This window comes from Streptomyces sp. NPDC059224 (assembly GCF_042754285.1).
GTDB lineage: Bacteria > Actinomycetota > Actinomycetes > Streptomycetales > Streptomycetaceae > Streptomyces.
In genome coordinates this window covers 1-56,387 of the sequence record NZ_JBHZAN010000025.1, presented here as the reverse complement: position 1 = coordinate 56,387, position 56,387 = coordinate 1, and the positions used below count along the sequence as shown (strand labels likewise).

General features: G+C 69.9%; 58 protein-coding genes and 1 pseudogene (1 of these 59 running past the window's edge). 48 read left to right on the top strand and 11 right to left on the bottom strand.

The window, feature by feature from the left end:
* The 7 genes in view from ACFXI4_RS27235 to ACFXI4_RS27205 are tightly spaced (at most 51 nt apart) and all read left to right on the top strand, a layout consistent with a single transcriptional unit that may run on beyond the window.
* A protein-coding gene (locus ACFXI4_RS27235; protein ID WP_384995643.1) for an amino acid adenylation domain-containing protein crosses the window boundary here: on the top strand, positions 1-3,164 show its end. It extends 4,297 nt beyond the left edge of the window; the window shows 3,164 of its 7,461 coding nt (coding positions 4,298-7,461); its start codon lies off the left edge, out of view; its stop codon occupies positions 3,162-3,164.
* Positions 3,165-3,169: 5 nt separating this feature from the next.
* Positions 3,170-4,549 carry an FAD-binding oxidoreductase gene (locus ACFXI4_RS27230; protein WP_384995640.1) on the top strand — a complete coding sequence of 460 codons (1,380 nt, stop codon included), beginning with the start codon at positions 3,170-3,172 and terminating at the stop codon, positions 4,547-4,549.
* Between the two features lie 28 nt (positions 4,550-4,577).
* The gene (locus ACFXI4_RS27225; protein WP_384995637.1) at positions 4,578-5,636 is read left to right on the top strand and encodes an amino acid--tRNA ligase-related protein; all 1,059 of its coding nucleotides are present in this window, start codon (positions 4,578-4,580) and stop codon (positions 5,634-5,636) included.
* Positions 5,637-5,651: 15 nt separating this feature from the next.
* On the top strand, positions 5,652-6,968 hold the full coding sequence (locus tag ACFXI4_RS27220; RefSeq protein WP_384995635.1) for an MFS transporter: 1,317 nt from the start codon (positions 5,652-5,654) through the stop codon (positions 6,966-6,968).
* The gene (locus tag ACFXI4_RS27215) at positions 6,965-8,110 is read left to right on the top strand and encodes a cytochrome P450 (RefSeq protein ID WP_384995632.1); all 1,146 of its coding nucleotides are present in this window, start codon (positions 6,965-6,967) and stop codon (positions 8,108-8,110) included. Before ACFXI4_RS27220 ends, ACFXI4_RS27215 begins: the two co-directional genes overlap by 4 nt.
* Positions 8,111-8,161: 51 nt before the next feature.
* Positions 8,162-8,890, top strand: a complete 729-nt coding sequence (locus tag ACFXI4_RS27210) for a thioesterase II family protein (RefSeq protein ID WP_384995630.1) — start codon at positions 8,162-8,164, stop codon at positions 8,888-8,890.
* Positions 8,887-9,717, top strand: coding sequence for an SDR family oxidoreductase (locus ACFXI4_RS27205; protein WP_384995627.1), 831 nt, complete (start codon positions 8,887-8,889; stop codon positions 9,715-9,717). Before ACFXI4_RS27210 ends, ACFXI4_RS27205 begins: the two co-directional genes overlap by 4 nt.
* 419 nt (positions 9,718-10,136) lie before the next feature.
* On the opposite strand, the gene ACFXI4_RS27200 is transcribed toward ACFXI4_RS27205, so the two are convergent.
* Positions 10,137-10,634, bottom strand: coding sequence for a hypothetical protein (locus ACFXI4_RS27200; RefSeq protein ID WP_384995625.1), 498 nt, complete (start codon positions 10,632-10,634; stop codon positions 10,137-10,139).
* A gap of 16 nt (positions 10,635-10,650) precedes the next feature.
* Positions 10,651-11,823, bottom strand: coding sequence for a hypothetical protein (locus ACFXI4_RS27195; protein ID WP_384995622.1), 1,173 nt, complete (start codon positions 11,821-11,823; stop codon positions 10,651-10,653).
* A gap of 153 nt (positions 11,824-11,976) precedes the next feature.
* On the opposite strand from ACFXI4_RS27195, the gene ACFXI4_RS27190 reads away from it, so the two are divergent.
* Positions 11,977-12,534, top strand: a complete 558-nt coding sequence (locus ACFXI4_RS27190; protein WP_384995620.1) for a hypothetical protein — start codon at positions 11,977-11,979, stop codon at positions 12,532-12,534.
* A gap of 138 nt (positions 12,535-12,672) precedes the next feature.
* On the opposite strand, the gene ACFXI4_RS27185 is transcribed toward ACFXI4_RS27190, so the two are convergent.
* From ACFXI4_RS27185 to ACFXI4_RS27175, 3 genes are all read right to left on the bottom strand, one after another.
* Positions 12,673-13,101 carry a hypothetical protein gene (locus ACFXI4_RS27185; RefSeq protein ID WP_384995617.1) on the bottom strand — a complete coding sequence of 143 codons (429 nt, stop codon included), beginning with the start codon at positions 13,099-13,101 and terminating at the stop codon, positions 12,673-12,675.
* Positions 13,102-13,192: 91 nt separating this feature from the next.
* Positions 13,193-13,426 (bottom strand): DUF397 domain-containing protein, encoded by a 234-nt coding sequence (locus tag ACFXI4_RS27180; protein WP_384995615.1) that lies wholly within the window; start codon positions 13,424-13,426, stop codon positions 13,193-13,195.
* 2 nt (positions 13,427-13,428) lie between these two features.
* Entirely contained in the window at positions 13,429-14,328 is a 900-nt protein-coding gene (locus ACFXI4_RS27175; RefSeq protein ID WP_384995612.1) for a DUF5753 domain-containing protein, read from the bottom strand.
* A gap of 183 nt (positions 14,329-14,511) precedes the next feature.
* Here ACFXI4_RS27175 and ACFXI4_RS27170 point away from each other — a divergent pair, with 183 nt between their 5' ends.
* From ACFXI4_RS27170 to ACFXI4_RS27150, 5 genes are read left to right on the top strand one after another with little or no spacing between them, the layout of a single operon-like run.
* Positions 14,512-16,005, top strand: coding sequence for a hypothetical protein (locus ACFXI4_RS27170; protein WP_384995609.1), 1,494 nt, complete (start codon positions 14,512-14,514; stop codon positions 16,003-16,005).
* 38 nt (positions 16,006-16,043) lie between these two features.
* Positions 16,044-17,045, top strand: coding sequence for an asparaginase (locus tag ACFXI4_RS27165; protein WP_384995919.1), 1,002 nt, complete (start codon positions 16,044-16,046; stop codon positions 17,043-17,045).
* A 30-nt stretch (positions 17,046-17,075) separates the two neighbouring features.
* On the top strand, positions 17,076-17,555 hold the full coding sequence (locus ACFXI4_RS27160; RefSeq protein WP_384995606.1) for a PPC domain-containing DNA-binding protein: 480 nt from the start codon (positions 17,076-17,078) through the stop codon (positions 17,553-17,555).
* Positions 17,556-17,614: 59 nt separating this feature from the next.
* Positions 17,615-18,811: a hypothetical protein gene (locus tag ACFXI4_RS27155; RefSeq protein WP_384995604.1), complete on the top strand. Its 1,197-nt coding sequence runs from the start codon at positions 17,615-17,617 to the stop codon at positions 18,809-18,811.
* Positions 18,812-18,822: 11 nt separating this feature from the next.
* On the top strand, positions 18,823-19,320 hold the full coding sequence (locus tag ACFXI4_RS27150; RefSeq protein WP_384995602.1) for an NUDIX domain-containing protein: 498 nt from the start codon (positions 18,823-18,825) through the stop codon (positions 19,318-19,320).
* Positions 19,321-19,342: 22 nt separating this feature from the next.
* Here the strand turns inward: ACFXI4_RS27150 and ACFXI4_RS27145 are convergent, their stop codons facing one another.
* On the bottom strand, positions 19,343-20,386 hold the full coding sequence (locus tag ACFXI4_RS27145) for an aldo/keto reductase (protein ID WP_384995599.1): 1,044 nt from the start codon (positions 20,384-20,386) through the stop codon (positions 19,343-19,345).
* A complete protein-coding gene (locus tag ACFXI4_RS27140; protein WP_384995597.1) occupies positions 20,383-20,784 on the bottom strand; it encodes an ATP-binding protein in 402 nt (133 codons plus the stop codon). Before ACFXI4_RS27140 ends, ACFXI4_RS27145 begins: the two co-directional genes overlap by 4 nt.
* Before the next feature lie 826 nt (positions 20,785-21,610).
* Here ACFXI4_RS27140 and ACFXI4_RS27135 point away from each other — a divergent pair.
* The 15 genes and pseudogenes from ACFXI4_RS27135 to ACFXI4_RS27065 all read left to right on the top strand — a co-directional run bounded on the left by ACFXI4_RS27135 (position 21,611) and on the right by ACFXI4_RS27065 (position 35,075).
* Positions 21,611-23,449 carry a glycoside hydrolase family 15 protein gene (locus tag ACFXI4_RS27135; RefSeq protein ID WP_384995594.1) on the top strand — a complete coding sequence of 613 codons (1,839 nt, stop codon included), beginning with the start codon at positions 21,611-21,613 and terminating at the stop codon, positions 23,447-23,449.
* A complete protein-coding gene (locus ACFXI4_RS27130) occupies positions 23,449-24,879 on the top strand; it encodes an ATP-binding protein (protein ID WP_384995591.1) in 1,431 nt (476 codons plus the stop codon). Before ACFXI4_RS27135 ends, ACFXI4_RS27130 begins: the two co-directional genes overlap by 1 nt.
* Positions 24,876-25,286 (top strand): roadblock/LC7 domain-containing protein, encoded by a 411-nt coding sequence (locus tag ACFXI4_RS27125; RefSeq protein ID WP_384995589.1) that lies wholly within the window; start codon positions 24,876-24,878, stop codon positions 25,284-25,286. The genes ACFXI4_RS27130 and ACFXI4_RS27125 overlap by 4 nt, the downstream gene beginning before the upstream one ends.
* A complete protein-coding gene (locus tag ACFXI4_RS27120) occupies positions 25,283-25,639 on the top strand; it encodes a DUF742 domain-containing protein (protein WP_384995586.1) in 357 nt (118 codons plus the stop codon). Before ACFXI4_RS27125 ends, ACFXI4_RS27120 begins: the two co-directional genes overlap by 4 nt.
* The gene (locus ACFXI4_RS27115; protein WP_384995584.1) at positions 25,632-26,216 is read left to right on the top strand and encodes an ATP/GTP-binding protein; all 585 of its coding nucleotides are present in this window, start codon (positions 25,632-25,634) and stop codon (positions 26,214-26,216) included. The genes ACFXI4_RS27120 and ACFXI4_RS27115 overlap by 8 nt, the downstream gene beginning before the upstream one ends.
* Complete coding sequence (locus tag ACFXI4_RS27110) at positions 26,213-27,391, top strand: cytochrome P450 (protein ID WP_384995582.1); 1,179 nt, start codon at positions 26,213-26,215, stop codon at positions 27,389-27,391. The genes ACFXI4_RS27115 and ACFXI4_RS27110 overlap by 4 nt, the downstream gene beginning before the upstream one ends.
* A gap of 13 nt (positions 27,392-27,404) precedes the next feature.
* A complete protein-coding gene (locus ACFXI4_RS27105; RefSeq protein WP_384995579.1) occupies positions 27,405-28,637 on the top strand; it encodes a cytochrome P450 in 1,233 nt (410 codons plus the stop codon).
* A gap of 24 nt (positions 28,638-28,661) precedes the next feature.
* Positions 28,662-29,126 carry a LuxR C-terminal-related transcriptional regulator gene (locus ACFXI4_RS27100; RefSeq protein ID WP_384995577.1) on the top strand — a complete coding sequence of 155 codons (465 nt, stop codon included), beginning with the start codon at positions 28,662-28,664 and terminating at the stop codon, positions 29,124-29,126.
* A pseudogene (locus tag ACFXI4_RS27095) lies at positions 29,123-29,851 on the top strand (DUF6302 family protein); the annotation flags it as partial. The gene ACFXI4_RS27100 and the pseudogene ACFXI4_RS27095, both read left to right, overlap by 4 nt.
* A gap of 118 nt (positions 29,852-29,969) precedes the next feature.
* A complete protein-coding gene (locus ACFXI4_RS27090) occupies positions 29,970-30,290 on the top strand; it encodes an SAM-dependent methyltransferase (RefSeq protein WP_384995916.1) in 321 nt (106 codons plus the stop codon).
* Positions 30,287-30,775, top strand: a complete 489-nt coding sequence (locus tag ACFXI4_RS27085) for a LuxR C-terminal-related transcriptional regulator (RefSeq protein WP_384995914.1) — start codon at positions 30,287-30,289, stop codon at positions 30,773-30,775. The genes ACFXI4_RS27090 and ACFXI4_RS27085 overlap by 4 nt, the downstream gene beginning before the upstream one ends.
* Positions 30,772-31,422 (top strand): hypothetical protein, encoded by a 651-nt coding sequence (locus ACFXI4_RS27080; RefSeq protein WP_384995575.1) that lies wholly within the window; start codon positions 30,772-30,774, stop codon positions 31,420-31,422. The genes ACFXI4_RS27085 and ACFXI4_RS27080 overlap by 4 nt, the downstream gene beginning before the upstream one ends.
* Positions 31,419-32,129 carry a DUF6624 domain-containing protein gene (locus ACFXI4_RS27075; protein ID WP_384995572.1) on the top strand — a complete coding sequence of 237 codons (711 nt, stop codon included), beginning with the start codon at positions 31,419-31,421 and terminating at the stop codon, positions 32,127-32,129. Before ACFXI4_RS27080 ends, ACFXI4_RS27075 begins: the two co-directional genes overlap by 4 nt.
* Positions 32,039-33,238, top strand: coding sequence for a phosphotransferase enzyme family protein (locus ACFXI4_RS27070; RefSeq protein ID WP_384995569.1), 1,200 nt, complete (start codon positions 32,039-32,041; stop codon positions 33,236-33,238). Before ACFXI4_RS27075 ends, ACFXI4_RS27070 begins: the two co-directional genes overlap by 91 nt.
* 94 nt (positions 33,239-33,332) lie before the next feature.
* Complete coding sequence (locus ACFXI4_RS27065) at positions 33,333-35,075, top strand: M15 family metallopeptidase (protein ID WP_384995566.1); 1,743 nt, start codon at positions 33,333-33,335, stop codon at positions 35,073-35,075.
* Between the two features lie 572 nt (positions 35,076-35,647).
* On the opposite strand, the gene ACFXI4_RS27060 is transcribed toward ACFXI4_RS27065, so the two are convergent.
* On the bottom strand, positions 35,648-36,943 hold the full coding sequence (locus tag ACFXI4_RS27060) for a Twin-arginine translocation pathway signal (RefSeq protein ID WP_384995911.1): 1,296 nt from the start codon (positions 36,941-36,943) through the stop codon (positions 35,648-35,650).
* Between the two features lie 441 nt (positions 36,944-37,384).
* Here ACFXI4_RS27060 and queC point away from each other — a divergent pair, with 441 nt between their 5' ends.
* From queC to ACFXI4_RS26985, 15 genes are all read left to right on the top strand, one after another.
* Entirely contained in the window at positions 37,385-38,095 is a 711-nt protein-coding gene (queC, locus tag ACFXI4_RS27055) for a 7-cyano-7-deazaguanine synthase QueC (protein ID WP_384995563.1), read from the top strand.
* Entirely contained in the window at positions 38,092-38,748 is a 657-nt protein-coding gene (locus tag ACFXI4_RS27050) for a 6-pyruvoyl tetrahydropterin synthase family protein (protein ID WP_384995560.1), read from the top strand. Before queC ends, ACFXI4_RS27050 begins: the two co-directional genes overlap by 4 nt.
* Positions 38,745-39,479, top strand: a complete 735-nt coding sequence (locus ACFXI4_RS27045) for a 7-carboxy-7-deazaguanine synthase QueE (RefSeq protein WP_384995557.1) — start codon at positions 38,745-38,747, stop codon at positions 39,477-39,479. The genes ACFXI4_RS27050 and ACFXI4_RS27045 overlap by 4 nt, the downstream gene beginning before the upstream one ends.
* Positions 39,476-39,955 carry a DUF6884 domain-containing protein gene (locus ACFXI4_RS27040; protein ID WP_384995555.1) on the top strand — a complete coding sequence of 160 codons (480 nt, stop codon included), beginning with the start codon at positions 39,476-39,478 and terminating at the stop codon, positions 39,953-39,955. The genes ACFXI4_RS27045 and ACFXI4_RS27040 overlap by 4 nt, the downstream gene beginning before the upstream one ends.
* On the top strand, positions 39,952-40,500 hold the full coding sequence (locus ACFXI4_RS27035; protein ID WP_384995552.1) for a phosphoribosyltransferase: 549 nt from the start codon (positions 39,952-39,954) through the stop codon (positions 40,498-40,500). Before ACFXI4_RS27040 ends, ACFXI4_RS27035 begins: the two co-directional genes overlap by 4 nt.
* Positions 40,497-41,630 carry a glycosyltransferase family 4 protein gene (locus tag ACFXI4_RS27030; RefSeq protein WP_384995550.1) on the top strand — a complete coding sequence of 378 codons (1,134 nt, stop codon included), beginning with the start codon at positions 40,497-40,499 and terminating at the stop codon, positions 41,628-41,630. Before ACFXI4_RS27035 ends, ACFXI4_RS27030 begins: the two co-directional genes overlap by 4 nt.
* A gap of 73 nt (positions 41,631-41,703) precedes the next feature.
* Positions 41,704-42,390: a PIG-L deacetylase family protein gene (locus ACFXI4_RS27025; RefSeq protein ID WP_384995548.1), complete on the top strand. Its 687-nt coding sequence runs from the start codon at positions 41,704-41,706 to the stop codon at positions 42,388-42,390.
* Positions 42,390-43,121 (top strand): WbqC family protein, encoded by a 732-nt coding sequence (locus ACFXI4_RS27020; protein ID WP_384995545.1) that lies wholly within the window; start codon positions 42,390-42,392, stop codon positions 43,119-43,121. The genes ACFXI4_RS27025 and ACFXI4_RS27020 overlap by 1 nt, the downstream gene beginning before the upstream one ends.
* Complete coding sequence (folE, locus tag ACFXI4_RS27015; RefSeq protein ID WP_384995542.1) at positions 43,118-43,741, top strand: GTP cyclohydrolase I; 624 nt, start codon at positions 43,118-43,120, stop codon at positions 43,739-43,741. Before ACFXI4_RS27020 ends, folE begins: the two co-directional genes overlap by 4 nt.
* Complete coding sequence (locus tag ACFXI4_RS27010; protein ID WP_384995540.1) at positions 43,738-44,400, top strand: thymidylate kinase; 663 nt, start codon at positions 43,738-43,740, stop codon at positions 44,398-44,400. The genes folE and ACFXI4_RS27010 overlap by 4 nt, the downstream gene beginning before the upstream one ends.
* The gene (locus ACFXI4_RS27005) at positions 44,397-45,440 is read left to right on the top strand and encodes a radical SAM protein (RefSeq protein WP_384995537.1); all 1,044 of its coding nucleotides are present in this window, start codon (positions 44,397-44,399) and stop codon (positions 45,438-45,440) included. The genes ACFXI4_RS27010 and ACFXI4_RS27005 overlap by 4 nt, the downstream gene beginning before the upstream one ends.
* Positions 45,437-46,540 carry a DegT/DnrJ/EryC1/StrS family aminotransferase gene (locus ACFXI4_RS27000; protein WP_384995535.1) on the top strand — a complete coding sequence of 368 codons (1,104 nt, stop codon included), beginning with the start codon at positions 45,437-45,439 and terminating at the stop codon, positions 46,538-46,540. The genes ACFXI4_RS27005 and ACFXI4_RS27000 overlap by 4 nt, the downstream gene beginning before the upstream one ends.
* Entirely contained in the window at positions 46,537-47,205 is a 669-nt protein-coding gene (locus ACFXI4_RS26995; RefSeq protein WP_384995533.1) for a PolC-type DNA polymerase III, read from the top strand. The genes ACFXI4_RS27000 and ACFXI4_RS26995 overlap by 4 nt, the downstream gene beginning before the upstream one ends.
* Positions 47,206-47,225: 20 nt before the next feature.
* The gene (locus ACFXI4_RS26990; protein ID WP_384995531.1) at positions 47,226-47,948 is read left to right on the top strand and encodes a dTMP kinase; all 723 of its coding nucleotides are present in this window, start codon (positions 47,226-47,228) and stop codon (positions 47,946-47,948) included.
* Complete coding sequence (locus tag ACFXI4_RS26985; RefSeq protein WP_384995529.1) at positions 47,945-49,093, top strand: IMP dehydrogenase; 1,149 nt, start codon at positions 47,945-47,947, stop codon at positions 49,091-49,093. The genes ACFXI4_RS26990 and ACFXI4_RS26985 overlap by 4 nt, the downstream gene beginning before the upstream one ends.
* A 37-nt stretch (positions 49,094-49,130) precedes the next feature.
* Here the strand turns inward: ACFXI4_RS26985 and ACFXI4_RS26980 are convergent, their stop codons facing one another.
* Positions 49,131-49,622, bottom strand: coding sequence for an NUDIX hydrolase (locus ACFXI4_RS26980; protein ID WP_384995527.1), 492 nt, complete (start codon positions 49,620-49,622; stop codon positions 49,131-49,133).
* Between the two features lie 162 nt (positions 49,623-49,784).
* Between ACFXI4_RS26980 and ACFXI4_RS26975 the strand changes: the two genes are divergently transcribed.
* The 5 genes from ACFXI4_RS26975 (at position 49,785) to ACFXI4_RS26955 (ending at position 54,792) form a co-directional block, all read left to right on the top strand.
* On the top strand, positions 49,785-50,777 hold the full coding sequence (locus ACFXI4_RS26975) for a hypothetical protein (protein ID WP_384995524.1): 993 nt from the start codon (positions 49,785-49,787) through the stop codon (positions 50,775-50,777).
* Entirely contained in the window at positions 50,774-52,393 is a 1,620-nt protein-coding gene (locus tag ACFXI4_RS26970; protein WP_384995521.1) for a PEP/pyruvate-binding domain-containing protein, read from the top strand. Before ACFXI4_RS26975 ends, ACFXI4_RS26970 begins: the two co-directional genes overlap by 4 nt.
* Positions 52,390-53,055 carry an HAD family hydrolase gene (locus tag ACFXI4_RS26965; protein WP_384995519.1) on the top strand — a complete coding sequence of 222 codons (666 nt, stop codon included), beginning with the start codon at positions 52,390-52,392 and terminating at the stop codon, positions 53,053-53,055. The genes ACFXI4_RS26970 and ACFXI4_RS26965 overlap by 4 nt, the downstream gene beginning before the upstream one ends.
* A gap of 61 nt (positions 53,056-53,116) precedes the next feature.
* On the top strand, positions 53,117-53,968 hold the full coding sequence (locus tag ACFXI4_RS26960) for a class I SAM-dependent methyltransferase (protein WP_384995515.1): 852 nt from the start codon (positions 53,117-53,119) through the stop codon (positions 53,966-53,968).
* 56 nt (positions 53,969-54,024) lie between these two features.
* Positions 54,025-54,792, top strand: a complete 768-nt coding sequence (locus ACFXI4_RS26955) for an aminoglycoside phosphotransferase (protein ID WP_384995513.1) — start codon at positions 54,025-54,027, stop codon at positions 54,790-54,792.
* Between the two features lie 237 nt (positions 54,793-55,029).
* On the opposite strand, the gene ACFXI4_RS26950 is transcribed toward ACFXI4_RS26955, so the two are convergent.
* Together ACFXI4_RS26950 and ACFXI4_RS26945 are read right to left on the bottom strand one after the other, a co-directional pair.
* Positions 55,030-55,545 (bottom strand): hypothetical protein, encoded by a 516-nt coding sequence (locus ACFXI4_RS26950; protein WP_384995510.1) that lies wholly within the window; start codon positions 55,543-55,545, stop codon positions 55,030-55,032.
* A 36-nt stretch (positions 55,546-55,581) separates the two neighbouring features.
* Positions 55,582-56,387: IS3 family transposase (locus tag ACFXI4_RS26945; RefSeq protein ID WP_384995508.1), on the bottom strand; the 806-nt coding region annotated here is incomplete at its 5' end.

The following is a 56,387-nucleotide window of genomic DNA, read 5'->3' as shown; positions in this document are numbered from 1 at the left end:
GCGACGACATCCCCCTGGGCACCGTGGTCGCCGGACGGTCGGAGACCGGCCTCGACGATCTGGTCGGCTTCTTCGTGAACACGCTCGTGCTACGCACGAGCACCGCGGGCGATCCCACCTTCGCCGACCTGCTCGCCCGCGTCCGTGCCACCGACCTTGCGGCGTTCGCCCACCAGGACGTGCCCTTCGACCGGATCGTGGAAGAGACCCGGCCCGAACGCTCCCTGGCCTGGCACCCGCTGTTCCAGGTCTTCCTCGCGCTCGACGACGGATTCATCGACGGCGCCCCGCACTTCGCGGGCACCACGGCAGAACCGCTTGCGCTCACCACCGACACCGCGAAGTTCGACCTGTCCATCGACTTCGCCAACCGCCGCGACCGCGAGGGCCGGCCCGCCGGCCTGCACATGGTCCTCGAATACGCCACTGAGCTGTTCGACCACACGACCGTCGCCGCCATGAGCAGGCGCCTGGTGAAGGTCCTTGAGGAAGCAGTCACAGACACCGACCGTCCCATCGGATCCTTCAACCTGTTGGACGACGACGAAAGGCGCCTGCTGCTCGCCGACTGGAACGGCCACCCTTCGCCGGAACAGCCCATCGACCTGCCCGGCCGGGTCCGCGCCCTGGCCGCCGCTAGTCCTGGCGCACTCGCGGTGTCCGACGCCCACAGCACCCTCACGTACGCCGAGGTCGCCCGGCGCGCCGGAGCGGTCGCCGGGTCCCTGGCGGCCGCTGGCGCCAGGGTGGACACCCTCATCGCCGTGCTGTCCGCACGCAGCGCCTGGTTCGTGACCGCCGCGCTCGGTGCGCTGGGAACCGGCGGCGGCTACATGCCGCTCGACCCGGGCACGCCGATCGCCCGGGCCGCCGGGATGCTGCGGGACGCCGACGTCCGTCTCCTGCTGACCGCGCCCGATCTGATCGGCCAGGCCGGCGACATTCTCGCCGCGTGCGGCGACCATCCGGTCACGCTAGTGACCGTCGACGACACGACGCCCCCGCCGCCCCCGGTCACGGCGCATCCGGAGGCGATCGCCTACTCCGTGTTCACCTCCGGCTCCACCGGCCGCCCCAAGGGCGTCCTGGTGCCGCACCGCGGCCTGTCGAACCACCTGCGCGCCGTCATCGACCTCTACGGACTCGACGAGAGCGACACCATCGCCTTCAACGCCCCGCTGACCTTCGACGTGTCCATCTGGCAGACCCTCACGCTCTTCCTTGCCGGCGGCCGCGTCCACGTCTTCGACGACGACACCACCCGCGACCCCCTGGACATGGTCCGCGCCGTGGACGCACACGGCATCACAGTGCTCCAGATCGTTCCCGCCGTCCTGCGGGCCGTGCTCGACCTGTGGGACGACGACGAATCCAGCGCCCACCTTCTCGCCGGGCTGCGCTGGATGCTCGTCCACGGCGAAGAACTGCCACCCGACCTCGTCACCCGCTGGTACAAGCGGCATCCGGGCATCCCCCTGGCCAACGTCTACGGCCCCGCCGAGTGCTCGGACGACGTGTCGATCGCCGTCATCGAGCCCGGCTCCCTCACCGGCGGCTCGCGCGCCCCGATCGGCACTCTGCTGACCAACACCCGCGCCTACGTGCTGGACGAGCACCTGCGCCTGCTGCCCGCCGGTGTCACCGGCGAGCTGTACGTGGCCGGGGCAGGCCTGGCCCGCGGCTACGCCCGCAATCCCGCCCTGACCGCCGAGAGGTTCATCGCCGACCCCTACGGCGAGCCGGGCGAGCGGATGTACCGCACGGGCGACCTGGCGCGCTGGAACCATCACGGGGTCCTGGAGTTCGTGGGCCGCGCCGACCACCAGGTGAAGATCCGCGGCTTTAGGGTCGAGCCGGGCGAGGTCCAGGCGGTCATCGACGCCGACGACACCGTCGGGCACGCTGCGGTGCTCGTGCGCGAGGACCGGCCGGGCGACAAGCGCCTGGTGGCCTACGTCGTTGCCGACCGGGGACGCGAACAGGACGTGTCACCGGACGCGTTGCGCCGCCGGGTGGCGGCCGCTCTGCCTGCGTACATGGTCCCGGCCGTGGTCGTGCTGGACGAGTTGCCGCTGACCGTCAACGGCAAGCTCGACCGCAAGGCTCTGCCCGCCCCGGAACTGCCCTCCCGTACGGCTTTCGCGGCCGCTCGCAGCCCGCGCGAGGAGCGCGTGTGCGCGCTGTTCGCCGAAGTCCTCAATCTGCCCCAGGTGGACGTCGAGGACGACTTCTTCGCGCTGGGCGGGCACTCCCTGCTCGCCATGCGGCTGGCCAGCCGCATCAGGGCCGACCTGGCCATCGACGTGTCGGTCAGAACCCTGTTCCAGACGCCCACACCCCGCGGGCTGCTCGACAACACCACCGGCGGCGGCGACTTCGACATCCTGCTGCCCCTGCGCCCGGCCACCGGCCGCCACCCGCTCTTCTGCATCCATCCCGCGACCGGGCTCGCGTGGAGCTACCTCGCGCTCGCCCGCATGCTCCCCGCCGACGTGCCGGTGTACGGCCTCCAGGCGCCGGGCCTTGCGGACGGGGCCCAACGGCCCGCCGCCTTCGGTGAGATCACCGACCTCATGGTGCGGGAGATCCAGCAGGTCCAGTCCCAGGGCCCGTACCGGCTGCTCGGCTGGTCGCTCGGCGGCAACATCGCCCACGCGATCGCCACGCGCCTGCGTGCGGAGGGCGCCGAGGTCGAACTGCTGGCGCTGGTGGACGCCTACCCCGCAGCAACCTGGCCGTATCCCGGCACGGCCACCCCCGAGCAGTGGGACGAGTTCGCCCTCCTGACCACCCTGGTGGCGCAACCCCGTGACCCTGCCGGCCACGACGGGGACTTCGAGGCTCTGCTGAGTGCGCTGCGCGCCGAAGCGGCGGCCCATGTGCCGCTGGATGAGGAGCAGTTCACCCGGCTGATCGAGGTAGGCGTGACCGCCAGCCGTCTCGCCGCCGCGTACACGCCCGAACCCTTCGACGGCACCGTTCTTCACTTCACCGCCACCCAGGGCCGCACGCCCGACGGCCCCCTTCCCTCGGCCTGGCAGTCCTACGCCGACGGCCTTCGGGAGTACCCCCTGGACTGCAGCCATGAAGAAGTGCTGGCCGAAGATCCGTGTCGGCGCATGGCTGACGTTCTCGCGCCCCTCCTCATCCAAGGAACCGAGTGACCCGCATGACCCTCCACGACGACCGTCCCGACGTTCAGGTGCCCGGCCACTGGCTGCGGCCCGGCGTGCCCGCCTACGACACGGCACGCCGTATCTGGAACGGCATGCACGACCGGCGGCCCGCCGTCATCGCCCCGTGCAGCAGCCCGGGCCAGGTCTCCGAGGCTCTGCGCTACGCCGCCCGCACCGGCCTGGAGATCACCGTGCGGGGCGGCGGCCACAACGTCGCCGGCACTGCCGTCGCCGACAACACCCTCATGATCGATCTGTCGCCCATGCGATCTGTCGCCGTCGACCCTGTCGCCCGTGTCGCGCAGGCTGGCGGCGGCTGCCTGCTCGCCGATCTGGACGCCGCCACCACACCGCACGGTCTCGCCTGTCCGGCCGGCGTGGTCTCGCACACCGGTCTGGGTGGCCTCGCCCTTGGCGGCGGCTACGGATGGCTCGCCCGCACCTGGGGGCTGACCTGCGATCACCTGCTTGCGGCCGAAGTGGTGCTGGCGGACGGCTCGGTCGTCGAGGCGACCGAGGACGACCATGGCGACCTGCTGTGGGCGCTGCGCGGAGGGGGCGGGAACTTCGGCATCGTCACCCGCTTCACCCTGCGTCTGCGGCCCGTCGGCCCCGTCCACTACCACACCGGCGTCTACCCGCTGGCTGCCGCTGAGGAGGTACTGGCCGCCTACGGGGACTTCGCCTCCGGCCAGCCCGACGCCCTGCACACCGTCGGCGCCCTCAAGCACGCGGGCACCGCCAACTGGATCCCCGCCCATCTCCAGGGCCGCCCCGCGCTGTTCCTCACCGCCGCCTGGTTCGGCAACCCGGACGACGGACCGGCCCACACCAACCCGTTCTTCGACACCACCGGCCCCACCGCCACCCTCGTGCGCCGCATGTCCTACGCGGAGCTCCAGAGCCTGGGCGACCACGGCGAACCCGCCGGCCACCGCTACTTCACCAAATCCTGCTACCCCGCCGACCTCACCCCGCAGACGGCCGCCGCGTTCGTGACCGCCGCCGAGGAGATGCCCTCCGCGCTGTCCTCCATCGACTTCGAGTACCTGGGCGGTGCCATCAGCCAGGTTCCCGAAGAGGATTCGGCGTTCCCGTCCCGCAACGCGCCCTACATCTTCACCGCCTCGTCCCAGTGGACCGACCCGCAGAAGGACACCGCGAACGCCGCCTGGCCCCGGCGCAGCATCGAGCGCCTCGCGCCGATGTGCACCGGTGGCGCCTACGTCAACTACCTCCATGACGAGGCGCCCGGCCGGGTCCTGGAGGTCTACGGCACTGACCGGCACGCCCGCCTCGCCGCCGTGAAGAAGGCATACGACCCCGCCAACGTCTTCCGGCGCAACCAGAACATCCCGCCCACACCGTCCTGACGCCCACGTTCCCCAGGAGAGACCCCACATGCTGCAGCGGCCCCAGTCCCTCGCCCTCCTGACACCTCCCGCCGTCCACTCCAGCAACGACCCCGACGCCTTCGTCACGATGCTGAGCTCCCCGTGGTACGGCCTCGTCGCCGACCTCTACGACGTCTTCGAGCGCACCACCGGCAACTACGCCCGCTCCCAGGGCCTGAAGAATCTGCCCTTCCCGCTCACGACCCGGACCGTGACCTGCCCGAACGCCTTCGGCAGCGACTCCGAGCCCGTGCCCGTGACCGTCCTCGGCGTGGACACCTTCCTGCCCGACAGCATGCAGTTCGCCCTGGAGTACGGCTGCCGGCTCTCGCCGGGCGGCTGCTACAGCATCCTGCCGTCCTACCGCGGCGAGATTCCGGACGAGACCCACCTCAACCAGTACACGCACAGCGAAGCCGAGATACCCGGCGGCCTCGACGACATGATCAGCTACGTCGACGGCTACGTGAAGGCGCTCGCCACCGCGGTCCTGGACGAACACGGCGACCGCATCGCCCGGCTGCGCGGCACCACGGCCCACGTCGAGCGCATGGCCGCCCGAGGCGCACCCTTCGAACGCCTCACCTTCGAGGAGGCCGTGCGGATCGTCGGTGACGTGGACGGCTGCGTCCGCGATGAGGGATCATGGCGCACGCTCACCCGCCAGGGCGAGCGGCTGCTCATGCAGCGCGTCGACCCGTTCGTCTGGGTCGACCACTTCGACTCGCTGGCCGTGCCCTTCTACCAGGCCTTCGGCGACGACGCCGGACGCACCGCCCGCAACGCCGACCTGTACTTCGGGCTCGGCGAGATCGTGGGCGGCGGCGAACGCCACTCGGACGTCGAACTGCTGCGCAAGTCGATGGCCCGGCACGACGTGAACGAGCAGGAGTACGCCTGGTACGTCCGCATGCGCATGGACCTCCCCATGGTCACCGCCGGCTTCGGCATGGGCATCGAGAGGTTTCTCATGTGGGTCCTGTCCCACGACGACATCCGGGACGTCCCGCTCATGTCCCGGCTCAACGAACCTGCCGCCTTCCCTACCGCGGTCACCCGCCCCTAACAGAAAGCCATCAGCGTGGAGACGAAGAACGACGACACCGCCGGTACCAGCGCGCGCAGAAGATGGGGGGTCCTGGGCCAGCGGGACTTCAGGCTCCTGTGGATCGGCGAGACCGCACGCGGCATCGGCAACAGTGTCACCGCGGTGGCCGTCCCCCTCGTCGCCGTCGTCACCCTCGACAGCAGCGCGACCGCCGTGGGCCTGCTCACCGCCGCCGTCTGGCTGCCCTGGCTCCTGGTCGGCCTGCCCGCCGGAGCATGGGTGGACCGGATGCGGCGCCGCCCCCTGCTCATCGCGTGCGCCGTGGTGTCAGCCGTCCTCTACGCCACCGTCCCCATCGCGGCCTGGCTCGACGCGCTCACCTTCACCCACCTCGTCGCCGTCGTGCTGATCTGCGGCGTCGCAGCGGTCTTCGTCCGCACCGCCGTACACAGCTACCTGCCGACCGTGGTCACCGACGCCGACCTCCAAGAGGGCAACGCCCGCATCAGCGCCAGCGAATCCGCCACCGACGTGGTCGGCAAGGGCCTGGCTGGCCTGATCAGCCAGGTCTTCGGCGCCGTCGCCGGCCTGCTCCTCGACGCCATCACGTTCATCCTGTCCGCGCTCTGCCTCACCGGCATCAAGGCCAAGGAAACGAAGCCGGAACCGCCCGACCACCCCATCCCGCTGGGCCGGCAGATCACCGAAGGCCTGCGCTTCGTGTTCAGCGACCGCTATCTGCGCCCCATCGTCACCTACGGCGCCCTGGTGAACTTCGCGCTCCTGGGCTACCAGGCCGTCCAAGTCGTCTTCCTGGTACGCACGGTCGGCGCGAACACCGCGACCGTCGGCGTGATCCTCACCGCCGGCAGCCTCGGCGGCATCGTCGGAGCCTCCGCCGCCCCGGCCATCGGACGGCGCTTCGGCACCGCACGCGGCATGCTCGCCACCCAACTGGTCACCGGACCGTTCGCCCTGCTGCTGCCCCTGACCACATCAGGCGCCGGCCTGACGTTCTTCGCCCTGGGCACCTTCGTCCTCGGCTTCGGCATCGTCACCTGCAACGTCGTCCTGGCCTCCTTTCGCCAGACCTACTGCCCACCGCGCATCCTCGGCCGCGTCGTCGCCACCACGATGGTCATCAACCACAGCACCATCCCGGTCGGCGCACTGATCGGAGGCGTCCTCGGCGACGCCGTCGGCCCCCGCCCCGCCATGTGGATCATGACCGCCGTCCTCGCCCCCTGCGGGCTCGTCCTCGCCCTCGGCCCCATGCGCACCCAGCGCGACCTGCCCACCACCGCGCGCCCCGAGCCCAGCGCCGACACCCACGAGACGGAGCCCGCGTGACCACCGAAAACGCGACCACAACGGTCCGCTACTACGAGGACCTCGGCTGCTGGGTCGTCTGGGGCCGCGACCACGTACAGGCCGCCCTCCAGGACCCACACCTGTCCTCGGAAACCCTCGACGCCGTCAACCTCAGCTACCTTCCCGCAGACATACACGAGGAGTGCGCCCACCTCATCGAGACCATGCGCCGCTGGTTCGTCCTCCTCGACGGCACGAAACACACCGAGGCCCGACGGGCCATCCAGCCGATGTTCTCCCCCCGGCGCATCCGCCGACTCGAAGAGACCATCCACACCATCCTCGAAGAGGAACTGGACAAGTTCGCCCGCTCAGAGCGGCACGACGCCATGCCCGACCTCGCGGACAACATCTCCGCACGCACCATCGCCCTGCTCCTGGGACTCCCCGACGGCCAAGGAGACCTCCTGCACACCTGGGCCCGGCCCCTCGCCGACTTCCTCGCCGTCGCCTACCGGCCCGACTACGCACGCGCCGCCCAGACCTCCCTGCGCGAGATGGCCGACTTCATTACGAACGCGCCCGACGAGGACGGCGAGTCCATCTGGAGCAAGGCCCAGGGCAGCGAGTGGGACCGGCTCGCGACCTCGTCGATGGTGATGTTCGGCGGCCTGGAGACCACGGCCGGCATGATCGGGCTCGCCCTGTGGCACATGCTCGGCAACAACCTGACCCACACCATCGCGGCCGCCACCGACGACGAACCCGCCCGAGGCATCGTCGAACGCGTCCTGGAACTGTATGCACCACTCGGACACGTCGCCCGCCTCGCCACACAGGACACGACCCTGGCCGGCCACACCATCGCCAAGGACGACGTCGTCCTCGTCTCCCTCACCGGCCGGGACCTCTTCGACCACTCCACCCCCACAACCCCGCTCGAACACAGCACCGGCCAGCACCCGTCCGACCACATCGCCTTCGGATTCGGCATGCACTACTGCGTCGGCGCCCCACTCGCCCGGCTCACCGTGGCCAAGCTCCTCACCCTGTTCGCCCGCCGCTTCCCCAACGCCACGGTCAGCGACGTGAACTGGCGTGTGAACAAGACCTTCCGCGGCTTCGACCGCCTCACCCTCGACCTGCACGCGCCCACCACACCCGCGCCGGCGCGGCGCTGACACCACCGGCCTTCCCGACCAGAACCCCACCCGAATGAAAGGGCGCGCTGCATGCAGCCGACCGCACTGATCTGTCTGCCCTTCGCCGGAGCAGGCGCCTCCTTCTTCAAGAAGTGGCACAAGGACGCGCCAGAGGGCCTGCACATCACCGCCATCCAGCTGCCGGGCCGCGAAGAACGCTTCCTCGACGACCCCCTCACGGACGCCTCGGCCGCAGCGGAGGAGGCCTGGGAGCGAGTCGCGCCCGAACTGGAGGGTTCTGAGCGCGCCGTCATCTTCGGCCACAGCCTCGGCGCCGTCCTCGCCTACGAACTCGCCCACCGGATCGCCGACCGCGGACCGGTCCCCCTGGAACGCCTGGTCGTCAGCGGCTCAGCCGGCCCCAGGACGCCACGCACCAACCGGGCCACCGGACTGAGCGACGACGAGTTCCTCACCCGCGTCCGCGGCTTCGCCGGCTACTCCCACCAGGCGATGCAGAACCCCGAAATGCTCGAACTCCTCCTCCCCGTCCTGCGGGCCGACGTCGAAATGCACGAGAACTACCGGCCCTCCACCGACACCCCCCTCAAGGCACCGATCACCGCCCTGCGGGGAACCGACGACGACCTCGTAGACGCCGCCCAGACCGCACAGTGGGCCGACGCCACCACCGCCGCCTTCACCACCGCCGAACTCCCCGGCGGACACATGTACCTCACCGACCACGGCCCCGCCGTCATGCGCCTCATCGCCACCCAACTGAACGACACCCACGACCTCGGAGCAGCACCACGATGACCGGCCGACTCGACGGCAAGACCGCTGTGATCACCGGCGCCGCCCGAGGCCTCGGCCGGGCAACAGCCCTGACCTTCGCACGAGAAGGCGCCGACCTCGCCCTCCTCGACATCGCCGCCGACCTGCCCGGCGTGCCCTACCCCCTCGGGACGGTCAGCCAGCTCGAACACACCGCAGACCTGTGCCGCAAGGAAGGCGCCGCCGTACTCGTCCACCACACAGACGTACGGCACCTCAACCAAGTCCAGGACGCCGTCACCGCTGCCGCAGCCCGGTTCGGGCACCTCGACATCCTCGTCAACAACGCCGGCATCGCCGCACCCTCGGGCAAGGCCACGCACGAGATCGAGGAGGACGAATGGCAGCTCATGCTCGACGTCGACCTCTCCGGAGCCTGGCGGCTGATCCGCTGCGTCGCCAAACTCATGACCCGCCGCAAGACGGGCAGCATCATCAACATCGCCTCAACAGCAGGCCTGGTCGGCTACCGCCACTTCGCCGGATACGTCGCCGCCAAGCACGGGCTCATCGGTCTCACCAAAGCAGCCGCCCTCGACTACGCACCCCACAAGGTCCGCGTCAACGCCCTGTGCCCCGGCTCCGTCCGCGACGCCCCGCACGTCGAGGGCCGCATGCTCGCCGAAATCGCCCGCTCCCTGGACGTACCCGTCGACGAGCACGAACAGATCTTCATGCGAGACCAGCCCATGAACGCCCTCATCGAACCCGAAGACGTCGCCGACTCTGCACTCTGGCTGGCCTCGGACGACAGCCGACAGATGACCGGGGCCGTGATCACTGTGGACGGCGGCTTCACCGCTCGTTGACCCGTTGACGACCCAGAATGCGTCAAAACCCACGCGCGGCCCCGGCTGCTCCGGGGAGCCATGTGGGCCGTCAGCTGCCGGTGAGGGCTCCACACACCTCTCCAGGTCGACCAGGGGCCGGTCCAGCCGGTCCCACCTCTCGGCGGTGAGATTCGGAAAAGGGCACCGCGATGATGGAGGCGAACGTCGTGATGCCGGGCACGATGCATTGGAGCGCGTTGGGCAGGCCGGCGTCGACGGTGGTCCTCGTTTTCCGCCCCGCCCCGCTGGGCAGGTGGTAGGCAAACCGGTCTGGTCTGACCGGTGATCTGCTCGTACGCCATGCCCCACGGTCCCGCCGCCTTGTGTGTGAGGGGCAGACCGCCAACGGCGTCGCCTGGACCGGTGTGCCGACTCGGCGGTGCGGCCGGGGTCCGAGTTTATGCAGCGCCGTCTGGTGCCGGCACCGCGCGCAGACCAGCGCCCTGTATCCGGGCGAGGCGAGGACCGGTTGGTGGTGGGGTAGGTGTGCCGACGGGCTCGTAGGGCTGCCACAGAACGGGGGCATGGTGGCCGCGGTCCCAGTGGGGAGCGCCGGTGAGAACGACGATCCGGTGCCAGGGGATGTGCAGGGTGCGGTGCCGCCCGCCGGGGGTGAGTCCCAGGCCGGCGGTGGTGACAGCCTCCAGGGTGCCGAACACGCTGGCCCACTGGCTGGCCGCGCCGGTTGGGCCGCACAGTACGTCGACGCGCAGCGTGGTCCAGCGCAGCCAGGACACGAGTTTCTCCAGCGCCTCCAGCTCCTCCTGGTTGTCCGGCACCCAGCAGGTGTAGCCGCCGCTCAGAGAGTCCGCGATGCGGTAGAGGCGCTCCTGGTCGCTGGTCAGGCGCTGCCCGCGTTCGGCGTGGCGGGCGCGTCGCTGCTCGGTGACGGCCACAGCCGGGACGGGCGGCTCATCGTCGCCGTCGCCGGGCAGCAGCGGGAACGCCGCACGCAGCAGTTCCTCGGCCGCCTCCAGGTCGGCCGTGCCGCCGGTGACCGGGCCGCCGGCCGTGAACCGGGGCTGGCTGGTACGAGAGCTGGACGGCCTGCTCCTTCTCCAGCTTGGCAACCAGGTGGGCGGGGGCGGCCACGACCGCGCTGAAGGAAGGCCCGGCGGTGTCCCCGCCGCTCCAGGACACATAGTCGCCCACCTCGCGATACCCGTGGGGAACGACCGGCCCCAGGACGGGGGAAGACGCCAGATAGGCGACCGGCGCGTCCCTGGTGCCGGTCAGCGGCCAGTTGCGCACCAGGAGCAGGCGCGAGGTGGCGTCGGCCGACTCGGCCTCGAAGTCCTCCTCAAGGCGCTTGCACATCTGCTCGACCGCGTCCGGCCACCACAGCGCCAGCTCCGCGTCCGCCCAGGACGACGGACTCTCGTGGCCGCTGCCTGAGGTGCGCGGCGGCACGGGCAGGTGGGTGACGTCGACGACCCGTGCACCGGCCAGCTCCGCCCCCGCCGCCTTCCGGGCCAGATCAGCGGCCCTGCGGGCCGAGTGGCTGCGGGAGCGCGCCGCCAGCCACACCCCGCACACCAGTGCCCCGGCGTCCAGCTCCGGCGGCGGCCCATACATCCGCTCCCCCGTGCGGGAGACCTTGCCGACCGCCGCGCTCACCTGGTCCAGCGCCCGGCGCTGCGGGAATCCAGTGGAGCGGCGCACCGCGTCCCGGGCGCCGTTGTATGCCTCGACCTCGGGGCAGTCGGCAGCGTAGGCGTCCAGGAAGGCCCGGTGATCTGCGGTGAGACGGCGCCAGGCGTCGGCGAGCGTGTCGGCGTCGTCGGCGAGCGCGGCATCGGTGCGGGCCTGCTGAGGCCACTGCTCGACCTGCTCGTCGTCGCCGGGGTCGTGGCGGGCGGCGTTGCGGGCGTGGCCGAGCCAGGTCCGCGGCTTGTGGTCCGCCAGTGCCCGGTCCAGGACTTCGCGGCGGTGTGCGGCGAACGCGGCGGCCCGCCACAGGGCGTCCGGCGCGGTTGGCAGGACGATGGCGCATTTCTTGCAGACCCGGCCGAATACCTCCAGCAGCGCATAGGTGGCGGCCTGGTCGGCGGGTTTGGAGTACTGGCAGGTCCCGGGGCTGGTCATCACCAACGCCGGCGACGACACGCATGACGACGACTGGGACGCGAAGGAGATCACGCTCGGCTACTACACCACCGCCTTCGCCCTACGACAGCGGCTGAACGTGCAGGGATTCACCTCGCGTCGCGCACCGACTCCAGGGTTCTCACCGAGGCGATGCACGTCACCCACCCGCACCTCGTGGGCTTCGTCCGCTTCATCGACTACACCGGGACGAAGGCACGCGGCAGCGTCGGCCAACTCGCAACAATGGTGAACGCGTTCATCGCGGCCGGCGTCGCCAACCGCTTCGTGGCCATCGCCGACAACGACGCCGGCGCACATGAGGCGTTCGCCAAACTGAAGCGGCAGACGTTGCCGGAGCAGTGTCGGGTGCGGCACTACCCGGACCTGCCTCTACTGGCCCGCTACCCCACTGTCGAGCCGGCCTCCTCCACGGTGTCGCTGACCGACGTGAACGGCGCCGCCGGCTCTCTGGAGATGTACCTCGGCGAAGACGTCCTGCCGATCGACGGCACGCTGGCGCCGGTCCACCTGAGAACCTTCATCCCCGCCGTGCAGCGTCACCAGGGTGCGCTGTCGGCGGCGCACGAGGATCTGGTCCTGAAAGCGTTCGAGGAGAAGGCGAAGGCAGCCCGGTCGGGGCAGCGCGCCATAGGCGACTGGAGCGGCATGCACGCAATCATCGAGGACATCGTCCACGCTTTCGACTGAAGGGCGCGGGAGCGGCCGGTCAGGAGGCCGCCTTCGCGACGGGGATGAGCTGTTCCCGGTTCATCCTGGACCGGCCCGCGATGTCCAGGCTGGTGGCCCGCTGATACAGCTCGCCCTTGCTCAGCAGCTCGAGCCCCGCTACTGCCGTGCCTGACGTCTTCTTCCGTCTGTCGCTTTTCCGCTCGCCGGCCGCCGGCCGCGGGCCGCCGGTCGCGGGCTGCGGCGGCGGAGGGGCCCTTGTGGCCCTTGGACTGCTCGACGCTGCGCTGGAGGGGCCTCCATCAGGTCGATGACGTCGGTGGCCTCGGTCGCGGCCTGTTCGGTAACGGTCTCCTCGCCCTGGGCCTTCGCGTCGACCAGTTCCTTCACCCGTTCCTCGTACGTGTCGCGGTAGCCCTTGGGGTTCCAGTCCGTGGTGAGAGCGTCGATCAGCTGCCGGGCAGTCTCCAGTTCGTTGCCCTGGGCACTCCCGCGCCGGGGCAACGCCTCCAACTCCTGGCCGGGGTCGCGGACCTCGTCGGCCCAGTGCAGCGTGTGCAGGACCATGAGGTACTGCTTGCCGCGCATCACGAAGATGGCGATGCCAGTCTTGTTCTCCAGAAACGATCGGGCCGGCCCCAGTTGCCTTGGGGCCGACCCACTTGATGGATCAGGACGGTCAGAGCTTGAGCAGGAAGTCGAAGTCCGTGTCCTTCGCGCCGAGCAGCCACGCCTTCGCCTCAGCAGGAGTAAAGACCTGGGGCTGCCTGCTGGGGTTCTGTGAGTCGCCGATCAGGACGTACCCGTTCACGACGGCGACCTGCACACAGTTGCCGCCGCCACCGCTGTACTTGGACACCTTCCAGTCGACCGACGTAAGGTCGAATGTGGACGGGTCCGGCTTTGCTGTCACTGTTAGAGCTCCTTGATCTTTTCCTTGAGGCGCATCCGCGTCTCCTCGGGGTCCAGCGCCCGCTCCCACAGGTTGGTGAAAGCTGCGTTGTAGCGCTGCACGTCTACTTCCCCGTCGAAGTACACCGAGCTGACCATGGTCTCCACCCACACGACCTCGCGGGCGGCTTCGGGGAATGTCATGAGGACGAACGCGCCGGCAGAGCCAGGGTGAAGACCTACGGAGGCCGGGAGGATCCGGATGGTGTTCCGAGGCTCCTCGGACTCAGCGAGGATCCTCTCCAACTGGCGCTTGCAGACTGCTTCGTTGCCGATGGTGTCAAGGAGCGCGCTCTCGTCCACGAGGGCACGGAAGTTCTTCAGAGCTCCTTCGCGGACCCGCTGCTGGCGGTCCATTCGGACGTCCACGAGTGCCTTGACTTCTGATGGGCGCAGCTCAGGTCGCATTTGAGCGATGACGATCAGGGCGTAGTCCTCGATCTGACACAGTCCCGGCCATACATCACGTTCGTAGTTCGCCAGGTCGGCGGCCCGACGCTCCATCTTCAGGAAGCCTTCGAACTGCATCGGCCCCAGAAGGTTGGCATTGCGTCGCCACAACGCGGGGCGCGGCCGGCCCGCAGGGGTAGTGTCCGCGCCCAGAAGCGCCAGAATTTCGGAGCGCTCTGTGGCGTTGGCCTGGTAGCACTCGAGCAACGCTTCAACGAGGTCACGGGCAACGCGACGGCGCAGCCCTCGCTCTAGTCGGCTCAGTCCGCTCTTGTCGATCCTGATGGCGCGCCGGCTCAGCACATCGTGGCCCGCGACGTCGCCTTGAGTGAGGCCGCGTCGTTCTCGCAGCTCCTCAAGGCGCAGGCCGACCTCGCTGAGGGTCAACGACCACGGCGACTTCGCTTCTGGCATGGTGGCCAGTCTGACGGGTTGCCGCGCTCCCTACAAGCAATATGGTCGCGCAAATTGCTCGACCATATTGCTAACGGCTCTCCTGAAGGAGCATCCTAGCCAGGGTCACGAAGTGTGCAGCGTCCGTCGCCACGCGTGGGGACCGTTCCGCTGCCCGTACATGCCCAGGGAGGAGCTTCCGCGATGCGTCGGACGCTGTTCCGCCTCCTCCTCAAGGACCGGGATCTTCTCGGGTGGGAGGCGTTTTGCGTCCACTTTGCCAAGACTGGTCGCGAGTTAGCACGCGAGACCGGCAACCGCCGGATGGCCACGGCCGGTGTCGGACGCAGCACGTTCGACCGGTGGTCGTCGGGCACATGGTCGGGTCGGCCTCGCGGCGAGGCCGCTCAGATCCTGGAGCGCATGCTCGGGCACACCATTGAGGCGTTGTTCAGCCTGGCGCCCGAAGAAGGCGAGACGGCGGCAGCGTTGGAGTCGGTGGCTGCGCGGATCGCCTCACGCTGGCCCACATCCAGCTCGCTGCTTCCCGCTGGCGGGCCTGCTGGGATCTGGGAGATCTTCGGGCGCCAGCGCCTGGTCGGAACCAGTGCCGCTGTCCATCTTCTTCCTGTCATCAGACGGGGCGAGGAAGCCTGCGTGCACGGACTGGGACAAGACGGACTACGTGACCTGGAGCGGTTCTTGCGGCCGGCGCGCCGCGGCTTCCTTGTCGGTGTTGAGGAAGGTCGGGACGACGTCGACGTGTACGTCCGCGACGCCGCGGCTGCTCGCAGGCCCGCCCTTGCCGGAGCGCCCTCCGCCGGACCGATGTCGATTCCCTCGGCGTACCTCTTGGACGACCTCTCCTACGGCATCCTCTGGGCGCTCACCCAGCTTGATGACGGCCTCTTGGCCGACGACCAGTCGCTCGACGCCGAGCAGGACCTTCTCGACACCTACCTGTCCCTGCCCCGCTCGGCCCCCAGCCAGCTGCTGGTCAACCTGTCCACTGTCGGCAGTAGTTGGATGGGATCGGCGTTCTGCGCCCGGCATATCCAGCAGGAACTGGTGGACGCGAGGGAAGTTCCTATCTTCTGGACTCGTGAGCAGACCGGGGAAGAAGCCGCCTGCTGGCTGTTCTTCAGGCACAAACTGGAATACCTGCGGGCACTTGAGCGATTCCACGGCGCGACCGCGCAGACCGTCCGGGTCTTCTGTCTGCCCGAGTCCGCGGTGGCGGGCTCAGAGAAGTACGAGCGGGTCTTACTGCTGCTGGCCATCGCCCTCATGGAGCGCTGCGGGATCCGTGTGAGGGTGGTGCCGAAAACGGAGTACTCGGAAGTGGACGGGGTAGCCCTAGTTCCAGGTCAGCGAGCCGTCGTGGCCAACTGGGTGCGGGCCCCGGGCGGCGCGCTGTGGGCGGCCGACAGTACATCGTCCCGCGGAGAACTGCGTTCCTACGCCGACGTGTTCACCGACGCACAGGGTGCCGACGTGCTCGTCGGCGAGGACCCGGCAGGACGCCTTCGGTCCCTCGCGGACTACCTGGGCCTGGACTGGAACTGGTTGACCGCCCGCTGCCACGCTCTGGGCGAGTACGGAGTCGCCGGCCTCGTTCGGCCCCGCAGCCGTCTGCTCACCGTGGAGACGCTGGATGAGACCCTGCTCTTCCTCGGCAAACTCGGCTCGCCCCGATGACGTCCGTCCGCGCAGCCACCCCGCCCGAAAGGCCCTCCGTGCTCTCCGCAGACCGTGCCCCGAAGCGCACCGTCCTTGTGCTTACCCTCGGCGGCACCATCGCCATGACGCGCGCCGCCTCAGCGCCAGGTGTCACGCCGACGCTGAGCGGCTCTGACCTGGTGGCCGCCGTTCCCGGCCTCCAAAGTGCCGCTGAGGTCAGGGTGGAGGACTTCCGGCAGATGCCCGGGGCCTCCCTGGCGACCGGCGACATCGTCGACCTCGTAGAGCGACTCGGCCGGGCCGAACGAGAGTGTCTCGACGGGGTGGTGGTGACACAGGGCACCGACACGCTCGAGGAGACCTCGTACCTCACCGACCTCTACTACTCGGGCGCGATGCCGGTGGTCTTCACCGGGGCGATGCGTAATGCCGCGTCGGCCGGAGCCGACGGTCCGGCGAACCTTCTGGCCGCCGTCCAGACCGCGGGGAGCGCAGAGGCCCGAGGTGCCGGGGTCCTCGTCGTCCTGGGCGACGAGATCCATGCCGCCCGCCACGTCAGGAAACTGCACACGACCAGCCCTGGGGCATTCGGATCACCGAACACCGGGCCGCTCGGCCACGTGGCGGAAGGTTCGGCGCGGTTTCACCGTCTGCCGAAGCCGATCGGGCGCCTGCCACTGCCGACCGGTGCCCTTCCGCAGGTGGAGATCGTCACCGCGTCCCTGGGCAGCAGCGGGACCCTGCTCAAGGGCCTGGAGAACGAGGTCTCCGGCCTCGTGGTCGCCGCCTTCGGCGTCGGACATGTCCCCGAGAGCTGGTGCAGCCGTCTGGAGGCGCTTGCAGCCGCCATGCCGGTCGTCCTCGCCTCCCGCATCAGTGCCGGCCCCGTCCTGACCTCGACTTACGGATTCGCCGGCTCCGAGAGCGACCTGCTGGCCCGCGGCCTGATCGGTGCGGGAACCCTCGACCCGTACAAAGCCCGTCTGCTCCTCACCGCCCTGCTGGCCGCCGACACGCCCCGCCCAGAGATCGCAAGGGCGTTCCTCGACCGCTCCTGATCCGCCACCGACCAGCACAAAGGACACACCATGCGCTTCGCCCAGGTCCGCCCCGGCCGGCAGTTCGTGCTCGCCCTCGACCACGGGGAAGACTTCCTGGACGGCCTCACGCGATTCTGCGCGAACCAGGGCATCCGGTCCGGCTACGTCCCGGCTTTCGTCGGCGGATTCCGCGCGGCCCGTCTGGTGGGCACGTGCGGGCCCCTTGCCGACCCCGAGGCCCCCTTGTGGGACGAAGTCCACGTCGAGACGCTTGAAGCGCTTGGCGGCGGAACGCTCGCCTGGGATCCCGAGGAGGACTGCCTCTCCCCGCACATCCACGTTGCGGCCGGCCTCAAGGCGAAGTCGGCCGAAGGACGGGTGTCGCACCTGCTCGGCGCGAAGGTGCAGTTCATCTGCGAGATTCCCATCGTCGAGGTCGTCGGCGACTCCGACGGGCCGGCTCTAACACGCCGACGCAGCGCGGACCTGCATGACGTACCCCTGCTCGGCTTCGGCACGGATATCTGAGGACGGAGATGACGGTCCGCAGGGCAATTCGCTTCCCGGAGGTCGTCAGGGCCCGCGGCATGCGCGTCTTCGAGACGTTCACGCTTCACTTCACGCGGGCGGCGAGCGAGGTTGCCCGGCTCGACGGCACCCCCTCGCTCGCCTCCGTATACGTCGCACGGAAAACCTGGGACCGCTGGATGGTTGGAGACATCAAGAGCCTCCCGCGACCGACGACGAGCCGTGTCCTGGAGCACCTGTTCGGCGAACCAGCCGAGCAGCTCTTCGGCCCGCTGGCGCCGGAGGCCAAGCCCGCGGCTGCCACAGCGGTAGACGAGGTGACGTCGCCCCACCTGGCCGCCATGGAGTCCTTCCGTCTCGCTGACCGCCAGCTCGGCGGCGGGCACGTGTACCGCTCTGTGGTGCACTACCTCAACACGGTCGTCGCTCCGGCCCTCTTCGGTGCAGCCGACAGCGGTGGAGACAGCGAGACCACCTTCGGCGCGGCGGTCGTCCTCACCGAGATGGCGGCCTGGATGGCACACGACGCCGGCCGAGACGACCTGGCGTCCGGCCACTTCGACCACGCTCGTCGGCTGTCGCAGAGCCTGACCGATGTGACGGCGGGCGCGAACGTGATGGCCGGCATGAGCCACCTGGCCCTGCAGACCGATGAGATCGACACCGCGGCTGATCTTGCGCGCAGCGGACTCTCACGCCTCGCGGCCGGCCCACGAGTACCGACCCTCACGGCCCGGCTGCACGCCATGGAGGCCCGGGCGCTGGCGCAGCTCAACGCCGAATCCGAGGCACAGCGCGCGCTTGAGGCTGCACGCGAGGCCCTGGCTCTCGGGCGGACGGCACCGACGTCCAGATGGGTGGCTCCGTTCGACGAAGCGGCGCTCGCCAGCGAGGCGGCCTCTGTCCTGCTGGATCTCGGCGCGCTCAAAGCGGCCGCGCAGGAAGCGGAGCGCGCCCTGGCGCTGCGCGATGCGAGCCGGGTCCGCAGCCGAGCTTTCGGGCAGGTCACGTTGGCGCGCGTCCTTCTCGCGCAAGGTCAGCCTGACGCGGCGTGCGCGGTCGGCATGGAGCTGGTGAACGCCAGCCAGTCGGTGACGTCTCTGCGTCTCAGCCTCCAAATCGACGCCCTGGAGGCCGATTTCGGTCCCTATGAACAGGTTCCCGAGGTCCGGGAGCTCCTGTCCCGGATGACCGCCACGGGACAGCACCGTAGATTGCTGCTCGGCAGTCTCGCACTCCCGGAAGGTCCGCAGTGAACGATGCACCCATGTCAGGCGATCCCGGACGCGAGGCCTACCTGGCCGAGGGCAATGCCCGGCAGGCCCGCAAGCGTGCCGCCGCGGACGCGCTGATCCGGGATCACGACGGAAGACTGCTTCTGGTGAACCCGACCTACAAGTCGGGCTGGGATCTGCCCGGCGGTATGGCCGAGGGCAACGAGGCCCCCGAGGACGCCCTTCGACGCGAGCTCAGGGAGGAACTTGACCTCGCGGTCGCCGATCTGCGGTTCCTGTGTGTCGACTGGGTCGGCCCCCACGGCCCGTGGGACGACCTCCTCGGGTTCGTCTTCGACGCCGGCATCCTGTCCCCTCAACAGATCGCCGAGCTCAAGCCGAGTGATGAGGAGATCTCCGAGCACCGCTTCTTCGAGATTCCGGACGCACTGACGCTGCTGCCGGAGCGCCAGCGCGTCCGGGCCGTCAACGCCATCCAGGTCCTAGAGGACGGAGTTCCGCGTTACCTCCGCAACGGAGTCGCTCTCTGAACGAGGCACGCCTTACGGAGGGTCACACGCTGGCCTCAACAGACGGGACACGCTCCTCCGACTTGAACATCACCCTTCGCACACGGGCGAACACTTCCTCAACCGCGGCAAGTTCCTCCTCGGACAGTGGCCGGCCGAGGAAGCCACGGTCGTACTGGTGCTGCTGCTCGTCGCCGACGCCGATCACCAGCACGGCGTTCTGCACACGTTGAAGGATCGACCGCAAAGCCACCCGGGCTAGAGCCTGTGTAGACGAGCCGAACATACCGGCCAGCTGTGCGAGACCGTGGGTGGCCGCTGCCGCCATCGCCCCGCGGTCGGCCGCCGCGCTCGGCCACGCGGCCAGCGCACGGTCCACACGGCCCCCCGCGAGGACCCCATGGGCCAGCGGCGAGGCGATCACCAGACCGACGCCGTGGCGCACCGTGAAGGCACCGAGGTCTTCATCCTCCCCGAGATCGGCCAGCGGCAGTAACCCGCTCGCCTGCGTCCAGAGCACGTCGGGGCGGATCCGGTCGAACAGGTCCAAGAAGCGTCGCATCGTGTGCTGCGAGGCGTGAGATCCCGGGCCTCGAAGCCCGATCGCTCGGATCTGGCCGAGATCGCGCAGGGCCCGCATCTGCTCAACGACCGGGTCGAGATATCGGTCGCCGGGCCCGAAGTCATAGGACTCCAGGGTGTAGACGGCCAACTGGTCCAGGTACAAGTTCTCCAGGGTCTGTTCAAGCTGGTGGCGGACCCGCGGGCCGGCGTAAGGGTGCGGAGCAGAACCCTGCACTCGGCCGACCTTGCTCGCGACCTGCACCCTGTGGCCCGGGCACTCCTTGAGGACCCTGCCGACCAACCGTTCGGCGTGACCGCACCGGTGGCTGTCGGCCGTATCCAGCAACTGGGCTCCGGCGTCATCATCGCCGACGTCCAGAGCGCGCCGCAGGGCGTCGAGCAGCCGTGCGTCCTGGGGCTGAGCGACGGTCGGTGCCCAACGGGAGGTTCCGCTGCTGACGCCCAGCGGTCGCACCGTCAGGCCCGGAGCCAGACGGCGGGGCGCGAGATCGATCAGTGTCACTGGTCAGCGTCTCCCGTCCGGTAGAGAAAGATCGCGATGACCCGCTTCCCCTTCTCGTCGTGCTGAACTCCCCAAGCGCTTGCCAGTACGTCCACCAGAAACAGGCCTCTCCCACCTTCATCATCTTCGTCGGCGGCCAGGGGCATCCCCGGCACCGCGGTGGTGTCTTCACCACCGTCCCTAACCTGGACCGTCACTCCCCACTCGTACACATCAAGAGACATGTCGAGCGCCGCTCCCGCGTGTTCGACGGCGTTGCCCACCAGTTCGTCGGCCACCAGGACTACGTCGTCCGTGTATTCACCTCCGGCTTTGCCCGCGAGAGCCTTGCGGACGATGCGCCGGGCTGCGCGCTGCGGGGCTTCGATGTTGCGGAGGTCGATCGCAGCGCGCGTCATCTCGCAACCGCCATCGCGTCCTTGGACGCTTGGCAAGACAGTGCTGGTGGGACCAGGCACGGGGATCACTCACTCCTCGCTGCATTCGCGACGCTCGGGGCAGGGACGGGAAGTCCTGCTGAATACCGTGGGGCATGCCGCAGCGCGAGTGATAGCGAAACCCGCCCCCACTTCTCCCCACTTCACCGACGACAGAGCCGACTTCTCACGCGCGCAGAAACGCACCGAGGGGGTCCGAGTGGGAACAAAGAGGCGATATTCGCACGCTCTACGCGCGCCAAGATGTCTCGGCGGGGGAACGCCACCCGTTTTCCAGCCCAGCAGCGAGGAGACGATCTGCGCCCCAGACACCCGCCTCACCTGGGCGGATACCAAGACACAGGTCATAACGACCGAGCGAATCGCCTTTACTGCACCCCTCGATTCCAGTCAAGCCCTTCCGGGGAAGTGAGGAGAAGTGGGGTGGCGTAGCCGATCTTCAGCGCCGACGGCGTTCGGGTTGGCATCAACGTCGGGCTCGCCGCCTGAATTGAACACTTCTGCCCGCTTTTCTCGAAGAGGTTAGAGGGAGCTACTCCCGCCCTCGGGGCCGCCTAAGTGGGGAGAAGTGGGGGCGGATTTCGCTACCGAAGCTTGCCGTGGAACGGCAAAGCTATTCACGGCATCACGCAACTGCTTGCCCAAGTAACTGTCAGCGGTGAACTCCTGCAACAGCAGGATCCGTCCCCGTCCCGGTGGTAGCCCGGGCATTCCTTCCCACTGTTGCCGGCCGTTACGACGGCCCCGATAGCACCCCGGCCCGTCGGGGGTAACGGAGATCCACACGATGAAACGTCCGCGCATCGAGCAGCACGGCCTGATCGGCGACATGCAGACCAGCGCCCACGTCTGCGGTGACGGTTCGCTCAACTGGCTGTGCCTGCCCCGCTTCGACTCGCCGGCCCCGTTCGCGGCCCTGCTCGGTTCGGAGAAGCACGGGGCATGGCGCATCGCCCCCGCCGCCTGCCAGGACGGCGCCGCGGCGAGCGCCGAGCGGCGCTACGTCGGCGAGTCCCTCGTGCTGGAGACAGTGTGGACGACCTCCTCCGGCAGCGTGACGGTCACCGATTTCATGCCTCCCCGCAACGGAGCGCCGCAGGTGATCCGGATCGTGGAAGGCACGGCCGGTGAGGTCTCCATGGTGTCCGCGCTGCGCGCCCGCCCGGGGTACGGGCGCATCAGTCCGTGGGTTCATGAGGTGGGCGGACGCATGGTGGCCGAGGGCGGGGAGGACGCGCTGTGGCTGGACACGCTGGCAGAGCAGTGCGAGAAGGACGGGGCGATCGTCACCTCTTTCACGGTCACCGCCGGTGACAGGATGGCCTTCGTGCTGAGCTGGAGTCCGTCCCACGGCGGCGCTCCCGAGATCCCTGAGCCCGAGGTGGCGCTGGAGGCGACCCTGGCGTTCTGGGAGGACTGGGCGAGCCAGTGCACTTACACCGGGCCGTACCGCGACGCTGTCGTCCGCTCGCTCATCACCTTGAAGGCGATGACGTACGCGCCCAGCGGGGGCATCGTCGCCGCGCCGACCACGTCGCTGCCTGAGGAAGTCGGCGGCGAACGGAACTGGGACTACCGCTACACCTGGCTGCGCGACGCCTCCACCACCCTGGCCGCACTGCTCGGGTCCGGCTTCCGCCAGGAGGCCGGCGCTTTCCGCCGGTGGCTGCTGCGGGCGGTGGCCGGCGATCCGGAGAACCTGCAGATCATGTACGGCATCACCGGCCGGCGGGACCTGCCGGAGCGGGAGCTGGGGTGGCTGCCCGGTTACGAGAACTCCGCGCCGGTCCGGGTCGGCAACGGCGCGGCCGACCAGGTGCAGCTCGATGTCTACGGCTACGTGATCGAGACCCTCTACCTCGCGCACGAGTGCGGCGTCGCCCCGTGCGGGGACACCGCGGTCCTCCACCAGCGGCTCATTGAACACCTGGCCGTGCGGTGGCGGATGCCCGACGAGGGGATCTGGGAGGTCCGCGGGGAGCGGCGGCACTTCGTCCATTCCAAGATCATGGCCTGGGTGGCCGTCGACCGCACGATCCGCCTGGTCGAGGCCGGCGCCATGGAAGCTGACCTGTTCGCGCTGATGGAGCTGCGCGAGGCCATCCACCAGGAGGTGTGCACGCGCGGCTTCGACGCCGAGCGAAACACCTTCACTCAGTCCTACGGATCGCCGGAGGTCGATGCCGCCCTGCTGCTGATCCCCCGGGTGGGCTTCCTGCCTCCGGACGACCCGCGGGTCCTGGGAACGGTGGAGGCGGTGCGCCGGGATCTGTCCACCCCCGAGGGCTTCGTGCACCGGTACCGGACCGCCGGGAAGCGCACCGGGATCGACGGCCTGACCGGTAACGAGGGGACCTTCCTCCTCTGCTCGTTCATGATGGTCGACGCGCTCGCCCTGACCGGCCGCCTGGACGAAGCCCACGCGCTGTTCGAGCGGCTGCTGGCCCTGCGTACCGACCTCGGTCTCCTCGCCGAGGAGTACGACCCCGCCAGCGGGCGGCAGTTGGGCAACTTCCCGCAGGCGTACAGCCATATCGGGGTCATCGGGTCCGCGCTGCTGCTGCAGCAGCTCGGTGCGGGTGTGCCTGTAGCCGAGGCGGACGTCCTCGTGGCGGCTGGTGCCTGATGAACGTGTTTGCCATCACCATTCTCGTCCTGCTTGTTCTCGTGGCCGTCGTCGCCTTGGCGATGGTGGCAGCCATCCGTCGCCGCTGGCGCGCGGCACGGCAGCAGGCAGATCTCCTGTCCCGGGAACAGAGGGTCACCGAGCAGGCTCTGGACCGGCTGGTCCACGAGGTGCTGCCGCAGATCCACAGGACCGGCGGCCGGGTGGCTCCGCCCGTTGTGCCGCCGGAGCTGACCGGCACGGTGGTCGGCGAGCGGCTGGCACTCGTGGCCAAGGCCGCTGCCGGCCTCGCCCAGACCATCATCGGTGAGGTCCGGTACGCCGCGCAGCAGGAGATCGAGCAGATCAGGGCGCACGCGGCGGAGGAGCTGCGCCGTGCGCATATCAACGCCCAGGCGGAGACCGCCCGGGTGCAGGCGAATGCCGTTCGGTCGACCGAGGCCGCGGTGCGCAGCGTGTCGTCGGCGCTGGTGGGCATGGCCGCCAAGACCAGCAAGGCAGTCAGTGAAGGGGTCCGGGCGCACCAGGACGACGCCACCTTCGGGACCCTGACCGGGATCGACCGCACCGTCCAGCAGACGCTGCTGGTCGCACAAGGCTGGACCATCCTGGCCGGCGGCAAGCTGACCCGGCACTGGACCACCACGACCCTGACCGATGTGGTGCGGGCCGCGATGGGCTATGTCGAGGACTACCAGCGCGTGGCACCGCAGGAGCTGTCCCTCGGGGTGAAGACCCGTGTCGTGGGACCCGTGGTGCACGCCCTCGCCCTCCTGCTGGACAACGCGCTGCGGTTCTCCCCGCCGCAGTCCCGTGTCCACGTCTCCTTCGAGCAGGGCCACCACGGGGTCACCGTCATCGTGGACGACAGCGGCCTGCAGATGACGCCGGAACAGCTCGACGAGGCACGGGACATACTCAGCGGCCAGCGCACCGACGACATCACGCAGCTGGGCGCCCTTCCCAAGACCGGGTTCCGGGTCGTTGCCGCTCTCGCCGGCAACTACGGATTCCGGGTCGACGTCCAGGCGCCCAACGCAATGATGGGCACCCGCGCCCTCCTCACCCTGCCCGCGGACCTCCTCACAACCGTGGACGAGGCCCCGCCCGCAACGGCGGCGCACAGCGTTCCACAGGACGCGCTCCCCTCTGCCACGGAGGGCCGCCTGGCCCTGGCCCCGCCCACACCGGAACCGCAGCCCGGCCCCGAACGCCCCCCGGTGCCGGAAGTGTCCTCGACGACGGCCAGCGGGCTGACGCGGCGCCACCGGCGCGGCACTCCGGCACCCGCTCCCGCCCGCCGGCCGGTCAACGCGGAACCCGGACGCGCGAGCGTGATCGCCTCCTGGGCCAACGGCACCCGGGCCGCACGCGCCGAACTTGACGCCACTCCTTCCCTGAAAACCGACGAGCAAGGACACGAGGCATGAGCGACAAGGACATCGGCTGGCTCCTGGAGCGCCTGGAGGATACGGACGGCGTGGCGTATGCCGTGCTGGTCGCGGCCGACGGCATGAACCCGGGCTACACGCCCCGCCTGCGGCGGGAGCAGGCGGAGAAGATCGCCGCCATCTCCTCGACGCTGTGGTCGGCTTCGCGGGCCTTCGACCGCGAGACGGGCGGCCAGGGTGTGCGCCAGTTCGTCATGGAGTCGGTCGGTCACATCTCGCTGCTCATCCCGGCCGGGGAGAACACGATGCTCGCCGTCCGTACGAGCAGCCCCCACGTCGACATCGGTGTGATCAGCGAGGCCGCCCTGCGCCTGGCCGGGAGCGTGGGCGAGCAGCTGGGGGTCAAGTCCCGGACGGCCAGCAGCGTGGAAGCACCGCCGGCATGAGCAGGCCGCGGCAGGATCCCGACCTGGTCAGGCCCTACGTCCGCACGGGCGGACGGACCCGCCCCGCCACGGACGTACGCCTGGAGAGCGTGGTCTTCGCCGCGACCGGCACCCACCCCGGACTCCATGCCGACAGCCGCGCCTTGTTGGCACTGTTCGCCGGCTCCCACGGCGGCGGGCTCGCCGTCGCCGAGATCGCCTCCGCCCTCAGCCTGCCTCCCTCCACCATCCGCATCCTCGTCGGCGACCTCATCGGACAAGGGCTGATGACCCTCGCCCAAGCCCAAGAGGACGAACGCCCTCCCCTCTCCCTGATCGAAAGGGTCCTCCATGGCCTCCGCGCTCATGCCTGACCGGCCTGACCGGTTCGTCGCGGCGACAGTGACGGCGACCGCGAAGATCGTGGTCGCCGGAGCCTTCGGCGTGGGCAAGACGACCTTCGTCGGCAGCGTCTCCGAAGTACAGCCCGTCCACATGGAAGAGACCATCACCCGGGCCAGCGAGCTGGTCGACGACCTGGACCGCACGCCCCAAAAGGCCACTACCACCGTCGGGGTCGACTTCGGACGCAAACACCTCAGCGACGACCTGGTGCTCTACCTGTTCGGCACCCCCGGCCAGGCCCGGTTCCGGTTCCTGTGGGAGGAGCTGGTCTTCGGCGCCCTCGGCGCCCTGGTCCTGGTCGACCCCCGCGACCTGGACGCCTCCCACGAGATCCTCACCCTCCTCGAAGAGGCCGGCGTCGCGTACGCGGTCGCGGTCAACCAGTTCGACGGCGCCCCCCACTACCCCCTCACCGAGATCCGTGAGGCGCTCGCCCTGGACGGACACACCCCGCTCGGCGTCTGCGACGCCCGTCAGCGGGCGTCCTGCATGCAAGCCCTGATCCAGCTCACCGAATACCTCGCCAATCTGGAGTCCCGACCGTGAGCACCGCGCCCCCTCGCATCTCCCTGTACGAGCCGGATTTCGCCCAGGACCCGCACGCCTTCTACCGGCGCATGCGCGAGCAGTTCGGTCCCCTGGTCCCGGTGGACCTGGCGCCCGGCGTGCCAGCCACCCTCGTCGTCGGCTACGAAGCAGCCCGCCGGATCCTCGGCGACCCGCAGCGCTTCCCCGCCGACCCGCGCCGCTGGCAGGTCACCGTCCCGGACACCTGCCCGATCCGGCCGATGATGGAGTACCGGCCCAACGCCCTGCGCTCCGCCGGCGCCGAGCACGCCCGCTACCGGACCGCGAACACCGCCGCACTGCAGGCTGTCGACCAGCACGCGCTGCGTGAGCACGTCGAGGTCGTTGCCGCCCAGAACATCAGCGCCTTCAAGAACGGCGGGAAGGCCGATCTGCTGGCCCAGTACGCCTGGCCGTTGGCATTCCAGACTCTGAGTTACCTACTCGGCTGCCCCGACGAGGTCGGTCACCGGATCGCCGACGGCATGGCCAAGATCTTCGACGGGGTCAACGCCTCCATCGGCAACCAAATTCTCGCCCAGGCCGTCGCCGATCTCGTCGCCCTGCGCCGGGCGCACCCCGGTGACGACGTGACCAGCAGGCTCCTCGTCCACGTCGCCCGGCTCGACGACACCGAGATGGGCCACCAGCTCATCACCCTCTACGGCGCCGGCATCGAACCGCTGACCAACCTGATCGCCAACACGCTCCTGGAGATGCTCACCAACCCGGACTTCTCCGGGGACCTGCACGCCGGCGACGCCTCCGTCCGCGAAGCCCTGGACACCGTCCTGTACCGCGACCCGCCGCTCGCCAACTTCGGGATGACCTACCCGCCCCGGCCTGCCGACATCGGCGGCTACATGCTCCCGGCGGACGAACCGGTGGTCATCAGCTACGCCGCCTGCAACAACGACCCCGCCCTCGGTCAGCACGTGCCGCTGGGCAACCGCGCCCACCTCGCCTGGGGCGCCGGCCCGCACAGCTGCCCGGCCAGCTCCCACGCCTACCTCATCGCTGAAGCGGCCATCCTCCACATCCTCGACGCCCTGCCCGAGATCGACCTCGACGTCCGCATCGAGGACCTCACCCGGCGCCCCGGCGCCTTCCACCGCTCCCTGGTGGCCCTACCTGTCACCTTCCCCACTGACTGAAAGAGACCCTGACATGTCCGAGCAGCAGATAGTCGTCCTCGACCCCACCGCCGGGAACCCGGAGGCCGAGCAACGGGTCCTGCGCGAGCGCGGCCCCGCCACGCGGGTGGACATCCTCGGTGTAGAGGCCTGGTCCGTCTCCGACCCGGCCCTCCTGAAGGAACTGCTCACCAGCAAGGACATCTCCAAGGACGGCCACGCCCACTGGCCGGCCCACGCCGAGACCGTGACCACCTGGCCGCTGGCCATATGGGTCGCGGTGAAGAACATGTTCACCGCCTACGGGCCGGACCACAGCCGCCTGCGCCGCATGATCGCCCCCGCCCTCTCGGCCCGCCGCACCGCCGCCCTCCAATCCGGCATCGAGACCCTGGTCACTGGCCTCCTCGACGACCTCGACAAGCTGCCCGCCGGCGAGAGCGTCGACCTGCGCGAACACCTCGCCTACCCGGTGCCCATCACCGTCATCGGGCAGCTCCTGGGCATCCCGGTGGACCAGCGCACCGAGTTCCGTTCCGTGGTCGACAACGTGTTCGCCACGCATCTCACCTCCGAGGAGCAAAAGGCCAACACCGCGGCCCTGTACGGTCTGCTGGACGCCCTCATCGCCGCCAAGCGGACCACGCCCGGCGACGACATGACGTCGGTGCTGGTCACCACCCGTGACGAGGAGGGTGACGGCTCCATCCTCAGCGACGCCGAACTGCGTGACACGCTCCTGCTGATGATCAGCGCCGGCTACGAGACCACGGCCAACGTCATCGACCAGGCCCTCACCATCCTGCTGTCAGACCCGGACCAGCTCGTTCACGTCCACGCCGGACGGTCCACTTGGTCGGACATCGTCGAGGAGACCCTTCGCTACGAGCCCCCGGTCAAATACCTCCCCCTGCGCTACGCGCTCGTCGACATCCCGCTCCCCGATGGCCAGACCATCCGCGCCGGGGACGCCATCCTCGCCGCCTACGCCGCCGCGAACCGCCACCCCTCCCTGCACAAGGACGCCGACCGCTTCGACGCCACCCGCCCCAGCAAGGAGCACCTCGCCTTCGGACACGGCGTCCACTTCTGCCTCGGCGCACCCCTGGCCCGCCTCGAAGTCACCACGGTCCTGCGCCTGTTCTTCGCGCGCTTCCCCGACGCCCAGCTCGCCATCGGACACGAGGAACTACAGCGGCTGCCGAGCCTGATCAGCAACGGACACACGGCCGTTCTGGTGCGCCTTCGCCCGATCACGACCAACTGACAGATCGCGACGAGGAAGTACGCCATGACCACCGCCGCCCAAGTGCAGCCACTCACCCCGTCCGAACGGCGGCTTGCCGTGCACGTGGTGAAGGGACTGACCGCTCGGGCGATCGCCTCCGAAGTCGGTCTCAGGCTGTCCACTGTCTATGCCACCTTGCGCAACGTGCGTTGGAAGCTGGGCTGCCCGGAGCGCTGTTCCCTCGCTGTCGTCGCACACCACATCCTCATCACCGGAGTCATCAGCATCCCGACACCAAAGCGGGCTGCTCCGCCCCTCGGCTCCGAGCAGATCAGCCTGCTCAGAGCCCTGACCCGTCACACCCTGCCCCTGTACATCGCCCGCGCCGCCAACATCGCCCCCGGCGACCTGCGGGCCGCGCTCGACCAGCTCCTCGCCGGCACCGGAGCGAGGGACATCACCGAGGCAGTGATCCTCGCGCACGGCTGGTGCTTGCTCACGGACAAGCAAGCCCGGGTGATCGCATGATCGAGCACACTCCGGTCGTACCGGTCAGGGGTCCTGAGACCGGACCTGGCCCCCGGTCACGGGCAGAGCGCGAACGCTTCGTAATGAGAGAGCTGCTGGCCGACCCGACACTGGTCGACCGTGCGGTCGAAGTCGTCCTCGGAGAGGACGAATCCGCTGAGAGCTGTCTGGCTGTCCCTCTGGGCGGGGCCAGAGTGGCCGGGCAGGTCACCGTAGCGGGCTGGACGCAGGCCCGCGATGTCCTCCTCGCTCTTGACGGGAAGCAGGGGTTCCCGAACCTGCGGGACCATGACAGCGGCGACGCCGATGAACCGTGCACCATCAGCTGGGGTCTGAACTCGGTGCTCGCCACACCGGATCAGCAGGCCCGGATGTGGGGTTACCACGAGGCCGGCAGGCGGGCGTTCGAGGACGAGATGAACCGGGAAGACTCCCGGATTCCTGTCACCCCGCTCCCGGACGCCGGTACGGGGCCTTCGGTCGCCGGTGTCTACGACGTGCTCCTCGACGGCCGGGACAACTACCTGGCGGACCGGGAGTTCGTGGAGTCGCTCCCGAGAGCCGATGCCGACGCCCTGACCGTCGCAGCCACCCTCAACCGACTGCACACGCCCAGCGTGATCGGCCATCTCACAGCACACGGCATCGACCAATTCCTCGACCTGGGATGCGGCCTCGTGCCCTGGCCCAGCCCGCGTTCGGACGAGTTCGAGCCGTACACGGCTCTCCAGGACATCGTGAGACGGCACAACAGCACGGCGCGTCTCGTCTACGTCGACTGCAACAGTCAAATTTTCGGAGGTCCTGCCCTGGATCAAATCCGACGAGACCGTCTCCGAGGTGATGGCCGTACTACGGGACGCGCTTCCGGCAGGCAGCGCGGTGTCCATCGTCCACGCCACCGACCTCGAACCGAACAAGATGAGCAGATTCACCGCTCGCTTCGGCGCCGCGGGCATCGCCTTCCGGCCACGCGATGCAGCCGCGTTCACGGAACTGTTCGGGGACTGGCATGTGGAGCCGCCTGGCCTGGTACCGCCGCACCGCTGGCACCCGGCACACCCCTACGCCCACCTCGAGCCACACATAGCAGGGTCTCTTGCCGGACTCGCCTTCAAGCCTCATACGCCAACCACCCAGTCAGCCGAGGAAAAGACATCGTGACCCCGCCCACGACCAGCGCACCGATCACCCCTCTGACACCGGCCCTGCAGAACGTCGCCGAATACCTCGCGCGTGGTGTCACCCCCGCAAAAATCGCCGCAGAGATGGGGCTGTCACAAGCCACCATCCGTCAGTACATCCGCAACATCCGCGAGTACCTCCACTTCCCGCGCCGCTGCGGGCTCCCCGTGATCGTGCACAGCCTGATCGCTACTCGGCAGGTGGCCACTCCCACGGCGGACAGGCCCACGCCGGACCTCGGCACGGACCAGCTGCTGCTCCTGCGAGCCGTGGCCGTGCACAGCGACAGCCGCGACATCGCCGTCGCCGCCAAGCTCGCACCGGCCGACCTGCCCGCCGCCCTGGACCGGCTCCTCGCCGCCACGGGCGCACCAGATCCCACCCAGCTGGTGATCCTGGGGCACAGCTGGGAGCTGCTGACGGCCGCTCAGACTCCCGCGGCACGGAACGGAGCGAGCCAGTGACCCGGTCCACGTCTCCTGCTGCCGGTGAGGACCGCTCCGCTCCCGTCCCGTTCACGCGGACGCCGCCGTCCGCGATCTACGAGATGCGCACGCTGAGCACCGCGGCCGAGCTCGAAGAGGCGGCCGCCCTCGTCCAGGACCGCGAGCGCTGGCTCACCCTGCACGGTCTCCCCATCCCCGCTCACGCCGACATCCCCGCCCGGTTCCGCGATGCGCAGCGCATGTCTGCCGGGCTGTTCGAGGACGGACGGCTGCTGGCCTGCATGATCCCCGAACACACCCCGGACATCGGATGGGGCCAGGGTCCGTGCCTCTTCCTCCGCCACGTCCACACCCTGTCCGGCCAGCCCGACGACACCTCCCGCCTGGTCACTCTGTGGGCGTCCGACTTCGCCGCCCGGCACGATCTCCCTGTCGTACGGGCCGAGACCCTCGCCCGCCATGCTCTCGACGCCGAGCCCCTCGCAGCACTCTTGCGTCGTCTCACCGACACCGGCTGGAAAGTGTGCGGATCCGGCCCTGGACGCGACAGAGACCGAGTCGCCCGCCTCCAGCTTCCCGCCGAGCTCCGCCCCGGTCTTCGCGCGCTGATCAGCTCCCAGGTCCGCGCGCCTCAGCCGGCACCCGACAGCCGGAGCAGCGCGTGACTGCCGACAACCCGCTGAGGCCGGACATCGCCCGCGAGCTGATCGCCCGCGCCTTGGAGTCAGCCGCGCACCGGGCCATGCGCGTGCGCGACCAGATCGATGCTGTCCAACTAGGCCGGGGCCGGCACACCGATCACGCGAACAGCCGGGTGCTGCGCCGGATCCTGGCCGAGCACGACTGGCCCGGTCACCGGCTCGTCGGCATCGACGGCTCCCGTGCCGCGTGGAGCATCGCCCTGCACAGCAACGACGACCCGCCCTTCCAGCGCGCGGCGGCCACGCTGCTGGGACGTGCGGTGCAGGCCGGCGAGGCGCCCATCCAGCACTGGGCGCACCTACACGACCGCGCACTCATCACCAACGGATGCGACCAGGAGTACGGAACTCAACTCCTGCTCGACGCCGACGGCATCGGGCTATGCCCGCTCCGCGCACCGGAGTCCGTCGACGCGCGTAGGGCCACGGTGGGCCTGCCGCCGATTGCTGTCGCTCTGACGGCGGTGCGTCGGCGGTACTCCGCTGACCACTCCGAACACCTGCTGTTCCCACCTCAGGCCGAGGCCAGCACAGCGTGCAAGACCCTTGCTCATACCAGCCGGACTACCGGAGTGATGCCGTGGTTCACAGGCAGAACCCGCGTGGGAACCGAAGGCGGACACCGTGGTGCCGCATCCGCTCAGGAACGCCGACTGGTCGTGGCCCTGTGACCCAGTCCACGCTGGAGACGCACCGTCCCCTACTCCCACCCATCAGACCGCGGCTTCTGCTTCAATCCACCAGCCACAACACCGCGGCACCCAAAAGTAGCGTGGAGCTCCCTGAACCAGCCTTGAGGGAGTGGGCTGAACACGTCCTTGGGCAGAGAGTCCAATGGCATGGGGTATCCGGCCGATCGGACGGCAGCCGGGTGTGGCACCTGGCTGGCTGTGACGGAGGACGCGGCTGGTATCTGAAGGTCCACGCAAACCTGAGGCTTCATGCTCACCAGGTGCAGGCGTATCTCACCTGGGTGCCACGCCTCGGAGCAGCCGCGCCCCGTCTGGTCGCCGTCGGGGACGGGCACCGAGCAGTGCTCGTCACTGCCGTACCCGGGCGAGCCGGACAGCACGTCGAGGTGACTCGTGAACAGGAGCAGGAACACGTCCGGCGCATCGGTGCTCTGGCCGGGCAAATCCATGCGATAACTCCGCCCAGACCGGCCCCAATCGGATGCGGACCCTCCCGCCACGAGACTGAATGGCATCTGGAACAGTGCCGCGACTATCTCGACGCGGCCGACTCGGAGTTCATGCGTTGCACTCTCGACCAGGTACTGCGGCTTCCGGCACCACAGTGGGTCCAGACACACGGCGACTTTCGGCTTGGCCACCTCGTCGTGGACGACGACACGCTGTCCGTGATCGACTTTGAACGCAGTCGTCCGGGGCCTGCCGTTTCAGACCTGGCACGGCTGGCTGAGGTCTGGGCGGGGAGGCCCGACCTGTATGACCACCTACTCACTGGCTACGGCCGTGGGTTGGACGCCGTCGACAGAGTCCGTCTGGTCATGGAGGCGTCTCGGCATGCTCTCGCACAGGTCCGTGCGGGCGCCAGGCGTGGCGACTGCGCGCTCGTCAGCCGTGGTCGTCGCACGCTACGCCACTTGCGCGCTTCCTCCAGCCGAGCGCCTGGTCAGGCTGCCGCAGAACAGCGTAGGAGCTCCACGCAGGGGCCGTCGACGCTGCCGGGAGACCGCCGGAGGACCGAAGGCACTGCTGTCGCGGCGGGACCACGACAAGGTGCGGCGTCCTGCAGACGGCCGACTGGCAGCGGCTGATGCCTGACCACGACTTCGCACGACTGGCGGCCGTTTCAGCAGCGCGCCGCTACGGGATGGCCGCCTCCTTCGACATAGGGGACTGGGGAAACGAGTGAGCGCGAACATCGTTTTGATGTCCGATCGGGGAGTGGCTGCGATCCCTCTACGGGATTGCGGCGAGGACCTCGTCGACGTCCGCACGACCGGCCTGCAGGTCGAGGGCCGCAAACAGGACGAGGCAGGGGCCTTCGCCTACGTCCGACAGCGTGTCCTGACCCGGCTGTTGCACGCGCAGTCGCTGCTGCCCATCGGGGTATTCCTGCTGTTCGTCGAGGGCTACCGCCCGCCAGCTCTCCAGCGGCGCTACTTCGAGGACTACTCCGAGCAACTGGGCGCCGCTCACCCCGACTGGCAGGCCAACCTCCGCGAGGCCGCGAATTGCATCGTTTCGCCTCCAGAGATCGCGCCGCACACCGCCGGCGCGGCTGTCGACGTGACGCTCGTCGACCACCGCGGCCGCGAGTTGGACATGGGCACGCGCGTGAACGCCAGCCCGGAGGAGAACGGCGGTACCTGCTACACCGACACCCCTGGTCTCAGCGACCGGGCCCGGACGAACCGGTCCACTCTCAAGGCCGCAATGTCCGCAGCCGGACTGATCAACCATCCGACCAAGTGGTGGCACTGGAGCTTCGGCGACCGGTACTGGGCGCTGCAGACCGGGCAGCCGGCCGCCGTGTACGGGCCGGTCGAACTGCCGCAGCATTACCAGCCCGCCAGCCGTTGCACGCACCCGGACCTCGTGCGCCGTCCAGAAATGAGCACCACCGTGTCCCCCGCCCCGTCCGCCTGCGGCACCCGTCTGCCGGTCCAGCCGGCGTCGCGCAGTGCCTACACCGTCCTGCCCGGCGTTGCCGGTATGGCCTACCGCACGCTGATCTGCGCCCTGAACAGTCACGATGAACAAACCGAGCATGCCGCTGTCGCCCGCCCACTTCACCCGCCGCAGACGCGAGCGGTGTGGGCACACTGGGGCAACGGCGCCCCGTCCCACGCGGTCCACGAAGCGTGCCGGCGCACCGGCCGCCCGACGTGCGCGCTGTTCACCGGCCACCCGGGCCTGTGCACGCCGGCCTTCGCCAACACCCCGTCACCGGACGCGACGCGTGTAAAGCGGATCGGCGACGCGCTCGCCGTCCTGGACCGGGAGGAGCTTCTCGACCCGCAGGGGGTGTGGAAGGCGGCGCACGATGCCGCTTTGCTTACCTGGGACGAGCTTCGTGCACGGGGGGTCTGGGAGCAACTTCGGCCGTGGGACCAAGCCGCCGTGTACTGGGCTATCAGCCAGGTCACCGCTCTGGGACCGGCAGGCCGCGGCCGAGCCGCAGCAGGGCAGCATCTCGCACGCGATGTACGAGAGCTGACCGGGCTCTGGGCCTCGGGCCGACCGGCCGGCCTGCCGGGCGGAGGCAAGGCGGCCGAGGTGTGGGAGCTGTTCGCGCTCCTTCCGCAGGCGTGGCAGACGCTCGTCCTGGGCGACCACAGGGTCGTGCCGCTGGGGTCGGCGCCCCTCGACACGGCGATCCGTGATGCTTCGGCCCAGGCTGCCGCCGGTCACGCGCCGCCCGCACCCGGATCGCGGGACCGCAGCAGGCGGGATGACGAGAAAGCACGTAAGCGGGGCGCCGAAGAAGCGCCCCGGTTGGCACGGCTGCCCTACGGGTGGCGGGTCGACGGGATCCGGCGGGCCGTCCTGGGCCGGAGAGAGCTCTCGGCGGGCGCGGCCGTCATGGCCATCAACACGCTGCCCGGATACGGCATATCCCTCCAGCGCTCCGGCCCGGACACGCCCTGACCGCCTTCCCCACCACGCCCACCCACCCCGCTAAGTGCAAGGCCTGGAGTACCTGAATGTCCGTGCGGAGGTCGACGCCCAGGCCCGATGGCACCTTCGCCCGGCAGCAGCCGCCGTCGGGCGCGCCTACAGGTCGTTCCAGACCTCCTTGCTCGACCTCCATGCGATCGTCACCTCACGTGGCCAAGCCAGCCGCGCAGGGCACCTGGCTGCTCCGCCTCAACCTTGCTGCCGACGGCCCCGCCACGGGCGACCCGGAACATAAGACCCCAGAACGCGACGCCTTCCTTGACCACGTCTCAATGTTCGACCAGCCTCCAGCTCCCGCACACAGCAAGCCGGACCAGGCCGGTGTGCGGAACTGGCAGCAGGACCCACTGCTGTCGACGCTACGCGACGTCGGCGGCTGCCTCGCCGTGATCTTGATGGGCGTTCTCATCACCGTGCTCGTTTCGGCGGCCCGCAGTCTTTGGCCGCTGACACCCGACGGGCACGAGACAGGCCCAGTGCCCGTCCCAACCAGCTCGGAGCGTCCGCGACCGGGGGGTGCGGCACCTCGGCCGCCTGGGGGCCTATGCGGCCGTACCGTCCGGGCGGATCGGCTCCGGGAGGGTTCGCAGGCGCTCGGTGAGTTCAGCTGCTGGAGTGACTGTCGCGCCATCGAGCAGGCGGCCGAGTCGCGCCAGACGGAGACGAGAGGTCGCGCGAAGGCGGGGTGGTGGGATGAGGTCGAGTACTCCGAGCGCGCGAGCGGCGGCCTGCTCCGGGGCGTCGCGGGCTTCGGCCAGTGCAAGGACGAGGGTGGCAGCCACCCAGCCGGGAGTCTGCTCCGGTGCGGCGGCCACCGACTGGCGGGCCACATCGGCGGCCCGGTCGCCTCGTTCGAGCGTCAAGTACGCCTCAGCAACGTGGAGACGGTGTTCTGCGAGGTCGTACCCGAAGCGGCCGGGCATCCCCACGCCGGACGCCATGATCGAGTCACTCTCTGCGATGACGTCATCGGCCTCCGACCCCCGGTCGAGAGCCGCCAGTGTGGGAAGGAGGGCCCAGCCGAGGAGTTGGGCGCGGCGCAGGCCCGCTGGCGCGTGCTGGAGGCCGTAGTCAGCGTGTCCGCGTGCGTGGTCCCAGTCCTGTCGGGCAGCGGCGACCATGGACAGCGCCCCACTGGCCCAGGCGGTCAGCGCCGGCTCCTGGGTGGACTGGCCGAAGGTGGAGGCGAGGGTGAGGTGTGCCCGCGCGCCTGGCCGGTCGTCCAGGTGGAAGCACAAGTTTCCGAGGAGGGCGGAGAGCCAGCCGACTTGGCGGCGGAGGCTCTGGCCGATCGCGGGCTCAGCGGCTGCGACGGAGGCGGACAGCAGGTTTCGGGTGTCCCGAACTTCGCCGAAGAGGACGGCTGGGGGGTGCTTGCTGTAGTTGAGGGCGTAGTGCTCCACGGCCGATTCGGCCAGCTCGACGATGGCCGGGGAGCCTCCGGGCGCGTCCATGACGGCCCATTGGACGGATTCGCGGATGGCGGGAAGCCCGCTGGCGGTCGTCATGAATCCCTTTCGGCCGGTGGTCGTCTCCTCGCGCTGGTGCTGACCGTAGTGGAGGGAGGGCGGGGACGTGCAGGTGCTACACCACAGGCAGCGTGTCTCAAGGCCCAGCTGGTCAGGTCGGGCACCGTAGGCCCGGGAGATCATCAGCCGGTATTCGTCCCCGGGTTCTTCCTGCCCGTGCTCGTAGCGGCACAGCCTGGCCGACGTCAGGCCGGGCGGCAGGAGGCCGTCCTGGCGGTACGCGGCGGCCACCTCCCGGATGGCTTGGGGCCGCGACCAGCCCAGTGCCAGGCGCCATGCTTCCAGGGCCGTGAGTTCGGGGAGCGCCACCCGCAAGGTGGTGACGATCCGCTCCTGCGAGTGCCCGTCTCGCTGGCACTGAGCACGAATCCTGGACGCCTCCCGCTGGATTTCCGCCCGTCGACCTCGGGTGATTGCGCCCATCGCCCGTCTCCCTGCCGTCTCGTCGCGTGCTCGGTCCGCATCGGCGCTCGCGGGCACCGGGCGGTCATTGCGTGGCCAGGTCAATGTTCCTACGGCAGGGCGGCAATGACGGCCAGTCAGCCGAAGATGCACCTTGGTTCGGCAGCCATGGTCCTGCACCGGCCCCTCGACACAACCAGCCTGCCGTCACCCTCCACCGCCATGTGGGCGCCTGCCGTGCTCACGTCAGCCCGCGGCCGCAGCCCACCCACGATCGCCGCAAACCCGGCCGACGCACTCCACCAGTGCGCATCACCGTCAGCGAGACACAAGAAGGGACTCAGACAGATGACCAAGCCATCATCGAAGTACGCGGTTCTCATCGCCTCCGGAGGCATGGACAGCACCGTGACCGCGTACGAACTACGCGCACGCGGCAGCGAGGTGTCCTTGCTGTCGTTCGACTACGGACAGCGGCACCGCACCGAGCTGGATCACCTCGGGAAGATTGCGGAACGGCTCGGCGTTCCGCATCAGAGCGTCGACCTCACGGACGTCGGACGGCTCCTTGGGGGATCCGCTTTGACCGACGCGTCGGTCGAGGTGCCCGACGGCCATTACAGCGACCAAAGCATGCGCAGCACGGTCGTGCCCAACCGCAACATGATCATGCTGTCGATCGCCGCCGGGGTAGCAGTCTCGCGCGGAGCCGACATCGTGGCCTTCGGCGCGCACGCCGGGGACCACCCGATCTACCCGGACTGCCGGCCGACGTTCTTCGAACAGCTCGGCAAGGCCGTCCAGGCCGGCAACGAGGGCTTCCTCGCGGACGGGTTCCGGCTCGAAGCCCCTTTCCTGCACCTGACGAAGGCGGACATCGCGCGCCGCGGGCACGAGCTGGGCGTGCCGTTCGAGCTGACCTGGTCCTGCTACAAGGGCGGCAGCGTGCACTGCGGCACGTGCGGCACGTGTGTCGAGCGCAGGGAAGCGTTCACGCTGGCCAGTGTCGCCGACCCGACCGAGTACGCGGACCGCGCGGAGCCGGAGGCCTCCCGGTGAGGGGCCTGTGGCGCATCGGCAAACTCTTCCGCTTCGAGGCGACCCGCGACCTGGACGGCCAGGACGACGGTCACTCCTTTACCGTCGAAGCAGTGCTCTCCACGGACACGCTGGACGACGTCGGCTTCGTGGTGGACTTCGGCCGCCTGGCGCCACTGGGGAAGCACATCGACACCGTCCTTGACCATCAGTTCCTCAACAACCGCGTCCCCGACGCCACCGACGTCGGTCTGGGCGCGTACCTGGCCGAATGGGCGCGCGCGCACCTCGCAGCGGAAATCGGTGCCGCACTGACGGAGGTGCGTATACGCACCGGCCGGCCTGTAGTGCCGACCGACGAGTTCGCCGTCAGGTTCGAGGCCACCCACCACCTCGACGGGCTGTCCGCTGGGCATCAGTGCGGTCGGCGACATGGCCACTCCTATCTCGTGACGGCGTGCGACGCCGATGGCAGGCCCACCGTGGTCCCGAAGAAGCTGCGTCGGCACATTGAGGACCTGGACGGCACGGTCCTCAACAAGACGGTGCCGTTCAACCCGACCTCCGAGCTCCTGTCGGCATACCTCCTGGAGCAGCACGCGGATGGGCCTGCCGCGATCCGGGTCTCGGAGACGGAGACCAGTTGGGCGGAGTACACGAGGTGGACGCCGTGACGAGTCCTCAGATCGCTGGCACTGTTCCTGAGGACCTGCTCCCGGTACAGGAGATCTTCGGGCCCGTCCCCCAGGGCGAGGGGCCGTACACGGGCCGGGCTTCGTGCTTCATCCGCCTGGGACGGTGCAACTTGCACTGCCCGCCCTGTGACTCGAAGCGGACGTGGGACACCAGCCTCTACGACCTGGCGCAGACGTGCCCGCCGCGCTCCGCCGAGGACATCGTCCAGACCGCCGGCGAGCACGGAGCCCGATCGGGGCTGACGGTGGTCTCGGGGGGTGAGCCGCTGCTGTGGCAGCGCACCGCGGCGTGGCAGCAGATGCTCTCGGAGTTACCCGGGGACGTACACATCGAGACCAACGGCACGATCTCGCCGAACGACTTCACCGCCGGCCGTGTCGCCCACTTCAGTGTGTCCCCGAAGATCGGTCGCATGGCTGCGGCCGACCCCGCCAAGCGACGTATCCGCACCGCCGTCCTGGCCGACTTCGCCGGTCTGGCGCAGCAGGGGAAGGCAGCTTTCAAGTTCGTGGCCGCCGACGACGGCGAGGTCGAGGAAGCAGCTCAGCTCGTCCGGGAGAGCCTGATCCCCCACGACCGGGTGTGGATCATGCCGCTGGGAGAGGACGACGCCGCCTGGACCGCTGCCGGCCGGGGCATCGTCAAGCAGGTCATGGACCACGGCTTCAACTTCTCCGGCCGTCTGCACCTGACTCTGGGGGTCCGATGACCGCGCCCTCAGAGCGTCAGCTCACCGGGAGGTCCACTGCGTCGCCGTGCGGTCTTGTGGTGGTCGGCTGCTCCCGGCGGAAACTCCCCGGCACTGAGCGAGTACCTGCCCTCGATCTCTACCAGGGCTGGTGCTTCCCGCAGCTGCGCGAGCGCGTCGCCGACCACCCCGAATACCGGTCGAGGACCCTGGTTTTGTCGGCCCGCCACGGCCTGCTCGGTGCCGACGAGCCGATCGAGCCGTACTACCACGTACTCACGCCTGAGCGGGCCTTGAGCCAGCGCGACCTTGTGAGCGCCGCGCTGGCTGAGCACCTGGAGCGGAACCCCGCGCGAGAGGCTCTGTTACTCCTGGAGCCGCTGTACTTCCAGATGCTCGGGCTGCCGCCGCTGCCGGTCGTGCACGTGGTGAGCGACCCGATGGCGCACTGGCCCCAAGTCGAGCGCGTGCTGGACGGGTGGGGATGGGCGGCGTGACGCCTGCACACGCGCGTGTCTTCGAGGGCAAGCGGATCTGGGCCATGAGCCAGGACTCTTTCCTCGCCGCGGCAGCGCTCATCGCCGCGCACGAGGCGAGCTTCGTTCCCGAACTCGTCGTCGGCCTCGCCCGCGGCGGCGTTCCTCTTGCCCTGGAGACCGGCCGCATCCTCGGTATCCCGGCCGTCGAGATCCGAGCCCGGCACAACGTCTCCGACCTGGTTGGCATCCAGGCAACCGGCGAGGTCGAAGTGGACGAGGCCGCTTTGCTGACCGCTGTCGCAGGGGCCGGGCGCGTTCTGGTCGTCGACGACATCTGCGGCTCTGGCGCCACCCTGCAGGCCGTCGCCTCGCTCCTGTCCGGCGCCGGTGTCGCGGCGCGCACCGCCGTGCTGTGCCGCAACGAGGGTGCCGACTTCCCCCTGGACATCTGGGTGTGGCCGGTCGCCGACTGGGTCGGCTTCCCCTGGGAGGACCCGCCGCCGCCCGACAGCATCCCTCTGCCCCACCCGCGACAGGTCCACACCGCTCAGGAGGCCCGGTGACCAGCATTAGCATGCCCCGTACGATCGCCTTCGTTCTGTTCTCCTACGCGCCCGGCGAGCCGGCCGGGTACGAACGCGCCGTCGGCGCCCTCGCCGAAGGATGCCGCCAGCTCGGCATCACTCCGCTGATCGTCACCTCCGGGCCTGCCGGACCGGGGGACGCCGACCACCCGGACATGGTCCGTTTGTCCTCCCTGACGCTGCCGCGCCCAATCCTCAAGCCCGACATCCTCGCCGCGCTGGAGGACCCCGAGCCGGTACGCGTCGAACTGCGGCGCCTGCTTGCGGACCACGAGGCCGACCTCGTCGTGTGGGTCGATGCTTTGTACGGGCTGGGTTACCTGGACGCCGCGCCCGAAGGCGTGCCGACGATCCTGCAAGTCCACAAGGTGCGCGGCGACGAGTACTTCGATCAGGCGATCGCGGCGGCCACGACCGTATGTCCGATCAGCCCGTTCATGGAGAGCGAGGCCCGCGAGCAGGGCTACGACACCTCCGCTTGGACGATCGTGCCCAATGCCTTGTTCGCGCCGGCTCAGCCCGCGGTGTACGAGGAGCGCGAGCGGCTCCGCACGCAGGGGCCCGTGCGGATCGTCTCCCGGGCCGAGCCGTACAAGGGGCTCGCCGAACTGCTGGAGGCGCTGCCAGCCGACTGGACCCGCCCGGTCGAGCTCGTCCTGGCGGCCGCCGGGTTCGAGTACTGGCCGGGGATGCAGGACGAAGTGTTCGCCGCCGTCCGCGCGGCCGCGGTCAAGCGCCCGGACGTCGTCACGGTCCGGCAGGCGCTGCCCTGGCAGGAGGTCCAGCCGTTCTTCGCTGGCGCAGCGGCCACGATCATCGCCTCCTACGAGCCGGAGACCTTCTGCAACGCCGCGGCCGAGGCCATGTCCACCGGCGCCCCGGTCGTGGGCATCGGCATCGGCAACCTGCCCCACCTCGTCGGCCAGGGCGGAGTCATGGTGAGCGCCGAACAGGGCGCGAACGGGATCTGGCCGGCCCTGTCCGAACTGCTAGAAGACGCCGACCGATACCACGAGGCCTCCCGCAACGCCGTCCTGCGCACCGCCTTTCAGGCCCCCTCCGAAGTCGTCCGGCAGTTGCTCGCCACCGTCAACGCCCGTCCTCACTGATCCCAAGCGTCACCTTGTGCAGCCGCCCCCTACCGGGTGGCCCCGTTCCGCTCCCACGGCAAGAGGAGAACAGATGGTCCTCGGACTGACCCCCGGCGACAGCGTGCTCGTCATCTCTCCGCATCTCGACGACGATGCTCTCGGCGCCGGCGGCACAATCGCCCGGCTCACCGTCGACGGCATCGACGTCCACGTCCTCACCGTCGCCTGTCGCACCCACCCCGGCAGCGACCCCAAAACCCGCATGGCCGAGTTCGACGAGGCGTGCACCGTGCTCGGCGTCACCTCGCACCACACCGCTTGGGTCGACACCGACGGCGCCACCAACCCCGGCGCTCGCATGGCCGAGTTGGTTCACCTCATCGAGGCCGGACCCCGACTCAGCCTGCGCCAGCTGCGCCCGACCGGCCTGCTCATCCCGGCCGCCGGCTCCTTCCACCAGGACCACCAGGCCGTCCACACCGCCGCGATCGCCGCAGCCCGCCCCTCCGCATACGCCCCCCGGATCGTGCTGGGCTACGTCGGCCCCGAGGACACCGCCTGGGCGCAGCACGGGCCACCCGCCCGGCGGCCCGTCGCTGTGGACACCTCCGGCGTATGGGAGACGAAGGTCAAGGCACTCACCTGCTACAGCAGCCAGCTGCGCGAGGCGCCACACCCACGCTCACTGGCCACCATCCGGGCGATGGACACCGCAGCCGGCTCCTCGGTCGGAACCGCGATGGCCGAACTCCTCACCGTCTACCGGTTGGTGGCGTGATGAACCGTGTCTTGGTTGCCCACCAGCCCGCCTACTGGCCGTGGTGCGGATACTTCTCCCGTCTCCTGGACGTCGAGGAGATCGTCTTGCTCGATCACGTCCAGTTCGCTGAGCGCGGCTGGCAGCACCGCAACTCCGTCGCTGGCCGTGACGGCCGGCCCGTACGGCTGATCGTCCCGGTGCGCCGCGCCTTCGGCCAGCGCCTGGTGGACGTGGAGATCGCGGAGCCGGACTTCGCCCGCCGCCACTGGCGCACCCTGGCCGACTCCTACCGGCGCGCCCCGCACTTCGCGCGCTACGCCGGCCAGTTGGAGCAGCTGTACGTCCGCCGCTGGACGCACCTGGTCGACTTGAACGAGGCCGTCACCCGCGTGATCCTGGCCGCTCTCGGCCTTGAGGTGACCGTCACGCGCACGAGCATCACACCGCCGGCTGGCACGAAGACCGGCGCGCTAGTGGATCTGTGCCGCCGGCACGGCGCCGACGTGCTCCGGGTCGGCACCGGAGCAACCGCCTACCTCGATGCGGATCTACTGAGCGAGGCCGGCATCAGGATCGAGGTCGCGACCTACGCCCATGCCCCCTACGGGTCCGCCCGGAACCGGCCCGCCGGGCTGTCCGTGCTGGACCTGCTGATGCACGAGGGCCCCCGCGCCCGCGCGGTCCTGGCGGCCGGCGCCCGTACCTCCTCCTTCGCCTTCCATCCCGAGCGGCACGAGGTGAACGCATGACGATCGAGCTGACCTCCGAGCCGACAGCCGTACCTGTCCCCTCGGGGCGCATCGACCAGGGGCAGGTGGCGGAGCTGTACCGGCAGTTGCTGACGGCTCTGGGCGAGGACCCCGACCGTGACGGGTTGAAGGACACCCCGCAACGGGTGGCCCGCTGGTGGGCAGAGTTCCTCGAGCACGACCCGGGCCGCACGGACACGACCTTCGATCACGACGCGATCCGCGCCGACGGAGACGAGCTCGTCATCGTGTCCGGCATCGTCGTGCACTCATTGTGCGAACACCACCTCCAGGGCATGGAGCTCACCGTCACTGCGGGATACCGCCCGCACGGGCGGGTCCTGGGGCTGTCCAAGATCGCCCGTATCGCTCAGTCGCACGGTCACCGGCTCCAACTGCAGGAACGCATCATGAACGGCATCGCCGAGGACCTGATGAAGACCAGCGGGTCCCCGGACGTCGCGGTGGCCGCAACCGGCACCCACTCGTGTATGAGCGCCCGCGGCGTCCGCGCGACCGGCGCGGTGACGACCACGACCTGCACCCACGGCGCCTTCGCCCCCGGCGGCGCACTCGGAAGCCTGTTCCTGGACCTCGCTGTGAAGGGAGCCGCCCGATGACCGTGCCGCGCCCGGCACCGCTGTGGGTGACGCTTGAAGGCGCCAACGGAGTCGGCAAGACCCGCCTCGCCGCGCTGCTGCGCGAGCAGGTCGAGCGAGCATTGGTGCTCGACGAGCTGCCCGACGCGGCGCCGGAACGGCTTCCTGGAAAGGTCATCGCCGCGCTCGCCGAGGGGGGCGACCCCTTCCTGCGCACGGGGCACCCGCTGACCGAGACGCTCGCGCTGCTCGGCCTCGCCGTGCGCCGCCGTGAGGAGTCACCTGCAGCGGCAGTGGTCATCGAGGACCGCGGGTGCGACAGCGTCGCCGTCTACCAGGCCCTCACCCTTGCCGAGCGCGACGGCAGCGACCCCTACCCCATCGCTCTGCGCCTGCTCGCCATGGCCGACCGCTGGCGCCCGCGCAGCGACCTCACCGTGCTGGTCACGAACGACGAGACCACCCGCCGAGCCCAGTGGGCCGCGCGGCTTGGCCGGCCCCTGACCCGCGACGAACACCACCGTGCGGTCGCGGTCGCCCAGTTGCACGCGCGCATCGCCGGCGAGGAACCGGACCGCTACCTGGTCCTCGACCTCGCCGAACTGACCACTGCGCAGGCCCTATCCGTCCTGACGAGCGCCGTCGCTGCGCTCACATCCCCGGCGGGAGCCTCCTCATGAACCCTGTCCGACCGATCACCCTGCTGTGGTCGCTGCGCAGCCTGTGCGATCTGGCCTGCCCGAGCTGCTACTTCGGCGACCCGCTGATCCACCAGATCAAGCCGCCGACGAAGGTCGGGCAGCTGTCCCACATCTCCCCCAACGACCTCAAGCGCCGCGAGGTCCTCGCCTTCGTCCGCACGCTCAAGGACTCCGCGGTCGGCAGGATCTTCGTCGCCGGCGGCGAGCCGCTGAACTGGCCCGGCATCCTCGAAACCCTCAAGATCATCAAAGAGGCCGGGATCGAGGTCATCGTCTGCACCAACGGGATCCCCCTGACCCGCCCGGTCATGCTCCAGTCCCTGCTCGACGTCGGCATCGACGCCGCATCGGTCTCCCTGGACTCCACCGACTCGGCGTTCAACGACTGGATGCGCCCGGACCCGAAAGGCGAGCACGGCTGGCAGGACGTCGTGGACGGCATCCGTGCCCTCCTCGCCGCCCGCGCCGTCGATGGGCCCCGGGTCGGCATCTACACGGTGATCACCCGCCTCAACATCGACCAGATCCCCGCGATGGGCCGCTTCGCCGCCGACCTCGGCGTCGACTACTACGTCCCGCAGCCCATCGCCCTGGAAGACGACCACATCCACCACGAGCAACTGTCCCTGCGCCCCGAGGACACCAGCGCCCTCAGTGACGCCTTCGCCGAGCTGTACGCGGCGGGCCTTCCCCTGACGCTCCCGGCGGGCACCTACCCCAGCCAGGTCACCGCCGGCGTCCCCCGGGCGACCACCACGGTGAAGGGCTGCTTCGGCGGGCGCACGCTCCACTTCGTCCAGCCCGACGGCACGATCTGGGACTGCGTCTCCTCCCTGCGGATCAACGCCACCCCCGCCTCGGCACATCGCACCATCCGCGGACAGAGCGCCGCGGAGCTGTTCCCCGCCCCGACCGGCTGCGCGAGCGACTGCCCGCTGGCCTCCTACGAGTGCGTCAACATGTGGCCGCTCATGGACTTCGACCGCATCCTCACCCCGGCCTCCAGGAGCGCCGCATGACCCTCATCCCCGCCGCCACCATGCGTGCCACCGCGCTGGGCCGCATGGCCGAGATGCTGGACCGCGGCCCCGACCCCGCAGGTGACGAGCACGCCCGCGCGCTCGAAGCCGAACTCGCCGAGCGCTTCGGCACGGCCCACGCCGTCGCCGTCGCCAGCGGCACCGCAGCACTGCACACCTCCCTCGCCGCATACGGCATCGGTGAGGGGGACGAAGTCCTGGTGCCGGGCGCGAGCGTGGTGATGACCATCGTCGCGATCCGGCTCGCCGGCGCCGTGCCGGTCCTGGTGGACTCCGTGGGAGCCGACCTGGACTTCGACGACCTCATCGCCAAGACGACTCCGCGGACCAAGGCGATCCTGCCCGTGCACCTGGCCGGCCGGTGTGCCGACCTAGCACGCCTGACCGCGTACTGCGCCGACCGCGATCTGCGGCTGATCGAGGACGCCTGCCAGGCCCAGGGCACCCGCTACGACGGCAGGTGGGCGGGCACCTTCGGGAACGCGGGCTGCTACTCCGGGAAGGACGGCAAGCTGCTGTGGTGCAAGGAGGGCGGCTACATCCTCACCGACGATGAGGCGTTCGCCGCCCGGGCCCGGAGTTTCGTCACCCACGGGTTCCTGCCCGCCCCCGGCCAGCCCGCTGGCAGCCGCACGGGCCACAACTACCGGCTGCCCGAGCCGTGCGCCATCATCGCCCGCGGCAACCTCGCACGGTTCGACGAACTCCTCGCGCTGCGCCAGCGGCAGACCCGCCAGCTGGTCAACGACGCCGCTCACGCTCCCGGCCTCACCCCGATCGAACCGGATGGGCGCCACGAGTGGAACGGCTACGCCCCGCTGTTCCACCTCGCATTGGAACGGCCACGCGACTTCTGCATCCGCCTGGCCGAGCGGGGCGTGCCCAACTCGGTGGGCACCTACGGCCTGACGACCGCCGACCGCCTGCCCTCCGTCAAGGACCTGGCCCTGTCCGAGTGCCCCTCTGCCCGGGCCGACCTCGACACGACCCTGGCGGTCGTTGTCCACGAAGGAGACAGCGACACGCGCCTCGCCGAGATGGCGCACATCATCACCGAGGAGGCACGCCAGTGGCGTTGACGACCGACCCTGCACTGCTCGCGACGACGTTCGTGGGCGTCGACTTCGAGACGCTCAACCCGGCCGGCCGCCGGCCGGAGCCGATCGAGGTCGCCGCCATCGCCGGGAAGCTGACCGCCGACGGCACCTGGCAGGAGGACGGACGGTTCGAACAGCTCATCCGCCCCCCGGACGGTGTGCCCTTCACCTCCTTCGACACCGGACAGACCGGCATCACCCCCGCGATGATCCAGCAGGCCAGCAGCGCCGACGCGACGCTCGCAGCTCTGGAGGAACTGCTCGCCCACCCCCCGTACGTACTGGTCGCGCACAACGCCCCCTACGAGGCCGGGCTCATCCACGACCGCGAGCCGTCCTGCCCGCGTCTGGCGCGCCTGCCGCTGCTCGACACGGTGCGCCTGGCCCGGACCGCCTACCCCGACCTGACCCGCCACCGCCTCGACGACGTGCTGCGCCACCTGGACATGCCACCCCCGGCCGGCCGGCACCGCGCCATGCCCGACGTAGCCGCCACGTGCCAAATCTTCGCGCGCATCGTGACCGACGGGGCACAGGCCGGCCGCTGGTCCACCCTCGCCGACCTGCACCGCGTGGCCGGCATCCAGCCGAAGGCCGTGCAGGACGACGCCGCGGCCGCCGCCCCCCAGCAGGACTCCCTGTTCTGACCGGAAAGGAGACACCCGGCGTGTACCCCCAACAGACGGCCGGCGAGGACACCGGCCGCGGTGTGCTGGTGTCGATCGAGGGCATCAGCGGCACCGGCAAGAGCTATCTCGCCCGCATGGCCGCCCAGCGCCTCGACGCGCCACTGCTGGTCGAGGAGTTCTCCCGCCGCCGTCAGCGCGGCGACCTCGGCAGCCGGATCGTCGCCGCGCTCGCCGAGGCAGCCGGCGCGGACCGGTTCCTGCGCGGCGGCTTCCCGGCCAGCGAGACGCTGCTCCTCCTCGCCGTCCAGATGCACACCTGGGAGACCGTCCGCGCCCCACTGCACGACGGCCGGACCGTGCTCGAAGGGCGCAGTCTGCACTCCGTCGCCGTCTACCAGGCAGCCGCTCTCCACCCCGGCGACGACGCAGCGGCGCTCGAGAGGGCCCGCGCTCTCATGCGGGAAGCCACCGCCTGGCGGCCGGCGCCCGACGTCACCGTCCTGCTCACCGATGACCTCACCACCGCACTCGACCGCGCCGAACAACGCGACGGCCGCCCCATCAGTCCCGCCGAGCGCGCCGTGCACGAGCGCTGCTCCCACCTCTTCCAGGCGCTGGCCCAGGACGACCCCCGCGTACGGGTCGTCGATCGCGTCGCACTGCCTGACCCGGAGGCGGCCGCCGAGCGCATCGCCGCCTGGATCACCGCGGCCCGCCCGCTGCCCTGGCCCGCCCCTGTTCTCGAAGGAGTTCCGGCATGACCCGCCGCCCGATCCGCTTCGCCCTCGGCTACGACGACGTCCTCCTGGTCCCGCAGCGCACCGCGGTGACCAGCCGCAGGGACACCGACCTGTCCACCACCCTGGCGCCCGGCCTGGACCTGGCCATCCCGGTGCTCTCCGCGAACACCCCGTGGTGCACCGAGAGTTCCATGGCCACGGCGATGGCCCTGGCCGGCGGACTGGGCGTCCTGCACCGCGCCTGCACCCCCGCCCAGCAGACCGCACAGCTCGATGCCGTGAAGAACACCGCCGTCCCGACCGGGATGACCGAGGCCAGCGTCGACGGGGACGGCCGGCTGCGCGCGGCGGCCGCAGTGGGCGTCACCGGTGACTGGAGGGAGCGGGCCGCGATGCTCGTCGACCACGGGGTCGACGCGCTCGTCGTGGACGTCGCACACGGGCACGCGGACTACGTCCTCGCCGTGGTGTCCGCGCTGAAGTCGCAGCACCCCGGCGTGGTGGTCATCGGCGGCAACGTCGCCACTGCGGCCGGCACCCGGGACCTGATCGACGCGGGCGCCGACGTCGTCAAGGTGGGCATCGGGCCCGGCGGCATCTGCACCACCCGGCTGGTCACCGGCGCCGGCGTGCCGCAGCTGACCGCCGTCATGGACTGCGTGGACGCGGCCGGCGAGGCCGGGGTGTCCGTCATCGCCGACGGCGGGATCAAGAACTCCGGTGACCTCGTCAAGGCCCTCGCGGCCGGGGCGACGACCGCGATGCTCGGCAGCGCCCTGGCAGGTGCGGACGAGAGCCCCGCCCATCTGGTCGAGGCCGATGGGCAGCGCTACAAGGTCTCCACCGGGTTCGTGACCTACGGGATGCAGCTCAGCTTGAAGAAGGCCCGGGGCGAGCAGGTCACCCAGACCGAGCTCGACGAGTACCTGCCCGAGGGCGTCGAGGGCACGCACACGGCCACCGGCACCCTGGAGCGCACCCTGCACCCGTTCCTGGCCGGGCTGCGCTCGGGCATGTCGTACTCCGGCGCCTCCACCCTCGAACAGCTGCGGCAGCAGGCCGAGTTCGTGCAGATCAGCCCGGCGGGCGTCGCCGAGAGCCGCCCGCACGCGCTGGGCCGCAGCCAGCAGCTCCCGCTCGACTACCGCGCCGAGGCCGCACGGTGAACCGCGGCTCGATGCCCGTGCGCGTGCGGGCCGTCGATCAGCGTGCCGCGGCTTCGGCGATCCGACCGAACAGGTCCTTGGCCTGGAGCCGCAGGTCCTCGGCGATGTCGACATGCTCCGCGACGGCGGCGGCCGTGAACCAGCGCACCTCATGGGCCGGCTCACCGGCCGGCCCCTCTCCCTCGGCGACGGCGAGGAAGAGGTGGTCGATGTGGACGTGCGGCTGTCGGGTGTGGTTGTCCGGATGCACGTCGAGCTCCTGGACCCACCACGGGGCGGGCACCAGCGGGTGGGGTGCCCCGGCGGGCAGTTTGCTGGACGGGCCCGTCACCAGCCGCGCCGTCCAGCCGGTCTCCTCGCCGATCTCCCGCACCGCCGCCTCGGCCGCGTTCTCGAAACTCTCGACGTGGCCACCGGGCAGCATCCAGCACTCCAGCCGCGGGTGCCAGATCAGCCCGAGCCGCCAGCCGTCCTCCATCTGGCGAAAGACGAATGAGCTGGCCGTGGGCTCCTTGATCGTGTCGCTCATGTGCGGAGGCAGTCCCATCGCTCGATCCCGTACGGCCGCACCGGCGGCCGTTCATCCGGCCGCCGAGCCTCCCACATCCGCCCCTGCACCAAGACGCATTCACGCCACATTCCCCCGCACGCGCCGCCGGTACGGACGCGCCCTGACGCACGGAGGCTGACGATGGACACCTTATGGAGACGCCTCGTGGTCCAGGACTACGAGATCTCCCGGCCGGCCAGCACCCGGCTGGAGTTCGACCTGTACACCACCTCGTTGATCGCCTGGCCCGCCGTCTGGATGAACGACCCCACCCCGTACGGAGTGCTGCGCCGTCCCGGCATCGTCGACATCGACCAGACCGTCCACGAGAAGCTGGTGGAACAGCTGGCTGCTCACCTTGCCGACCCCGCCCGGGCGCAGGCTGTGGTGGCGCGAGCGGTTGGCGATCGCGGTCGCGCGACCGCTGCACTCACCCGCGCTGAACGTGCCCTCACCGACGGCGCCACGGCGAAGGTCGGCGCCGCGCTGTCGGACGCGACGGCGGCGTTCTTGCGGGTCATGTCGACGCACATCGTGAACTGGCTCTTGCCCGAAGCGCAGTGGGAGTCTTTCCTCGCCCGGCTGTTCAACGACGAGGGCCGGGCACGCGCGTGCATGTTGGCCCTGTCGACGCCCGCTGAGACCGGGCATCTGCTCGCCGCGCACCAAGACGTTGTGCAGGCGGCGCTGGCAGTGAAGGACGGAGCCGGGCTGGAGACCACGGCCACCGGTCTCGCGGTCCGGATCGGCACGCTCTACGGCGAGGGGACGCCGGCCGCCCGCGCCATGCCCTACGAGGATCCCGCTCAGATCGCCGTCCTCGTGGAGACGCTGGCCGCCAGCTCTGACCCCGAGGCCGAGTTCCGGCAGATCGCCCTCGCCCGCGAGCGGACCGCCAGGCTGCGGGAGGCGTGGGAGACCGCCGCGTTGCTGGCCGCCGCCGGCGATCAGCAGGCCGTCGCCTCCGTACGGGCCATCGTGACGATCCTGTCCTGGGCCTGCGACAGCGAGGAGCGCCGCAAGGTCCTGCGCCACTCCTATCTCTCCGTGGTCCGCCGCTGGTGTCAGGGCGCGAACCTCGACCCGGCCGCGCTGACCACCGTCGACCTTCTGACTGCCGGAGCGGCATCGTGACCTTCCTGACCACCCTCACGGACGCGGCGCCGTCGTGCGCAGGCGCCAAGGCAGCCGCGCTCGCCTGCCTTCAGCAGGCCGGGCTGCCGGTGCCGGACAGCGCCGTCATCCCCGTCGACGTCGCGGACAGCGACCTGCCCGGCGCAGCCGGGCAGCTGCTGGCGTGGGCCGAACGCCGCGCGCCGTACGGGCTGATCGCCCGGTCGTCCGCGCCCGGCGAGGACAGTGTCACCTCCTCCTTCGCCGGCTTGTACGACTCGGTCATCACCCCCTGCACACCGGGCCAGGTCCTGGCGGCGCTGCGTCAGGTCCGCGCCTCGGTGCGCGCCCCGGTCGTCGCCGAGTACGCCGCCGCGCGCGGCCTGAGCCCGGATGACGACCTCGCCGTGCTCGTGCAGCCCGTTCTGCGGCCCGTCGTCGCCGGCGTCCTGGCCGCCCAGGTGACCGGCGGCCGTTGTGTGCGCTGGCGGATCGAGGCGGTGCGCGGACTGGCCGAGCAGCTGGTCAGCGGCGCGCAGACGGGCGAGATCCACTGCGGCCGCGGAGCGGCCATCGAGTCCGTCGCCTGTTCCGCGCAGCCGTTCATCCATCTGCCCGGCACCACGCAGGAACTCGATCTGCCGCCCGGCGAGTGGATCACCGTACCGGCCGCTGGTACTGGCCCAGCCCGCGCGAAGGTCGCCGGCTCGGGCCCCGGGGTGATGCATCTGCGCACCCCGGCCGAGTGGGCGGGCGTCCCCGTCCTCACCCCGCACCAGCGCGAGGAGCTGCTGGACCTCGCCGCCCGCGCGGCCCAGGCTCTCGGTCTGGAGCAGATCGACATGGAATGGGCCGTCGCCCCCGAGGGGCCGATGGTCCTGCAGGGCCGGCCGCTAACCCAGCCGATCCGCGAGACGACCCGGCCCGAGCCGCCGACCGGCGGCTGGGCCGGTCTAGCCGCCGTCGCCGGCATCGCGACCGGCCCCACCGTCCACCTCGGACCCGACCCGGCGCCGGAGGGCGCCGTACTGATCTGCGGCGCTCTCGGCCCCGAAGCCGCCGCCGCTCTCCTACGCGGCCCTGCCGCCGTTGTGTCGACCACCGGCGGACCGCTGTCGCACACCGCGATCATCGCGCGGGAACTCGGCATCCCGTGCGTGACCAACGTGCCCGAAGCCGCCGACATCGCCGCGGGGATGGTCATCGAGGTCGACGGGACAGCGGGCACAGTCCGCCCGGCGCCCTCCGTTCCCGCCCCACGCCAGGAGGACGGGCCCGTGTCGTATCGCGATGCCGCCGTCCTCACCACCCGCATATCCGATGCCTGTACCGACGACGGACGGGCCGCCACCCTCCTCCTCCACGATCCGGACTGCGCCGACCTCGGTGTGCTGGTCCGCGCGGTGACGACAGCCTCCGACACCACCGGCCTCCTGGGCATCCTGCTGCCCGACGGCCCCCCTCGCTCCTCCGTGCTGCTCCCGGAACACCCCGGCCTCGAGCTGCGCACCGCAGGTGGTCTCGCCCTGCTGTGGCCACGCCCTGCCGGAGACCTCCCCCGCCGCGTGGTCGCTCTCGACGCCGACGACCGCGTGATCTTCGAACGTCCCCTCCACACGACCAGGAGCGGCTCGTGACCCGATCCCCCCTCGACAGGTCGGAGATACCCGCACCCAGCGGCATCCCGCGCTACGCCGCGGTGATCTTCGACTTCGGCGGTGTGCTCACCACGCCGATGGACGACACCGCTCGCTGCTTCGCCCGCGAGGTGGGCCTGCCGGATGACGCCTACCGCCATGCCGTCGCAGTCCACCCCACCGGGCGGAAGCTCTACGCGCAGCTCGAACGCGGCGAAATCTCCCAGGCGGAGTGGAACACCGGAATCGCCGCGCTGCTCGGCATCGACAGCACCAACCTCATGGGCCGGGCCCTGGCCACCCTCCGCCCGGAGGAGACCGTCGTCGCCGCCGCCGCGGCGATCCGGGCCGCGGGCCTGCGCACGGCGATCCTGTCCAACTCCATGGGCCTGACCCCGCACAACCCCTACGCGCCGTGGGCTCTGGATACCTGTCACGACGTCGTTGTCTTCTCCGAGCAGCACCGCCTGCGCAAACCGGAGCCGGAGATCTACGAGCTAACCCTGGATCTGCTCGGGCTCTCGGGACCCGAGTGCGTCTTCGTCGACGACAACTCGGTGAACCTTGTGCCGGCCGAGAAGCTCGGGATGACGACGATCCACGCCACAGACCCGGCCCTCACCGTCGCCCGGCTCCAACGGCTCGTCCCCCACCAGCAGTAGACCGTCACCCTTGCCACGCGGCGTCCCGCCGAGCCGCAGGCGACCAGAACGAGGAGAGTTCATGCAGCACGAACGGGTTCGGGCCGGTGCCGCCCCTTACCGCACACCCGGCAGCGTCTTCACCGGAACCGCCCGCTACTACGCCGGCTTCCGCCCCGGCTATCCGGCGGAACTGATCGACCTCTGCGTGCAGTTCGCCTCGGCCTTCCCCGGCCGGCGCGTCCTTGACCTGGCCACCGGCACCGGCGCCGTTGCCATCGCCCTAGCCGAGCGGGGCGTCGACGTGGTGGCCGTCGACCCGTCCTCGGAGATGCTCGACGAAGCACGGCGTAGCGCCGCCGAGCGCGGCGTCACGAACGTCGAATGGCAAGAGGGCAGTTCGTACGAGCTGCCGGACTTCGACGACGTGAGCCTGGTGACCATCGGAGACGCCTTCCACTGGATGATCCCCCGTGCGGAAGCCCTGGCCGCTCTGGACCAGCGGGTGGTACCCGGAGGAGCGGTTGCCCTGCTGTCTCACCGCTGGCCCGGCCACCCCAAGCCGTCCTGGGATCCGGTTCTGAGTCGGGTCCGGGCACGTCACCTTGGCCCATCGTTATCCGCAGGCCCCACCGGTCAGGCCAGCCGTGACGAGGCGGGAACCCACGAGGACATCTTCCGACACAGCGCGTTCTCCCACCTGACGAAGACGACTACGGACTACACGCTGAACGTCACCCTGGACCAGCTCGTGAACTGGCAGTTCTCTCAAGCACAGACCTCCATACCCGTCCTGGGCGATCGCCGAGGAGCGTTCGAGTCGGACCTGCGCGCGACCTTGCGAGCGTGGGAGCCCACCGAGAGGTTCCAGGAAACCAGCCAGGCCCACCTCCTGCTCGGGCGACGGCCGAGCGCCCGAGCAGAGCGCCCGTGAAGCGGCTCGGGTGGGAAGGCCTCCCGTCCACAGTTCGCGCGGCGATCGAGAAGCACGTGGGCCCCATCAGCGGCTCCACCAACGCCGCCACAGGGATGAACAGCACCGTGGCCTGCGCACTGCAGACTCCGTCCGGGCCCGTCTTCGTCAAGGCTGCCGAGGACGGCCACCCCTGGGCGGCGCAGAACACCGAGGCCGTGATTAACCCGCACGTCACATCGGTCTCACCCCGCCTGCTGTTCCGCGTCGAAAGCAGCGGATGGGACGTTCTCGTCTTCGAGTTCGCACCCGAGCGATCCGCCGACCTCGCCCCCGACTCGCCGGACCTGAACCTGATCGCGGACGTCGTGACCGCTTTGGGGCGACTTCCTCTCCCGGATGTCTCCCTACCGACCGTTCAGGAGCACTTCGCCAAGGACGCCGACTCGGAGGACCTGGAACAGCTCGGGGGCCGCGATCTGCTGCACCTTGACCTCAACCCCGACAACATCCGGGTGGGAGCGAGAGCACAGGTCGTGGACTGGGCCTCACCTACCGTCGGAGCTGCTTGGGTCGATGTGGCCGGGCTGATCGTGCGTCTCCTGGACGCCGGCCACACACCGGAGGCCGCCGACCAATGGGCCCGACAGCTACCAGCCTGGCGTGCCGCTCCCCCTTCGGGCATCGCCGTGCATGCCTCGGTGAACGCCCGCTCCTGGGCTAGGACCGCTCGCACGGTGCCGTTCCCATGGGCGGTGAGACTGGCGGACGCGGCCGGACGATGGCTGCACTACCGCGACCGCCTCGACGTCGCCAGGTGTGGCGACGCGCGGGAGGCGTGGTGACAAGGGCGTCTGAGCAGGGATGTCCGTTGAGGCTCCATCGTGGTGCGGCCAACACCGTCATCGGCGTTTCAGCCAAAACCCATTCTCCGCACACCTGTTGCAGCGCACGGGTCCGTGCATGTGACCGAGGATCGTAGTTGGCGGGTGATGCTCTCTTCGGTGCAGTTCGCCGGCAGGTGGAGGGAGCTGGTTGGCGGATTTTGAGGGCGATAGTCGGCGGGCCGGGATCCGCCTTGGTCACGATGCGTGACTGATGGTGGCGATCACCTGTCTGGCGTGTTCCTCGAGGGCCGTGCAGAGCCAGGAGGCGGGGACTGGCGGGTTTTTCGATTCCCAACGCCTGAGCTTCGTCAGGTGCGGCATGTCTAGCGAGAGCGTTCGGTCGTGGGGCCGCATTGGTGGCTGGAAGACTGGTGCGAGGGCGAACTCGCTTCCCGTGATGTAGCTCCAGACGAAGGCGGATGCGCACTCTCGGGTGTGCTCGTTCGGCTTCCGGCCTCGGCCTGGAGGACGTTGTCGGCAGAGCTCGTCCCATGTCCTGTCGTCGATGGACCAGCGGGAGAACTGCATGCGGCGGGCCCGGAAGTCGGCCTTCTCCTGGCCAAGGACGTGCTGCGCCAAGAGTCGCAGCGTGCCCGGCAAGTCTCCGTTCTTAAGGTCGCGACGGGGATCCAGCGGCTTGATCCGCAGAGGGCTTTGCGTAGTCCAGGACGTGGGGATGCCGAGGAACGCCGCTGCTTCCAGGAAGTTCATATCGCTGATTGAACCGTTCCGGGTTCGGTAGAGACTTCAGATTGTGGTTGTGACCTGGGGTTTGGTGGTTGCGCGGTAGTAGTTGGTCTCGTATTCGGCGGGTGGGATGTGCCCTATTTCACCGTGGAGCCGGCGGTGGCAGTACCAGTCGATCCACTCTGCGGTGGCGAGTTCGACCTGGGAAAGGGTTCGCCAGGGCCGTCCGGGCTTGATCAGATCGGTTTTGAACAAGCCGATCGTGGACTCCATGAGGGCGTTGTCATAGGCGTCGCCAACGGAGCCGATCGAGGCCGCGATGCCGGCGGCGTCCAGGTGCTCGGCGAGCCGGAAACTCGTATATTGCGACCCGGCATCGGAGTGATGTATCAACTCACCTGCCTGGTGCGGGTGTTCGTCGCGGTCGCGTTGCCACAGAGCCATGTCCAGGGCGTCCAGTACGAGCGTGGTCTCCTTCGACGTGGCGGCGGACCAGCCGACGATCCGGCGGGAGAAGGTGTCCACGACGAAGGCGACGTAGACCACTCCCGACCAGGTGCTGATGTGGGTGAAGTCGGCGACCCAGCAGCGGTTCGGGGCCGGCGTGACGAAGTCGCGGTCCAGCAGGTCCGGCGCCCGCTCGACGGAACTGTCGGGGATCGTGGTGATGATCTTCTTCCCGCGGACGGCACCAGTGACGCCGAGCTCACGCATGAGGCGTTCGACCGTGCACCGGGCCACGATGTGGCCTTGACGGTGCAGCTCACGCCAGACCTTCCTGGCCCCGTAAACACGGTAGTTGACCTCGAAGATCTGCTGGATGAGTGGCTTCAGCTCGGCGTCGCGGACGGTGCGGGCAGATGGGG

Coding starts and splice junctions, on each gene's coding strand:
- ACFXI4_RS27230 (WP_384995640.1), top strand. CDS start 3,170: ATGACCCTCCACGACGACCGTCCCGACGTTCAGGTGCCCGGCCACTGG.
- ACFXI4_RS27225 (WP_384995637.1), top strand. CDS start 4,578: ATGCTGCAGCGGCCCCAGTCCCTCGCCCTCCTGACACCTCCCGCCGTC.
- ACFXI4_RS27210 (WP_384995630.1), top strand. CDS start 8,162: ATGCAGCCGACCGCACTGATCTGTCTGCCCTTCGCCGGAGCAGGCGCC.
- ACFXI4_RS27205 (WP_384995627.1), top strand. CDS start 8,887: ATGACCGGCCGACTCGACGGCAAGACCGCTGTGATCACCGGCGCCGCC.
- ACFXI4_RS27195 (WP_384995622.1), bottom strand. CDS start 11,823: ATGACCAGCCCCGGGACCTGCCAGTACTCCAAACCCGCCGACCAGGCC.
- ACFXI4_RS27190 (WP_384995620.1), top strand. CDS start 11,977: ATGCACGTCACCCACCCGCACCTCGTGGGCTTCGTCCGCTTCATCGAC.
- ACFXI4_RS27185 (WP_384995617.1), bottom strand. CDS start 13,101: ATGCGCGGCAAGCAGTACCTCATGGTCCTGCACACGCTGCACTGGGCC.
- ACFXI4_RS27175 (WP_384995612.1), bottom strand. CDS start 14,328: ATGCCAGAAGCGAAGTCGCCGTGGTCGTTGACCCTCAGCGAGGTCGGC.
- ACFXI4_RS27170 (WP_384995609.1), top strand. CDS start 14,512: ATGCGTCGGACGCTGTTCCGCCTCCTCCTCAAGGACCGGGATCTTCTC.
- ACFXI4_RS27160 (WP_384995606.1), top strand. CDS start 17,076: ATGCGCTTCGCCCAGGTCCGCCCCGGCCGGCAGTTCGTGCTCGCCCTC.
- ACFXI4_RS27155 (WP_384995604.1), top strand. CDS start 17,615: ATGCGCGTCTTCGAGACGTTCACGCTTCACTTCACGCGGGCGGCGAGC.
- ACFXI4_RS27150 (WP_384995602.1), top strand. CDS start 18,823: ATGTCAGGCGATCCCGGACGCGAGGCCTACCTGGCCGAGGGCAATGCC.
- ACFXI4_RS27140 (WP_384995597.1), bottom strand. CDS start 20,784: ATGACGCGCGCTGCGATCGACCTCCGCAACATCGAAGCCCCGCAGCGC.
- ACFXI4_RS27135 (WP_384995594.1), top strand. CDS start 21,611: ATGAAACGTCCGCGCATCGAGCAGCACGGCCTGATCGGCGACATGCAG.
- ACFXI4_RS27130 (WP_384995591.1), top strand. CDS start 23,449: ATGAACGTGTTTGCCATCACCATTCTCGTCCTGCTTGTTCTCGTGGCC.
- ACFXI4_RS27125 (WP_384995589.1), top strand. CDS start 24,876: ATGAGCGACAAGGACATCGGCTGGCTCCTGGAGCGCCTGGAGGATACG.
- ACFXI4_RS27120 (WP_384995586.1), top strand. CDS start 25,283: ATGAGCAGGCCGCGGCAGGATCCCGACCTGGTCAGGCCCTACGTCCGC.
- ACFXI4_RS27115 (WP_384995584.1), top strand. CDS start 25,632: ATGCCTGACCGGCCTGACCGGTTCGTCGCGGCGACAGTGACGGCGACC.
- ACFXI4_RS27105 (WP_384995579.1), top strand. CDS start 27,405: ATGTCCGAGCAGCAGATAGTCGTCCTCGACCCCACCGCCGGGAACCCG.
- ACFXI4_RS27100 (WP_384995577.1), top strand. CDS start 28,662: ATGACCACCGCCGCCCAAGTGCAGCCACTCACCCCGTCCGAACGGCGG.
- ACFXI4_RS27090 (WP_384995916.1), top strand. CDS start 29,970: ATGGCCGTACTACGGGACGCGCTTCCGGCAGGCAGCGCGGTGTCCATC.
- queC (WP_384995563.1), top strand. CDS start 37,385: ATGACCAAGCCATCATCGAAGTACGCGGTTCTCATCGCCTCCGGAGGC.
- ACFXI4_RS27040 (WP_384995555.1), top strand. CDS start 39,476: ATGACCGCGCCCTCAGAGCGTCAGCTCACCGGGAGGTCCACTGCGTCG.
- ACFXI4_RS27025 (WP_384995548.1), top strand. CDS start 41,704: ATGGTCCTCGGACTGACCCCCGGCGACAGCGTGCTCGTCATCTCTCCG.
- ACFXI4_RS27020 (WP_384995545.1), top strand. CDS start 42,390: ATGAACCGTGTCTTGGTTGCCCACCAGCCCGCCTACTGGCCGTGGTGC.
- folE (WP_384995542.1), top strand. CDS start 43,118: ATGACGATCGAGCTGACCTCCGAGCCGACAGCCGTACCTGTCCCCTCG.
- ACFXI4_RS27010 (WP_384995540.1), top strand. CDS start 43,738: ATGACCGTGCCGCGCCCGGCACCGCTGTGGGTGACGCTTGAAGGCGCC.
- ACFXI4_RS27005 (WP_384995537.1), top strand. CDS start 44,397: ATGAACCCTGTCCGACCGATCACCCTGCTGTGGTCGCTGCGCAGCCTG.
- ACFXI4_RS27000 (WP_384995535.1), top strand. CDS start 45,437: ATGACCCTCATCCCCGCCGCCACCATGCGTGCCACCGCGCTGGGCCGC.
- ACFXI4_RS26985 (WP_384995529.1), top strand. CDS start 47,945: ATGACCCGCCGCCCGATCCGCTTCGCCCTCGGCTACGACGACGTCCTC.
- ACFXI4_RS26980 (WP_384995527.1), bottom strand. CDS start 49,622: ATGAGCGACACGATCAAGGAGCCCACGGCCAGCTCATTCGTCTTTCGC.
- ACFXI4_RS26975 (WP_384995524.1), top strand. CDS start 49,785: ATGGACACCTTATGGAGACGCCTCGTGGTCCAGGACTACGAGATCTCC.
- ACFXI4_RS26960 (WP_384995515.1), top strand. CDS start 53,117: ATGCAGCACGAACGGGTTCGGGCCGGTGCCGCCCCTTACCGCACACCC.
- ACFXI4_RS26950 (WP_384995510.1), bottom strand. CDS start 55,545: ATGAACTTCCTGGAAGCAGCGGCGTTCCTCGGCATCCCCACGTCCTGG.